Origin of the sequence: Streptomyces oceani (assembly GCF_001751245.1) — a bacterium.
GTDB lineage: Bacteria > Actinomycetota > Actinomycetes > Streptomycetales > Streptomycetaceae > Streptomyces > Streptomyces oceani.
Window position 1 is genome coordinate 1 of record NZ_LJGU01000116.1, and the last position, 57,073, is coordinate 57,073.

Consider the following 57,073-nt stretch of genomic DNA (forward strand, 5'->3'; position numbering starts at 1 on the left):
GGGCCGGCCGCATTCGGCCCCGGGCCGCTCGCCGGTGGGAGCGGGCGCCGCCCGGGCTCCGGAAGTGCCCGGGGCGCCAGCCGAGTCCGCGCCGTCAACGGAGCGCGACGCGCTTCAGCCGCCGCGCCCGGCGGGCCACCCGGCGTACCGCGCGGTTCCGCGGCAGGAACGCCAACTGCCGTGGCAGTGCACCGGGCAGCGCCAGCGCCGTGAGTCGGCGGCGCTTGAAGTACGCCCACGTGCGCTCGTCGAGCCGGGTGTTGAGATAGCGCTCCGCGTCCGCCCGGAGTCCCGGGTGGAGCCGCGCCTGCATACAGAAGCCCACCGCTCGTACGAGCCCCGTCAGCGTCTCCCGCACCCACGCCTCGTCGGGCGGCTGCCAGGCTGCCACGGCTGCCGGGTCCTCGACGTCCGGGAGGACCGCGTCGACCAGGGTGACCGGCACGCGGTTGCTGTTCTGGTAGGGCGTGAGCCGCTCCAGCAGGATGTCCGTGCCCGTACGAGCCACCGGCAGCCGGTAGTACGTCGCCGCGGTGACCAGCGCCGTGGAGAAGCAGCCGACGACCAGGGCCGGGCGCAGTCGCTCGTACAGCGTCTCGGCGAGCACGGGCGTCTCCAGCACGGTCAGTCGCACGCCCAGCTGCTCGGCCGCGCTCTCCAACGCCCGCGAGTGGCCCGCCGGCGCGACCGGGTGCGGTTTGAACACCAGGTTCCGGTGGCCGAGCGCGACGGCGCCGCGCAGCATCCGTACGTGCAGCCGCTCCTCCTCGTCCGCGGAGAGGATGCCCAGTGCCGAGAGGTACTGCCCGAGCAGCAGCGCGGGAGCCGGCCGGTCCCGCTGCCGGGTGACCGCGGGGGGACAGTCCGTGGCGAGTTCCGCAAGCACGTCGGTGAACGCCTTGGTCGGCACCACCTCGGCCGGCACCCCGAACTCGGTGAGCAGCAGCGGTTCCAGACCGGGCAGCAGGTCGAGGTGCAGCAGCCGGGCCACCCTGGTGCCGATCAGCGGGTCCAGCTTGTCGCGGGTGGGCCCGTAGCTCATCAGCCCGTCCGCGTACACGTCGATGGGAGCCTCGGGGAACAGCTGGGCGAGTGTCTGTGCCGGCTTGGCCTGGAGGGACTCGAGCACGAGCCGCACGGAGTCCTGGTGCGGCGTGCCGAGGCCCCACAGCAGCCGCAGGTAGCGTTCCCACAACGGCACGTCGTCCGGGCGCGGACCCCAACTGCCGGGGTGGAAGGGGCGGATGACGTCGTTCCAGGAGAGCACCCGGTCGAAGCGGTCGCGCAGCCGCTCGAAGCCCGCCATCCGGTCCAGCGCGGGCACCGTCTCCGGGGGGCTCGCGTTGTTGCTGACCAGCAGCAGCCGACGGTCCGCCGGCTCGAAGCAGCCGGCGTCCAGGGCGGCGGCCAGCGTGGCGGCGCCGTACAGCGAGGAGGCGACGAAGACCTGCGCGTGCATCAGGCGGCCTCCTGATCGACGGTCAGCGGCCGTCGTCGCAACCGGCGCAGCCTGGTGGCGCGTTCGCTGTCCATCGAGTCCAGCGCCTCCCGCAGCATGCCTTCCGGCATCCGCTTCAGCGCCGCGGCGCTCAACTGCCGGAGCCGGCGCTCCACATGCGGCTCGAACCGGCCACTCGCCAGGTGGTGCGCGATGATGGCGCAGTAGGTGCGTACGGCCTTCGGCAGCAGCCGGTCCGCCTGGCGGTCCTGGCCGGTCTCGGCGAGGACCCGGTCGAAGGCGTGCAGGAAGTCCAGTTGACGTACGTCGCCGATCTGGGTGAGGGACGAGGCCACGCCACGGCGGTAGAAGACGCCCAGCAGGCCGACCACCCCGAAGGAGTCCGCCTCCCGGTGCAGCCGCCAGATCCACGGCCGGTCCTCGGCGGTGCGCAGCCCGTCCGGGAAGTGCAGCAGTCCCCGGTCCAGCAACCGACGGTGGTAGACGCCCGCCCAGGCGTAGGCGTAGTCCACGGAGGTGGTGCGCTCCGCTGGCAGGATCGCCTCCCTCGGGTCCAGCACGACGCCGCGACGCCCGTCCGGCACACGGGCCAGGGTGCGCGCGCGGGCCGTGCACTGGACGTGGTCCGTACGCACGAAGTCGCAGCCCAGGCCCTCGATGGCGGCGAGCAGTTCGGGGTAGTAGCCGGGCGCCAGCCAGTCGTCACCGTCCAGGAAGGTGACGTACTCGCCGCTGGCGGCGTCCAGTCCGGTGTTACGGGCGGTGGCGAGGCCGCCGTTGTTCTCGTGCCGTATCAGGACGGCACCGGGGATTTCGCGCGCGGCGCGTTCCAGGATTTCCGGGGTGCCGTCCGTCGAGCAGTCGTCGACCAGAATGAACTCGAAATCCGCGCGGGTGTTCCTGCGCAGGCTTCTCAGCGTGTCCGGGGCGTACGACTGCACGTTGAAGAACGGCACGATGACGGAGAGCTTGACCACTCGCCAGAGCTTAGGCGCCGTCCCGGGCGCCCGTGGGACCAAAGGAGTTCCGGCGGGTGAACGCCGATTGGCGAAAAGGTTAACCAGCGCCTTTCCGGATTCGGTTGGCCGTACGGCGGCTGGCTGTTCACCGGTTGTTGTCATCGCGTACGCCCGGGAATCCCCCTGGCTTCCTAGCGTCTTGGACGTGCCTTCCCGAATTCCCGATCGCGTTCCCCATCGCGGTCCCGACCGAGTAGCCGTGCTGGCGGATTCCGACACCCGGTGGAAATGGGGCGTCCTCACCGCCCGACGGCTCGCGCCGGACGCCCGTATCGACGGCCTGTTGCTGCGCGGCCGGGCCACGCCGACGCCCCGGCAACTCGCCGAGGTGGGCGTCCGGGTGGATTCCGTACGGGAGGTGACGGGCGCCGAGTTCGTGCGTACGGCGGACCGCGCGGCGTACGACGTGGTGGTGCTCGCCTGTGTGGGCGGCGCGGTGCAGGCCATGCTGCACGGGCTGGCCGCGCGGATCGCCCCGCCGCCGGAGCGGCGGCCGAACCCGCTGCCGGAGAAGGGGGAGCGGGAGCCGGGCCGCGAGGGCCTGGACCGGGACGCGGACCGGCGCCCGGGCCACCGACCCGTGCTGGTGACCGGCTACGTGGGGATCGTCTACGAGAAGCTGACGGACGGTCTGCTGCTGCGGCACGGCGCCGACGTGGTGCTGGCCAACTCCCGGTATGACGCCGAACGTTTTCGCGCGGTTTACGCCGGTGCGGGCGCGGACAGCAGTGCCGTTGTCGAGTGTGCGCTGCCCTTCCTGGACGGGGCGGGGCGAGCGGAGACGCCCGATCCGGTGGAGCCGGAGCGGGTGCCGCGTCCGTTCGGGGGGCCGGACGCGGCGGCGGGGGCCGGTTCGGACACCGCGCCGGAAGGATCGGCGGCGCCGCTCCGTATGGCGGTGCGGAACCGTACGGCGGTGCGGAACGGACCGGCCACCACGCCGCCGGCGTCTGGGCCGGGCGCCTTCACAGTGGTCTTCGCGGTCCAGCCCTCGGTGCCGAACAACCGCAGGGACCGCGCGTACCTACTGCGCCGCGCCGTCGAGCACGCCCGCGCGCGCCCCGAGCGCGAGGTGCTGATCAAGCTTCGCAGCAAGCCCGGCGAGCACACCACGCACATCGAGGAAGCGCCCTACCAGAAGCTCGCGGCCGCGGTCCCGGGCGGGCTACCGGCCAACTGCCGACTGGTCTACGGGCACATGGGCGAGGTCCTGGACCGTACGGACCTGCTGGTCACGGTCAGTTCCACGGCCGCCCTGGAGTCCCTGCACCGTGCCGTGCCGACCGCGGTGCTCACCGACCTCGGCATCCGTGAGGTGCTCGGCAACCACCACTTCCTCGGTTCCGGATGCCTCGCTTCCTGGGATCAATTGGACGCCGGCCTGCTGCCCGAATCCGACCCGGAGTGGGCCGCCGCCCAGGGCGTCTGCCCGCCGGACGGCGAGTCGTCGGGCTGTGGACCAGCGGCGTACGCCCACGCGTTCGACGGCGCGCGGGACCGGGTCGCTGAGCTGACCGGACGGGCCGCGCGGGGCGAACTGCCCGCGCCCGCGCCGTACTACACGCCCGCCACCGCCCGCGGATACCTGCCGGGCGTCCTGGCCCGGTACGGCTTCCGGCCGGACGGCACCCCGGAGGGAGGCGGCGCCGCCGGGCGGGAGCCCGACGGGCTGCGCGGCGCAGCGCGGAGCGCGCTGCGGGACGCGCTGCGGGACACGGCGCGGGGCGCCTACCGGCACGGCGTGCAGCGGGTGGCGCCGGTGATCCGACGGATGGGGGAGCTGTGAACGCCGTACGCCCCGCGCACGCCGCCGAGTCGCGTCGGTGTCCGAACGGGCGGGCCGCGCCGGCCGCACGCCGGGTGCTCGCCGTCATCCCGGCCCGGGGCGGGTCCAAGGGGGTGCCGGCGAAGAACCTCGCGGAGGTCGCCGGGGTGCCCCTGGTGAGCCGCGCCGTACACGCCTGCCGCGTGGCGGCCCTGGTCACCGATGTCGCCGTCTCCACGGACGACCCCGATATCGCGGCGGCGGCACGTACGGCCGGTGCCGAGGTCGTGGAGCGGCCGGCCGATCTCGCGGGCGACCTGGCCTCCAGCGAGGCGGCCGTACTGCACGCCATGGACGCCCACGAGGCACGGCACGGACACCCGGTGGACACGGTGTTGCTGGTGCAGTGCACCAGTCCGTTCCTCACCGCCGAGGACGTCGACGGCGTGACCCGCGCGGTGGTCGAGGACGGCGCGGACAGCGCTCTGACGGTGGCGGCGTTCCACGGCTTCGTATGGCGTGCGGACGGCGACCCGGCGGGCGGCACCGACCCGGCGGGTGGCACGGACGGCGGCGCGGAGGGCGCGTACGGCGTCAACCACGACCGGTACCACCGGCCGCGTCGCCAGGACCGCCCCCAGGACCTGCTGGAGACCGGCGCCGCGTACGCCATGGCCGCCCCAGGGTTCCGGAAGGCCGGACACCGCTTCTTCGGCCGTACCGAGCCGGTGCGTACGGACCCCGCGCGGGTGTTGGAGGTCGACGATCCGCACGACCTCGCCCGCGCCCGTGCGCTGGCGCCGCTGCTCGATCCGGAAGGGACGAGGCCGCCGGACCGGACGAGCCAGCCCCGCCAGAGCGACCAGACCGAACAGCCCCATCAGAGCAACCAGCCCCACCAGCACGACTAGCGGAAGGAACCGCCTCATGACCTCGAACAACCGCCTGCGCGCCCTGGGTGACAGGACCGTCGGTCCCGGCCGCCCCGTGTACGTCACCGGCGAGATCGGCATCAACCACAACGGCGAGCTGGAGAACGCCTTCGCGCTCATCGACGCCGCCGCCGAAGCCGGCTGTGACGCGGTGAAGTTCCAGAAGCGCACCCCGGAGATCTGCACCCCGCGAGACCAGTGGGACCTTGAACGGGACACCCCCTGGGGCCGGATGACGTACATCGACTACCGGCACCGGGTGGAGTTCGACGAGGACGGTTACCGGGCGATCGACGAGCACTGCCGGCGGCTCGGCATCCACTGGTTCGCCTCCCCCTGGGACACCGAGGCCGTCGCCTTCCTGGAGAAGTTCGACGTGCCCGCGCACAAGGTGGCCTCCGCCTCGCTCACCGACGACGAGCTGCTGCGCGCCCTGCGCGCCACCGGCCGTACGGTCATCCTCTCCACCGGGATGTCCACCCCGAAGCAGATCCGGCACGCGGTGGAGGTGCTGGGCAGCGAGAACATCGTGCTGTGCCACGCCACCTCGACGTATCCGGCCAAGGCCGAGGAACTCAACCTGCGGATGATCCACACGCTGCAGGGCGAGTTCCCGAACGTCCCGATCGGCTACAGCGGACACGAGACCGGCCTGCAGACCAGCCTCGCGGCGGTGGCCCTGGGCGCCAACTTCGTGGAGCGGCACATCACCCTGGACCGCGCGATGTGGGGCTCCGACCAGGCCGCCTCCGTCGAGCCGGGCGGCCTCCAGCGGCTGGTGCGGGACATCCGCACGATCGAGGAGTCGCTCGGGGACGGCGTCAAGCGGGTCTACGACAGCGAGCTGGCCCCGATGCGGAAGCTGCGCCGGGTCAAGGGCGTCGTGGCCGAGGCCGGCGAGCAGGACGCCATGCCCGAGCCGGCCGGCGTCTGACCGGGACGTGTCCGTGCGGCCCGCCGATCACGCCCCCGAGCCGGACCCGCCGGCCGCGTCCCACGACGCGCGTCCGCACCCGGGCCGCCCCGCGGACCCGGGTGTCGGCCCGGAGGGCGTGGGCGGCCGCGCGGGCGGTCGTACGGACCGCGGTGGTCGTACGGGCTGCGGTGGCACCCTCGCGTTCGTCGAGAGCCCGGTGCAACTGCTGAACGTCCTGGAATGGGCGTACACCAGCGCCCTCGCCGCCACCCCTGCCGCCCCGGCCGACGCAGCCCCCGCCCCCGCCGACGCCCGCGCCGGGGCGCCGGCGGCCGAACCGAGACCCGAACCGAGACCCGAGCCCGTACAACTCGTCGTCCTGCCGCCGCACGATCCGATGACCCGGGGCCAGCTGCGACGGATGGCCGAACTGGCCCGGGACGAGGGCCACTCCGTGCGCTGGGCGGAGGCCCGTGGGGGTGCCGCGCCGGTGCGGACCATCGGCTCACTCGCCGGGCCGCTGCGCCGCGCCTCCCGGGTGGTGCTCGGTGACCCCTTCTCCCGCTATGTGCAACTGCTCCTCACCCTGACCTCGGCCGGTCATGTGGTGGTGGTCGACGACGGCACCGCCACCATGGAGTTCGTCGCCCAGCTCGCCCGAGGCGAACGCCTCACCCGCTGGCACCAGCGCGGCTCCGGCGGCCCCGCCGCGGCCCTGTTCGGCCCGGTCGCGCGACGCGCGCGACAGCGGCTGGTCCCCTCGGGGCGGCGTGAGGTGGAGGTGTTCAGTTGCCTGCCGGTGGACCCGGAGATCAGCCGGCTCGGAGTCACCGTCACGGCGCACACCTTCGCCTGGACCCGCTCCCGTTTCGGCCCGCCCCGACTGACCCACGGCTCGGACCTGGTCGGCACGTCGCTGGTGGAGACCGGGGTGGTGGACGTCGAGCGCTACCTCACGGCGGTGACCGAGCTGGCCCGGCGCAACGGCGCCACCCGCTACTTCGCCCACCGCCGGGAGAGCGCCGAGAAGCTGCACCGGATCAGCACGGAGGCGGGGCTGGAGGTCGTACGCCCCGACCTGCCGCTGGAGTTGGTGGCGCGGCGCGGCCCGGTCAGCCGTACGGTGCTCAGCTTCCCCTCTACGGTCGTGCACACCCTCCCGCTCGCGCTGCGGGGGACGGCGGTGCGGGTGGCCGTCTGCGACGTGGACCCGGCCTGGCTCACCGAGCAGGCGTCGCCCCGGGCCCAGGGCTTCCTGGCCCGCGTCACCGGCACCGCCGAGGCCGCCCACCGTCTGCCGCCCTCCTCCCCGGCCACGCCCTGAGCCGCTCGTGCTTCGCCGCTCGCGGTCGACGTACGCGGCTGGACGTAAGGTCAGCACGACGACCACTCGAAGTGGTGTCCCACACCACCCATTGCTAGGCTTCTGTCATGCCACAGGTGAGCGTGAAGATCGACGAAGCTGTCCGGGATCGCCTCGCGGCTGTCGCCGCGGAGCGGAAGACCAGCATCGCCGCGCTGGTCGAGCAGCTCAGCGCGGACACCCTGCCGCACGCCGAACGGGTCGCACGGATGGAGCGCACCCGCGCCCATCTGCGCGAGACGACCGGAGTGGTCATCACGGATGATGACGTGGTGAAGGGCAGCCGGTTGCTCCGGGATATCGCCGAGGGTCGGGGCGTGGAAGTCCGTTGAACCACCTGCTCTTCGACGACACCGCGATTCTGGCGCTGGGCGCGGGTCATCACCTCGCTTCCAGCTTGCTGGTCGCCTCGCGCCTCGTGAGCGCGCCGAACGTCTATCTGCCGGCGCTGGGTGTGGCCGCGGCCGAAATGGCGCGCGAAGGTGCCGGAGCGCACGCGGTGGCCCTGGAGGAGTTCGACATCTTGCCGGCCGACGGCCTTGCCGCCCTGCGGTTGGCGACGCTTGTCACGGACGGCGTCGCCTGGCCCACCGCGCAGGTGATCGTGGCGGCCCGCCCCAGCCTGGAGTTTCCTTCCGGGCTCACCGTCGTCAGCACCGGAGCGGAGCGTTACGACGGGGCCGGCGTGCGCGTGTACGCGTTGGGTGACGGGGACTCGCGCGCGGACTGACATACACCGGCGCGGCAACAGGGTAAATGACTAGTCATACCCAACCCTCAGTAGACGCAACCGCCGCACAGCGTATTTTTTGGTCCCCTGTGGGGCTGAACTTTTCCTGATCGCCTGTCAGTTGTCGCGTCATTCGCTCTAGGCTCCCCGCATGAACCAACTCCTGTCCCCGGAGCCGCAAGCCGCAGGGATCACGACGACCGCGTCAGCCGACGAGTCCGCACTGCCCGGCGCCCTGCCGGAAGCGCTCCGCACCGAACTGACCGCCTTCCGGCGGGACCTCCACATGCACCCCGAGTTGGGACACCAGGAGTTCCGTACGACGGCGGCGGTGAAGGCGCGGCTGGAGAGCGCTGGGCTCCAGCCGCGAGTGCTGGACACCGGGACCGGACTGGTGTGCGACATCGGTGGACCGGTGGGTGCCGGTGACGCCCTCGCGCTCCGCGCGGACATCGACGCGCTGCCGATCCCGGACACGAAGTCGGTGCCGTACCGTTCCACGGTCGCCGACCGCGCGCACGCCTGTGGACACGACGTGCACACCACCGTCGTGCTGGGTGCCGGGTTGCTGCTGGCCGAGTTGGCCGAGCAGGGGCTGCTGCCCCGGCCCGTCCGGTTGCTCTTCCAGCCCGCCGAGGAGGTGCTGCCCGGGGGCGCCACGGACGCGATCGACTGCGGGGTCCTGGACGGGGTCGGCCGGATCATCGCGGTGCACTGTGACCCCCGGGTGGACGCCGGCCGGATCGGCCTGCGGCAGGGTCCGATCACGGCGGCCTGCGACCGACTTGAGGTGGCACTCAGCGGCGCGGGCGGACACACCGCGCGCCCACACCTGACCACCGACATGGTGACCGCCGCCGCCCAACTCGCCGTGGACGTGCCGGCGCTGCTTTCCCGCCGTGTCGACCCCCGCTCCGGCCTCTCGCTGACCTGGGGGCGGATCTCCTCCGGGCACGCCTGCAACGTCATCCCGCAGCGGGCCGAACTGTCCGGCACCCTGCGGTGCCTTGACCTGCCGGGCTGGCGGGACGCGCCCGACCTGGTGCACGCGGCGGTCGACGAGGTCGCGACGCTGTACGGGGCGAAGCCGGAGGTCAACTACGTGCGCGGGGTGCCGCCGGTGGTCAACGAGCCCGGCCCGACCCAGCTGCTGCACGACGCGATGGTGGCGCGCCGCGGCCCGTACGCCGTGGAGAACACCGAGCAGAGCCTCGGCGGCGAGGACTTCTCGTGGTATTTGGAGCACGTGCCCGGTGCTATGGCCCGGCTCGGCGTGCGTACGCCCGGCGAACGTTCCCGACACGACCTGCACCAGGGGGACTTCGACGCGGACGAGAACGCGATCGCGGTGGGGGTCGAGCTGTTCACCGCAGCCGCGCTGCTGGACGCCGGGCGGTGGTAGGCCGGCCGTGACGCGCGGTGCTGGTGCCACGGGTGCCGCGCGCCGGCTCGGGAGCGCGTCGGCACGCGCGCGGTTCGGGTCCGTACGCGACGTACCCGGGCGTACGGGTACGCGCACGACCGCCAGAGGCTGTCCCGCAATCCCGGGGGCTCGCGTCGCTCAGTACGGCACCTCGCTGCCTTGCCGAATCGCCCACGTGCACCCGGTACGCGGACGACGCGCCGCCTTGCCCTCCGTCCCCTCGGCCTACCGCCCTGGGGAGCCCCGACACCGAACGCCGCTGGCCGATCCGCCGGGGATCACGGAACAGCCCTTAGACACCGATCCGATAACGGCGTTCGCCGACACCTTTACGTGATATCTACGCGCGTTAATCTGAGGCCGATACGAGCGCGCCGGAAGAGGCGTGACAGCAGCGCCGGCAGAGGCGCTTCCTAGAGTCGAAGGGGACGTCCTCTTGCGTCGGGTACCCAAGCTTGCCGCCGCGATCAGCGCCGCCGCGGCACTCGCACTGACAGCCACGGCCTGTGGCGAGAGTTCCACCGAGGCCAACAAGGACGAGGAGAAGGGCGTCGGGCTGGCCTTCGATGTCGGAGGCCGGGACGACCACTCCTTCAACGAGGCGGCGGCACGGGGTGCCGACAAGGCCAAGAAGAAGCTGGACGTCAACGTCGAGATGCTCACCGCGGGCAACAACGAGACCGAGGCGGACCGCGAGCAGCGGCTGACCTCGCTCGCCCAGGAGGGCTACAACCCCGTGATCGGGGTCGGCTTCAGCTACGGCAAGTCCATCGAGAAGGTGGCCAAGGAGTTCCCCGACACGACGTTCGGCCTGGTCGACGAGCGGGTGAAGGCCAAGAACGTGGACAGCATGATCTTCTCCGAGCACGAGGGTTCCTACCTCGCCGGTGTCGCCGCGGCGAAGAAGACCAAGAGCGACAAGGTCGGCTTCATCGGCGGGGTGAACAACGCGCTCATCCAGAAGTTCGAGGCGGGCTTCGCGCAGGGTGTCAAGGACACCGACCCGAAGATCAAGCTGACCCGTCAGTACCTCTACCCGAACAACGACAAGGGCTTCAACGACCCCGCCGCCGCCAAGGAGAAGGCGAAGGGGATGCTGGACCGCGGTGTTGACGTGATCTACACGGCCGCGGGTCAGTCCGGTGCCGGCTCGATCGAGGCGATCAACGCGAAGAAGGGCGCCTGGGCGATCGGCGTCGACTCGGACCAGTACAAGCAGCCCGGGTTGAAGGAGTACAAGGAGTCGATCCTGACCTCCGTGGTCAAGAACGTCGACGTGGCGGTGTTCGAGCTGATCAAGAGCGTCGAGGACGGCGACCCGATCACCGGGATCAACGAGTACACGCTCAAGGAGGACGGTGTCCGCCTGACCACCTCCGGTGGCTTCATCGACGACATCATGCCGGACATCGAGAAGGCCAAGAAGAAGATCGCCAGCGGCGAGGTCAAGGTCAGCCCGACCCCGAAGAAGTAGCGTCCCGCGGTCGTCCGGGCGGGCCACGTGCCACCCGGGCGACCGTGCTGCTTCCGGTTCGTGGTTCGTGCGCCGGGCTGGTACGGGAGCCCGTCACCCGTATCGCGTTCGCCGGCTGGTGCCCCACACACCGGCCGTCAGCGTGCTCGCGCGCACCGTCCGTGAGCTACGCGCGTAGCGGCCAGGCGACGCGATAGCGTCACCGTGGCCAGTCCCAGGCCCACCCCGCTCCTTCATCCCGAGGAGAGTGCGTCATCAAATCCAGCAGCAGCCCGCCGGCGGACAGGGCGCCCGCGGTCGAACTACAAGGCATCACCAAGCGGTTCCCCGGTGTCGTGGCCAACCACGACATCGACATCACCGTCCAGGGCGGTACCGTGCACGCCCTCGTCGGTGAGAACGGCGCCGGCAAGTCCACCCTGATGAAGATCCTCTACGGCATGCAGCGGCCGGACGAGGGCACCATCACGATCGCCGGCGAGCAGGTCACCCTCGGCTCGCCAGGCGACGCCATCGAGCGCGGCATCGGCATGGTGCACCAGCACTTCATGCTCGCGGACAACCTCACCGTCCAGGAGAACGTCGTACTCGGCGCCGAGCGGCTGCACGGCATCGGCGCCGCCGCGAGCAGGAGGATCACCGAGATCTCCGAGACGTACGGCCTCGGCGCCCGTCCCGGCGCCCTCGTCGAGGACCTCGGTGTCGCCGACCGGCAGCGCGTGGAGATCCTCAAGGTCCTCTACCGCGGCGCCCGCACGCTCATCCTGGACGAACCGACGGCCGTCCTCGTCCCGCAGGAGGTCGACGCGCTCTTCGACAACCTCCGTGACCTGAAGGCCGAGGGCCTGACGGTGCTGTTCATCTCGCACAAGCTCGGCGAGGTGCTGTCGGTCGCCGACGACATCACCGTGATCCGCCGCGGTACGACCGTCGCCTCCGTACGTCCCGCCGATACCACCGCGAAGCAGTTGGCGGAGCTGATGGTGGGCAGCGAACTCCCGTCGCCCGAGACCCGCGAGTCCACGGTCACCGACATCCCGATGCTGGCCGTCGACGACCTGCACCTGTCCGCGGTCGACTCGAGCGGTGACGTACGCACCGTGCTGGACGGCGTGTCCTTCACCGTGCACAAGGGCGAAGTCCTCGGCGTGGCCGGTGTGGAGGGGAACGGCCAGGCCGAACTCGTCGAGTCCGTGATGGGGATGCGCACCACCGACGGTGGCAGCGTCACCCTGGACGGCGCGGACATCTCCGCCCGCTCCACCCGCAAGCGTCGGGAGGAGGGCATCGGTTACATCCCCGAGGACCGGCACCGACACGGCCTGCTGCTGGACGCGCCGTTGTGGGAGAACCGGATGCTCGGCCATGTCACCGAGCCGCCGAACAGCCGAGGCCAGATCCTCGATCCCAAGGCGGCACGGACGGACACCGAACGCATCGTCGCGGACTACGACGTACGCACCCCGGGCATCGAGGTCACCGCCGCCAGCCTGTCCGGCGGAAACCAGCAGAAGCTGATCGTCGGCCGGGAGATGAGCCACCAACCCAAGCTGCTCATCGCCGCTCACCCCACCCGCGGCGTGGACGTCGGCGCGCAGGCCCAGATCTGGGACCAGATCCGGGAGGCCCGCCGCGAGGGCCTCGCGGTGCTTCTGATCTCCGCCGACCTGGACGAGTTGATCGGCCTCTCGGACACCCTGCGGGTGATGTACCGCGGCCGGTTGGTCGCGGACGCGGACCCCGCCACCATCACCCCCGAGGAGTTGGGCTCCGCCATGACCGGCGCCGCTGGCGGCCACCTGGAACACGAGTCGGGCGACACGGGGGCCCTCGAGGACACCGACTCCACACCGGAGGACGGCGCCACGCCGGACACCGACTCCACACCCGAGGACGGAGGTGACCACCGATGAAGAAGCTCGACAAGAACAAGCTGGCCCTCGCCATCGCGGCACCGTTGCTCGCCGTGGTCGCCGCAGTCCTGATCACCTCGCTGATCATCCTGGCCACCGGCGACGATCCACTCCTCGCCTACCAGGTGATGCTGGAGTTCGGCTCGAAGAGCGACAGCCAGGTCTGGATCATCGACAAGTCCATCACGTACTACCTCTCCGCCCTCGCGGTCGCCATCGGCTTCCGGATGAACCTGTTCAACATCGGGGTCGACGGTCAGTACCGGATCGCCGCGTTCTTCGCCGCCGTCGTCGGCGGCGCGCTGACCCTGCCCGGGTTCCTGCAGATCCCGGTGATCATCCTGGTGGCGATGACCGTCGGCGCCCTCTGGGCCGGCATCGCGGGCCTGCTGAAGGTCACCCGCGGCGTCAGCGAGGTCATCACGACGATCATGCTGAACTTCACCGCCGGCTCGTTGATCGGCTACTTCCTCCAGGAAGGCCGGCTCGCGGAGAAGGACGGCAACATCTTCCACACTCCGAACATCCCGGAGTCCAGCCACTTCTTCACCTTCCCGACCACTCCGGACCCGGTCGACGGCTTCATCGTGATCGCCGTACTCGTCGGTGCCGTCTACTGGTTCGTGCTCAACCGCACCCGCTTCGGCTTCGACCTGCGGGCGGTCGGCAGCTCCCAGTCCGCGGCGGAGGCCAGCGGCGTCAGCGTGAAACGCATGGTGCTCACCTCGATGGTGCTCTCCGGTGCCGCCGCCGGCCTGGTGGGGATGCCGACACTGCTCGGCGACTCGTACAACTACGGCAACGACTTCCCGACCGGCATCGGCTTCACCGGCATCGCCCTCGCGTTGCTCGGCCGCAACCACGCCGTCGGGATGGCCTTCGCCGCGCTGCTCTGGGGCTTCCTGGACCGTACGGGCAGCCAGCTGGAGATCGAGGGATTCGCCCAGGAGATCGTCGAGGTGATGAAGGGCGTCATCGTGTTGAGCGTCGTCATCGCCTACGAACTCGTACGGCGCTACGGCCTCCGGAAGCAGCAGCGCGAGGTGGGCGCTGAACTCGCCGCCCAGAGCGCGGGGGACGGTACGAACGACAAGGCGGGGGTGTCCGCATGAGCACGAACATCTCGGCCAGGATTCAGGGCGCGCTCAGCAGCGCGAACAAGCCCGGCGGCACGAAAGGGGACGACCGGCGGAAGCTGTCGTACCCGATGGTGCTGCTGATCATCGCGGGCGCGCTGCTCTTCCTCTCCACGTTGCGCGTCATCACCGGCGTCGACAACCTCACCAGCTTCGGGCAGTACTCCGCCGCGCTCGGCTGGGCCGTCCCCATCGGACTCGCCGGCCTCGGCGGCCTGTGGGCGGAACGCGCCGGCGTCATCAACATCGGCCTCGAGGGCATGATGATGCTCGGCACCTTCGCCGCCGGCTGGATCGGCTGGCAGTACGGGCCGTGGGCCGCCGTCGGCGCGGGCATCATCGGCGGCGCGCTCGGCGGCCTGCTGCACGCGATCGCCACCGTCACCTTCGGCGTGGACCACATCGTCTCCGGTGTCGCCATCAACATCCTCGCCCTGGGCGTGGTGCAGTTCCTCGCCAAGATCTGGTTCGGCAGCCCCGGCAGTCCGGCCTCCGAGGCGGGCGGGAACGACAAGCAGTCACCACCCATCGACGATATGCCGACGTTCACGGTGCCCGTACTCGCCGACTGGCTGGCGGACATCCAGAAGCAGGAGTGGTTCCTGATCTCGGACACCGCCGGCATCCTGCGTGCCGGGGTCGACAACGTCTCCTGGGTGACGCTGCTCGCGGTGGTGCTCTTCGTCGGCACCTTCTTCATGCTGTGGCGCTCGCCCTTCGGGCTGCGGCTGCGCTCGTGCGGTGAGAACCCGCTCGCCGCCGAGTCGTTGGGCGTCAACGTCTACAAGTACAAGTACGCCGCGGTGGTCGTCTCCGGCGCGCTGGCCGGTCTCGGCGGCGCCTTCCTCGCGGTCTACGTCCACCACTACCAGGAGAACCAGACCGGCGGTCGGGGCTACATCGGCCTCGCCACGATGATCTTCGGTAACTGGCGGCCCGGTGGAGTCGGCGTCGGCGCCGGCCTGTTCGGCTTCATGGAAGCCTCCCAACTGCGCGGTGGCGGCCCCACCATCCACGCTCTGCTGCTCGTCGGCGCGGTGCTGCTGGCCGGGTACGCCGTCTGGAAGCTGCGCAGCGGCGCCCGGATGACCGCGACGGTGGCGCTCGCCGCCGCGCTGCTCATCGCGATCTGGTACGCGGCCTCGGACACCGTGCCGATGGAGCTCGTCGAGGCGAGCCCGTACGTCACCACCCTGCTCGTACTCTCCCTGGCGGCGCAGCGATTGCGCGCACCGAAGGCCATCGGCAAGGCGTATCGCAGAGGGCAGGGGACATGACAGACGGCACTGCGGACCGTCCCGGCCGGCCGGCCGGCGGCAGCGACAGCGCGGGCGGCACCGATGGCACGGGTGCGACCGCCGGGCGGTCGGCGACCGGCATCGACTGGACGGATCTGCGGACGCGGGCCCGGGACGCGATGTCCCGGGCCTACGCCCCGTACTCCGGATTTCCGGTGGGCGCCGCCGCGCTCGTCGACGACGGCCGGACGGTCTCCGGATGCAACGTGGAGAACGCAGCGTACGGCGTGGCCCTGTGCGCCGAGTGCGGCCTGGTGTCCACGCTGGCCGCGACCGGCGGTGGCCGCCTCGTCGCGTTCACCTGCTGCGACCGGAACGGGGAGTTGCTGATGCCCTGCGGTCGCTGCCGACAGCTGCTGTGGGAGCATGGCGGTCCCGGTCTGCTCGTCGATACGGCACGTGGTGTCCGCCCCCTGGCCGAACTTCTCCCGGACGCCTTCGGCCCCGCCGACCTGGGTCGCTGACCGGGCCGGCCCGGGTCGTCGACCGGCGTGCGTCCGACCGGCGCGCGCCCGACCGGCGTGCGCCCCGACCGGGCCCGACTCCCGGGCCCGCCCCTCACCTAGGAGCCGAGCCCCATGGACGCGATTTCCGTCATCCGCGCGAAGCGGGACGATCAGGCACTCACCGATGCCCAGATCGACTGGGTCATCGACGCCTACACGCGCGGCGAGGTCGCCGACGAACAGATGTCGGCCCTGGCCATGGCGATCCTGCTGAACGGCATGTCCCGGGCCGAGATCGCCCGTTGGACGGCGGCGATGATCGCCTCCGGGGAGCGGATGGACTTCTCTCCGCTCAGCCGACCCACCGCCGACAAGCACTCCACCGGCGGCGTGGGCGACAAGATCACCCTCCCACTGGCGCCGCTCGTCGCCGCCTGCGGAGCGGCCGTGCCCCAACTGTCCGGTCGCGGACTGGGCCACACCGGCGGCACCCTGGACAAGCTGGAGTCCATCCCCGGCTGGCGGGCCACCCTCAGCAACCCGCGGATGATGGAGATCCTCGCCGACAGCGGCGCCGTCATCTGCGCGGCCGGCGACGGGCTGGCACCGGCCGACAAGAAGCTCTACGCCCTGCGGGACGTCACCGGCACCGTCGAGTCGATCCCGCTGATCGCCTCGTCCATCATGAGCAAGAAGATCGCGGAGGGCACCGGTTCGCTGGTGCTGGACGTCAAGGTCGGCTCCGGCGCCTTCATGAAGAACCTGGACGACGCCCGCGAACTCGCCGCCACCATGGTCGCCCTGGGCACCGACCACGGCGTACGCACCACCGCGTTGCTGACCGACATGTCCACGCCGCTCGGCCTCACCGCCGGCAACGCCCTGGAGGTGCGCGAGTCGCTGCACGTCCTCGCCGGCGGCGGTCCCAAGGACGTCGTCGAGCTGACCCTCGCCCTGGCCCGCGAGATGCTGGACGCCGCCGGGCTGTCGGACGCCGACCCGGAGAAGGCACTGGCCGACGGTTCCGCCATGGACCAGTGGCGCCGCATGATCAGCGCCCAGGGCGGCGACCCGGACGCCCCGTTGCCGCTGGCCCGCGAGCAGCACATGGTGCCGGCGCCCACGGACGGCACCCTGACCCGACTCGACGCGTACGCCGTCGGACTGGCCGCCTGGCGGCTCGGCGCCGGCCGGGCCCGCAAGGAGGACCCGGTGCAGGCGGGCGCCGGTGTCGAACTGCACGCCAAGCCGGGCGAGGAGGTGGTGGAGGGCCAGCCGCTGCTGACCCTCCACACGGACACCCCGGAGCGGTTCGACACCGCCCTGGCCGCGCTGGAGGGCGCGTACGAGGTGGGTACGCCGACGGCGCGGCCGTCGTCCATCGTGCTGGACCGGGTCGACTGAAGGGGGAGGGCGAGGCGGCGTGCCGTGCCGGGCGCCCGTGCTGATCGGCGGGGCCGACCGACACGTCTGGCTGGTGGGGCGCGCGGCTCGGCAGCGCGCGCGGCGCTCGTACGGGTGAACGTCCGCGATAGACCTGTGCGGGCGCGAGTGGGCAGGATGGTGTCGGTGACGCACCTGTAGAGGAGACCGCCATGACCGCACTCACCGTCGACCATGTGCCGGACAACGGCCGCGGTTGGGACGACCTCGTCCGTATCTGGGAGGAGACGGACGCACCCGAGGGCTGCAAGGTGGAGATCATTGAGGGGATCGTCACCGTGGCACCACCGCCCGCCAACACGCACAATCTCGCTGCTGCCAGGTTGCAGCGACAGCTCTATGCCAAGCTCTCGGACGACTGGGAGATCGTCCAGACCCAGGGGATCACCGTTCCCGGCCGAAGCGGGCTCTATATCCCCGACCTGGCGGTCATCCCGGCAGCCGCTCTGGAAGCCCCCGGCCACCGGGTGGCAGCCGAGGAAGCACGGCTCGTCGTGGAGATCACCTCGCGGGACAACGCCAATCACGACCGGGTGGCCAAGGCGCACGGCTACGCCCAGGCCGAGGTCCCGCTGTATCTGCTCCTCGACCCCTGGCACTCGGGCAGACCCACGGCCACCCTGTTTGGCGAGCCGGAGGGCGGCACGTACCGGATGCTGGAGTCGGTCGAGTACGGCGCGACGCTGGCGCTGCCCGAACCGTTCGACCTGAAGATCGACACCGGGACGCTCCCGACGGGCTGACGGCGCACGGCGCCGGGCGCGGGAGCGTCCGGCGCGGACAGTTGAACCAGGGTCGGGCGCCGTTCCGCAGCGTCCCCAGGCGCGGTACCGTCAGCCGGTGGTGTTCGACTCGGACGATCCGGACTTCCTCGCCGACCCCTACCCGACGTTCGCCGCGGTGCGGGAGCGCGCTCCGGTGCACTGGCACGACGGCCTCGGGCTCCCGGTGGCGGTATCGCACGCGGCGGCTTCCGAGGTGCTGCGCGACCGCTCGGCCGGGCGCATCTGGACGGACAAGCAGCCCGCCTCCGCCTTCCCCGCCTTCAACCTGCTGCACCGCAACTCACTGCTGGAGACGGAGCCGCCCCGGCACACGCGGTTGCGCCGGCTGATCTCCACCGCGTTCGCCCGTGGGCATACCAACCGGCTGGAGCCGTGGGTCCGTGCGGTGGCGGGACAGCTGGTCGAGGGGATGGCGGCGGCCATCGAGACGGACGGCTCGGCGGACCTGCTGGAGCATCTGGCCGCGCCCTTGCCGGTCGAGGTGATCGCGGAACTGCTCGGCGTACCAGCGGCGGACCGGCCACGGCTGCAGCCCTGGTCCAACGCGATCGTGAAGATGTACGAGTACGGGCTGCCGCCCGAGGGGCAGGCGACCGCTGAACGAGCCGCCGCTGAGTTCGTCGACTACCTCCGGGCCTTGGCCGCGGCCCGTACCAGCGAGCCGGGCGACGACCTGATCAGCGACCTGGTGTCGGTGCGCGACGGTTCGGACCGGCTCACCGACGACGAACTGGTCGGCACTGCGGTGTTGTTGCTGATGGCCGGTCACGAGGCGACGGTGAACGTCATCGGCAACGGGTCGCTGGCCCTGCTGCGTCACCGCGACCAGTGGGAGCGGCTGGTGGCCTCGCCCTCGCTGTTGCCCACCGCGGTCGAGGAACTCATCCGGTTCGACGCCCCTCTCCAGCTCTTCGAACGCACCGCCACCGAGGCGACGTCGGTGGCCGGCTACGAACTCGCGGCGGGCGATCGCATCGCCGCGCTGCTCGGGGCGGCGGCCCGCGACCCGGCCGCGTTCGACGAGCCCGACCAGCTCGACATCGGGCGTTCGCCCAATCCGCACCTCGGCTTCGGAGGTGGCATCCACTACTGCGTCGGCGCCCCGCTGGCCCGGGTGGAGATCGCCGCGGCTCTCGAGGCGCTCGTCACCCGGCTGCCGGGGCTGCGGTTGGCCGGAGTGCCGGAGCGGAGGCAGGAGTTCGTGATCCGTGGGCTGCGCACGCTCCCGGTGACGGCGTAGCCGGGGCACGCCGTGCCGACCACCGTACGGCCGTTTCGTCCCGGCGACGCCGCGCGGGACGTCCGCGAGAGACCGAGTCCGGCCTCGACCACGTCCTACGCAAGCGCCTCCCTGCCCCCGCGTGACCTGACGGGACAGCCCGCGGCCAACCCCGGGGACTCCGGCCGCCCCGATCCCCTCAGCCGGTAGCCACCGGCGCCCGCCGCCGCTGCCGTACGGCACTGCGGGTTGCGTACAGCGTGACACCACCGGCCAGCACCAGCGCCGTCAGCGCCAGGCCGGCCGTGGCGCCCCAGCCCGCCGCGCGGTACGCCAGCGCGCCGACGGTGCCGCCGAGCGAACTGCCCAGGTAGTACGCCATCTGGTACAGCGCCGCCGCCTGTGCCCGACCCTCGGTGGCCGTGTGGCTCACCGCGCCGGACGCGACCACGTGCCCGGTGAAGAAGCCAGCGGTGATCAGGACGAGGCCCGCGATCACGGCCACCAGGCTGTTCATCAGCGACAGCAGCAGCCCGGTCGAGGCCGTACCGATCGCCAGGTACAACGCGCCCCGTCGGCCCAGCCGCGCGGTCAGTCGACCGGCGAGCGTGGAGGAGACCGTGCCGACCAGGTAGATCACGAAGATCGAACCGGCCAGCCCCTGCGACAACCCGAAGGCGTCCCCCACCAGCCGGTAGCCGATCACCGTGTAGACCGCGCCGAAGACGGTCATGAACAGCAGCCCGATCGCGTACAGCCGCAGCAGCAGCGCGTTGCCCAGGTGCCCGCGCACCGTACGGGCGAAGGCCCGTGGGCTCGCCGCCGCGGGGGTGAAGTGCCGGGGCCGGGGCGCCAGCAACCGGAAGGCGACCGCGCACAGCAGCGCCATTACGCCCACCGTGGCCAGCGCGGCGCGCCAGCCGAAGCCCTGGGTCACCCAGCCGGTGAGGATCCGGCCACTCATCCCGCCGATACTGTTGCCCGCGACGAACAGCCCGACCGCCGCCACGAGCGCCCGAGCCCGTACCTCCTCGGAGAGGTACGCCATCGCTGAAGCCGGGATTCCGGCGATCGCCGCGCCCTGCGCGACCCGTAGGGCGATCAGCCAGCCCAGCGAGGGGGCGAGCGGCAGCAGCAGCGCCAGGGCGACGGCCACGGTGAGGGAGACGGTCATCATGCGGCGCCGGCCGAAACGTTCGGACAGGGCGCTGAGTGGCAGTACGGCCAGGGCGAGCCCGATGGTCGCGCCGGAGACCGTCCAACTGGCCTGGTCCGGGGTGACGCCGAGGTCGGCGGAGATGGTGGGCAGCAGTGCCTGGGTCGCGTAGAGCAGGCCGAAGGCGGCCAGCCCCGCGGCGAACAGCGCGAGCGTCAGCCGGCGATAGCCGGGCTCGCCGGGGCGGAGCTTGGTGCCGTCGGATCCCCCGCCGAGGCTGCCGCGCGCGGGCTTCGCGGTGTGTGCGTCGTCCACGGCGCCCGCGCCGTCCGTGCCGCCCCGGGGCGCGGGGGTTTCGCGGCGTCGAGCGTCGGGGGAGTCGGGTACGGATTCGGATGCGGCGCCCACGGTGCCCGTGGACGCCTTGGTATCGGCAGGCATGCCCCTGACGGTACGGTGACCCCACTCATGCGTCCAATGCACGAAGCACTCGGGAATGATCCGTAATCGCATGAGTCCAGTTGAGGCGAGCGGGACTCATCCGACCGGAACCGAAAGTGAAGCGCGCGACACCTCGCCCAGCCCGACCGGAAGTACGTGATCCGCCATGAGCACCCAACCGAGCCCAGCATCGAGCGCCGAACCAAGCACCGCCGCCGACTGGGCCACCGCCCTCACCCCTCGCCTCGCGCACTTCGTCGCGGTCGCCCGCCACGAGCACGTCACCCGGGCCGCGTACGACCTGGGCGTGCCGCAGTCCACCCTGAGCCGCTCCCTGTCCCGACTCGAAGCGGACCTCGGCGTGGCACTGCTGGCCCGGCACGGGCGTACGGTCTCGCTGACGCCGGCCGGGCGCACCTTCCTCGCCTCCGCGGAGCGGGCCCTCGCGGCTGTCGAGCAGGCGGCCGAGTCCGTACGCTCCGACGCCGATCCGGCGACCGGCAAGGTCGCGTTCGGCTTTCTGCACACGCTCGGTTGGGAGACCGTGCCGAGCCTGATCCGCGCCTTCCGTGCCGAACACCCGCGGGTACGCTTCGCGTTGGTGCAGAACTACGGCGCGGCGATGCTGGAACGCCTGCGCGCGGGGGAATTGGACCTGTGCCTGACCTCGCCGGTGCCGGACGCCGCGGACCTGGTCGCCCGGCGACTGGACGAACAGCGGCTGAGCCTCGTCGTGCCGGACGACCATCCGCTCGCGGCTCGTAGGCGCGTCCGGTTGGCCGAGGTGGCGGGGGAGCCCTTCGTCACCCTGGAGCCGGGTTACGGCATGCGGCGCATCCTCGAGTCACTGTGCGCGGAGGCGGGGTTCCGGCCGCGGATCGCCTTCGAGGGCGAGGAGGCGGAGACGATCCGCGGCCTGGTCGCGGCGGGCCTCGGGGTGGCGCTGCTGCCACCGCCGGCCATCGCGCGTCCGGGGGTGCACGAACTGACCGTCACCGCCCCGCGCGCGGTGCGCGAGATCGGTCTGGCCTGGTCGGCCGGACGTCCGGACACGGCGCCGGTGGCGGCGTTCAAGGAGTTCCTGCTGAGTCGGCGGGGACGACTGCTGGGCTGAGGTTCGGATCGATGGTCATCGTGGTGGTGTCGTTTGGGCTGGGAAGGCTCACGGTGGACGGCTGAGGCGCCGGGTGTTGCGCAGGAGCAGTTCTGACCTGCACGTGGGCGGCGCGACCAGCGCGCACCGCCGGCCGTACGTAGCGGGCTCTCCGTACGGTCAGCGCCCCAGGGAACGCCCGAAGCCCGCGGCCAGCGGCATCCGCAGGCCCAGCGGCGGGGGTGCGGCCAGCGCGTCCGCGAGCGGGCGGGCGAAGTCCCGCTCGCACACCGCGCCGAAGGCGAAATCCTGGGCGAGGGCGGCTACTTCGCGGCGGTGCCCGTGCAATGCGTGCCCGTCCGAGTGCACCTCGAAGCGGCACACATCCGGGTTCACGGCTTTCGCCCGCTCGGCCAGCCGGTACGAGTGCTCCGGATCGCTGTGCGCGTCATCGGCCCCCTGGACGAACAGGACGTGTCGGCCGACGAGTTGCTCCACCGGTTCCCTGGCCCCGGTCAGCCAGGGAGCGATCGCCAGCACGGCCACGACGGCCTCGTGTCCGCCGGCGCGCAGCGCGGCGCGGGCGCCGAGGTCCGTACCGATCAGGCAGACCGGCACGTCGCCGTAGCGCCGCACCACCTCCTGTACGGCCCATTCGGCGTCCTCGGCGGGGTGCGCCGCCTCGTCGTTCCAGCCGCGGTAGCGGTAGCGCAGGACATGCGCCGTCAGCGACTCCTCCATGCCCGCTCTGGCGAGTCCGCGTGCCATCCGCAGTGCGGCCGCTGCCGCGATCGGCGAGGGGCGGCGGGCGCTGCGGGGTTCGCCCCCGGGAAGCAGCAGGAGAACGCCGTGCGAAGCCCGACGTTCGCCCAGCGGCCGTCCCAACTTGGCGTCCCGGGGCGGCAGTCGTTCGGACGAAGCGTGCTGGGCCATGTCGGAACGATCCCAGAGGCGTGAGGGCTGCGGACCGGTGTGGTTGATCACTTTCCGGTAAAGCCGGCCCGGAGCGGCGGGGAGCGTGTGATCCGGTGGCCCCGCGGTAGCCGGGCATCGCCTCCGCGGGCGATTCCCCGTGGATGTCTACGCGCGTAGGAGCTACAGTACGGCAATGACGAGCGAGACCCCGAACACCGTTCCCACTCCGGAGCAGATCCGCCGCGCTCCCAAGGCGCTGTTGCATGACCACCTCGACGGCGGTCTCCGTCCGGCCACGATCATCGAACTCGCCCGGGAAACCGGCTACTCGGGACTCCCCGAGTCCGACGACGCCGACCGGCTCAACGCCTGGTTCCGGGAGTCCGCCGACTCCGGTTCGCTGGAGCGCTACCTGGAGACCTTCGCGCACACCTGTGCCGTGATGCAGACTCGGGACGCCCTCGTACGGGTCGCTGCCGAGTGCGCGGAGGACCTGGCGGCGGACGGGGTGGTGTACGCGGAGGTGCGGTACGCCCCCGAACAACACCTCGAGCGCGGGCTCACGCTGGAGCAGGTCGTCGAAGCGGTGAACGAGGGCTTCCGCCTCGGCGAGCGGCGGGCGCGCGCGGCTGGCAACCGTATCCGGGTGGGCGCGCTGCTCACGGCGATGCGGCACGCCGCGCGGGCGCTCGAGATCGCCGAGCTGGCCAACGGCTATCGCGACCAGGGCGTCGTCGGCTTCGACATCGCGGGTGCGGAGGCGGGCTACCCTCCGACCCGGCACTTGGACGCGTTCGAGTTCCTGAAGCGGGAGAACAACCACTTCACCATCCACGCGGGTGAGGCGTTCGGCCTGCCCTCCATCTGGCAGGCGCTGCAGTGGTGCGGCGCGGACCGGTTGGGCCACGGCGTGCGGATCATCGACGACATCGACCCCGGCGGTGCCGCCGGTGCCGGGGCTGTGAGTGACGCCAAGTCGGGGGAGGTGCGCCTGGGGCGGCTGGCGGCGTACGTACGGGACAAGCGCGTTCCGCTGGAGCTGTGCCCCAGTTCCAACCTGCAGACCGGCGCGGCCGCCTCGTACGCCGAGCATCCGATCGGACTGCTGCGGAGGCTGAACTTCCGGGCGACGGTGAATACCGACAACCGTCTGATGAGCGGCACCAGCATGAGCGCCGAGTTCGGTCATCTGGTGCGGACTTTCGGTTACACCCTGGACGACATGCAGTGGTTCACCGTCAATGCGATGAAGTCCGCGTTCATCCCTTTCGATGAACGACTTGCGATGATCAACGAGGTGATCAAGCCCGGGTACGCCGAGCTGAAGGCGGAGTGGCTGTTCCATGCCGCGGCCCCGGACAACGGGCTGACCAGCGCTTCCGGCTAGCCACGACGCTCGGCGAGGAGATGCGGCACGGATCCCGGCTCGGGGTTCGGGCGTCATCCCCCGCGGTCGCGTCGTGCTTGTGACTCATGACGGATTGTGGCTACGTTCACGGGACTTGCCACCCCCGTCATAGAGGACGTAGTTAGTCATGAAGCACGGAACGATCAAGACCCTCGGCGTGACCGCGCTCGGAGCCGCGTTCGCCGTGTCCGGCGCTGGCGCCGCCTCAGCCGCCGACCTCACCGGTCCCGTCGAGGACGTCACCGGAGGCACGGTCTCCGCCTCGCCGCTCAAGCAGCTGACGCCGGGCTCGGAGGCACCGCGTACGCTCCCCGCCGAGGCGAACGGCGCGTCCGACGCGCGGAGCGGCCTGCCGGGGAACGTCTCCGCGGACGGTACCCAGCAGCTGCTGGGTGGCATTCCGCTGGCCGGTGGCCTGACCAACGGCGGTCTGACGAACGGCTGACGGCTCGTCGCGGTCGGCCCGCACCGGTCGCTCGGGGCCCCGTGGTGCTGAGGCACGGCGGGGCCCCGACACTGGTTTCGGTGCCGGCGCCGGGCACCGGCCTGCGCCTGTCACCGCCGGGTGCGCCGGTCGTCACCAGGCCGAGCGCTTGCCCTCCTCCGGCAGCAGAATCCACAGCGCGAGATAGAGCAGCACCTGTGGACCCGGAAGCAGGCAGGAGACCAGGAAGATCGCGCGCATCGTGGTCGGTTTGGTGCCGAAGCGGCGGGCGAGTCCCGCGCACACGCCACCAATCATCCGGTTGTCCTGTGGGCGGACCAGTGCGGTCATGATGTGCCTCCCGGCACGTTGTGGTGTGGCGGACACTTCCAACGTACGAGTGCCACGCAGGAGAGGCGTCAGACGAGCGAGCGATACCGACCCTGGAAGCTCTCGGGGGTGTGGACCGCGCCCTGCACGGCCCGCGTGCCGCCGCCTTGCTCCGCTGGCGGACGGCTCGCCGCCCCGGTACGTCGACTCGCCGCCCCGGTACCCCGATCCGCGGCCCCAGCCCCGGGGCCGACGGGCCCGGAGCGGGCCGCAGGGGTCGCCACGTGGCGCGACAGTCGCCCGCGGACGAACGGATAGACCAGCAGCTGGGCCAGCGCGATGCCGGTGAAGTGCAGGATCAGCGTGTCCACGTTGACCGTACGCCCGGGCACCCCCGCCTCAAGGACCCCGAAGGCGAGCGTGATCAGCAGGCCGGACAGGATCGTGTACGTCGCCGTCCCGAGCAGCGGTTTGGACAACCGGCCGAGCACGATCGGCAGCAGCACGCCCAGCGGGGAGAGCAGCAGTAGTCCGCCGCCGATGTTCTCCAGCGCGGCTGTCGGCCCGGCGGCGAGGTCGGCCCGGATGGTGGCGAACGGATGCAGGTTGCTGGGGCAGACCCAGGGCACCGCACGCGGACGCAGCAACATCCAACCGAGGGCCAGCGAATGCAGGACGAGCAGAGCGAAGCTCGCTGCGCGGATACGGGACACGGAAACGCCGCCGTGGTCATGACGCTGCACGGGGAAAAGGACGTCACTCGGCGGACTCCGGTTCCGAGTCGGAGTGTGAGCCGCTACACGAACGGTCACGCCGTGGTGCCGGCGCTCGCCGCGTCCTTCGGCTCGTTGCGCAGCTGTGTTCCACAGGTGTAGCGCCGCAGTTCGGCGTCCTCGTCCTCCCGCGGACCGCCCAGCAGCACCGTGTTGTCGTTGTCGGCGGCGCCGGACTCGGCGTAGGAGCACACGAGCTGCGCGAGGGCGTACGCCGGCAGCGTGTCCAGCGGCTCGCTCAGCCGGATCGTGCCGGTCGGGTCGTCCGCGGCAGGCTCCTCGACCAGTAGGTCGGAGGGCACCTTGCTCTCGAAACCGGCCGCCCGCTCCTGCTGGTCGGGCCGTTGCTGGAGTTGGTCGAGGAGCACCCGGGCGAAGTTGTGCCGGGTCTCCGGCAGCCGTACGAGCCGCTCGGCGGGCACGAGTCGGGAACCGCACAGCAGATAGATCCGTACGGGCGCGCGGCCCGGCCCCACCCCATTGCTCTCGTCCTCCGGGAGCACGCAGGCGGCCCGGGACGGCGCCGCTCCGGCGTCCACCGGGACGGAAGTGGACTGGATGCCGCACCCGCTCGCCGCCACCCCGAGGCCGGCGAGCACGGCCGCGAGAACTATGCCGGGACGGCGACGAGTGTGGCGATGGACGGGACGGGCGCCTCGGCGGTTCGTACGGCGATCGGCGCGACGTGGGAGGGAGATCACGGCTGGCCTCCGTCGGTGTCCGGGCGGTCGGTACCCGGCGGGTGGTCACGCTGGTCGCGCGGGTGGCTCGTACCGGCATCGTCCGCGTCGGTGCGGTCCGCGTCGGCACTGTCCGCCCGCGAGCCGCCCTCCGCAGGGCCGTCGCCGTCGGCCGCCCCGTCGTTGTCGGCCGGTTCGCTGCCGTCCCGGGGCAGTCGCAGTGTGAACACCGCGCCGCCCTCCGACCCCTGGGCGTTCCGGGCGGTGATCTCGCCACCGTGGACGTGGGCGTTCTCCATCGCGATGGACAGGCCCAGGCCGCTGCCCTCCGATCTGGGCCGGGAGGCGCTGGCCTTGTAGAAGCGGTCGAAGACGTGCGGCAGGACGTCCTCCGGGATGCCCGGCCCGCGGTCGGCCACCTCGACCAGCAGCTCGCCCCGGCCGTCGGGCGCCTCAGTGGTGCGTACGGACACCCGCACCGGCGAACCGCCGTGCTTGAGCGCGTTCCCGATGAGGTTCGCCAGGATGACGTCCAGGCGTCGGGGATCGAGCCGCGCCATGATGCCCCGGTCCGCGTCCAGGTCGACGGCGTCCAGCCAGGCCCGGGCGTCGATGCAGGCTGTCACCTGGTCGGCCACGTCGACCGAGTCCAGGACGAGCTTGGCCGTGCCGGCGTCGAACCGGGTGACCTCCATCAGGTTCTCCACCAGGTCGCCCAGCCGTCGCGTCTCGCTGATCACCAGCCCGACCGCCGGGGCGATCAGCGGGTCCAGGTTCTCCTGCTCCTCCTCCAGCACCTCCGTGACCGCCGAGATCGCGGTGAGCGGCGTACGCAGCTCGTGCGACATGTCGGCGACGAACCGCCGCGAGGACTCCTCCCGGCCGCTCAGCTCCGCGACGCGCTTCTCCAGGGACTCCGCGGTCTCGTTGAAGGTACGGGAAAGCTCGGCGAGTTCGTCCGTGCCGGTGACCTTCAGCCGGGTGTCCAGCTTGCCCTCGCCCAGTCGCCGGGCGGCGTCCGCGAGTCGTCGTACGGGGCGCAGCACCCCGGTGGCCGCGGCCTGCGCCAGCAGCATGGCGCCGAGGAGTGCCACGGTGGTGGCGATGCCCAGCGACCAGGCCAGCGAGTTGAGGTCGTCACGCTCCGGCGCGAGCGACTTGAGCAGGTAACCGGTGGGTGCGGGCTGTTGCCCGACCAGCTTCCCGCCGCCGACCAGGTACGGTTCCCCGCCGAGCGTGATCCGCTGCCAGTAGAGGTGGTACGGGTAGGCGTTGGTCTCGGTGACCGGACGCTTCTGGTTCACCGCCGTGCGCAGCTTCCGCGGCACGTCCTCGTAGGTGAAGTCCTTCGCGCTGGAGGACACGGTGCAGCGCCTGCCGTCCTTGTCCTCACCCAACAGCACCACGTCGTAGCTCTGCGTGGTACGCGCCATCCCCAGCGCGGCTTCGCGGAGTTGCTCGCAGTCGAACCGCCGTGGCAGCTTCCCGGCCCCGTCCTCCATGGTCTGGCGGAAGTCGTTCAGCGCGGCGTCCTGGGTACGGGTGAGGACGGCGTCCCGGTTCAGCCAGTACGCGATGCCGGAGGCGGACACCGCGGCGGTCAGCGCGACGAGCGCGAAGACGACGACGAGGCGCAGCCGAAGCGTCGGCAGGAGGCTCGCCACCCGGCCACGGAGACCGCCGGGTGGTTCGTCACTCACGAGGGGGTGTCCAGCCGGTATCCGACTCCGCGCACCGTACGGATCAGCGTCGGGGACGACGGCACGTCCTCGACCTTCGCGCGCAGACGCTGCACGCAGGCGTCCACGAGCCGTGAGTCACCGAGGTAGTCGTGTTCCCACACCAGGCGCAGCAACTGCTGCCGGGACAGCGCCTGGCCCGGCCGCCGGCTCAGCTCCAACAACAACCGCAACTCGGTGGGCGTGAGTTGCAGATCCTCACCGCTCTTGGTCACGGTCATGGCCGCACGGTCGATGACGAGCGAGCCGAAGGAGGCGGAGTCGCTCGCCTCCCGTTCACCGCGCCGCATGACCGCGCGGATACGGGCGTCCAGCACCCTGCCGTTGACCGGCTTGACGACGTAGTCGTCCGCTCCCGACTCCAGACCGACCACGACGTCGATGTCGTCGCTGCTGGCGGTCAGCAGGATGATCGGGAGTTGGTCGGTGCGGCGAATCCGGCGGCACACCTCGAAGCCGTTGATCCCGGGCAGCGCCAGATCGAGCACGATCAGGTCGGGCCGCTGCTCGCCGAGCAGCTTGAGACCGTCCTCGCCCGTCGCCGCGGTCACCACGCGGTGGCCCTGGCGGGACAGACCCATCTCCAGGGCGGTACGTACGGAGTTGTCATCCTCGATCAGCAACAGGAAAGCCACGCGCGCCATTCTGGCCTATCGCCCCCCGAGACTTCGACCGCGAGGGCGGGACAACCGCGCGTGACAACGGCCACTGATTCCGGATACGGCGCAACCGCGCTTGTGACAGCCCTGTGACAGTCGGGGGACCCCGTCATGAAACTGGGCCGCCAGGATATTTCTCAGCAAGCAGGCGAACGGCCGGGTCCCAGAGGAGGGCGCGAGATGAACACACTGCACAAGGCGACGAACAGCGCAGTCATTCACACGCGTCTGCACGTCTCGACGGTTCCCGCCACCCGGACCCGCGTATCAGGGGAGAGCGCGGGCCGGGTCGCCGAGAAGTCCGGTGTCACGGGCGGGCGGGGGTGCGCACGTGGCACCGGACGGCAACGTCCACCGCACATCAGCGCGGTGGAGAGCCCTGGGGGAGGGGCTCCGGGGGGAACACGGGGGAAGGGCGAGTACGGGGAGGCCGACGCCACGGGGGCGGCGCCGACGGACCGGTCGGAGGGGGCGGACGCCGAGACGGCGTTCACCGACTACGTCCGAGAGCGCCGGGCCTCCCTGTACGCCACCGCCTATCACCTCACGGGGGACCGGTACGAGGCGGAGGATCTGCTACAGAGCGCGCTGTTCTCCACTTACCGGGCGTGGGACAGGATTTCTGACAAGGCGGCCATCGGCGGCTATCTCCGCCGGACCATGACGAACCTGCACATCAGTGCCTGGCGGCGACGCAAGCTGAACGAGTATCCGACCGAGGAGCTTCCGGAGTCGCCGTCCGCCGACCACGACGCGATGCGCGGTACGGAACTGCGCACGGTGTTGTGGCAGGCGCTCGGTCGCCTTCCGGAGACCCAGCGGACGATGTTGGTGCTGCGCTACTACGAGGGCCGGACGGACCCGGAGATCGCCGAGATCATGAGCATCAGCATCGGCACGGTGAAGAGCAGCATCTGGCGCTCGCTGCGTCGGCTGCGGGACGACGAGGTGCTCAGCTTCGGCCGGGACCAGGAGGAGTCCTTCGGCGAACTGGTCGCCTGAGGCCGGAAGGCACTCAGGTACACGGGGGAAACAGCGGGGGATACGGGGGATACGGGGGACGCGGAGCGGGTTCGGCCGGCGGGGGGGCCGGCGGAACCCGCTCCGTCCGTCTGTCCGGCGCGACCCGGAGGTACCTACGCCCGGGGCGCGCCCGGTCGCGTCCCGCCGCTGTCGGCCCGGTCAAGCCTCCACGGAGTCGCGTGGCCGCAGTCCGGTTATTCGTGCCATCGCCTCGTCCCGCCCGCACGGATACGCCCCCAGGTTCCGGTGCCGCTCCACGATCGCGCCCTCCGCGCGCAACAGGGCCCAGCCGCGGCGGATCAGGAACGGCACCGACTTCCGCCCCTCCCGTACGTCGCGCAACAGCCGCCGCCGGAAGGTGGCCAGCCGCCCGCGCCGCAGGCAGATCGCGTCGGCCAGCAGGCCCAGTTCGCCGCAGGCTTCGGCGATGTCCGCGGCGAAGATGCCCTCCGCCACGAACAGTCGGGCCTCGCCCAGGTCCAGATCCGTCGAGCCGGTACGCGAGCTGCTGGCGATGTCGTAGACGGGGACGGTCGTACGCCCGTCGGCGCAGAGTGCGCGTACGGCCGTCACCGCGGCGTCGGCGTCCCAGGACCCGGGGGCGTCCCAGTCGGTGCCGCCGCCCGGCAGCCGCGGCAGGGTCGGGTCGCCGTCCTCCTTGTAGAAGTCGTCGAGTCGCAGCACCGGCAGGCCGGCGCGCGCGGCGAGTCGGGTCTTTCCGGAGCCGGAGGGTCCGGTCAGCAGGATGACGCGGGCCGGTCGGGGTGCACGGTCGGGGGAGGCGGCGCTGGAGGTCACGAGAGCCCATTGTCGGGCATGCCCACGCGCCTGGCACGGGGCCGTCCCCACCGGCTTCGGCGCGGGGTGTACGAGCCGCACGCGACGCGGTTCGTACGCGCCCGACCGCGGGCGCCGGCGGGGACGGTCGGTACGTCCCCGAGGCCGAGCGGGAGCCGCTACGCGGCCGTCGGGCCGCCCTCCAGCATGGTCTTCAACTCGGACAGGAACACCACCCAGCCGCCGCGCACGCCTTCCAGCATCTTGCTGTCCGGGCTGTCGAAACCGTCGTGCGTGATGGTCAGTTTGACGCCCAGCCTCGCCTCCTCGGCCGGCTCGATGTCGAAGCTGACCTTGGACCGCTCCTTGCGCGCCTCCTCGAACTCCTCGTCCGTGAAGCCGAACATCTCCTGGTGCATGGGCAGCAGCGAGTGCCAGGTGTACGACAGCCGCTTGCCCGGCTCGGCCTCCAGCACCCGCTGGCCCAACTCCTCGAACTCCCCCTCCGGGTGCCACTTCCAGCGCACCGGCGAACCGACCTCCCAGGTCGACTCGGGTCCGGTGCCGAGGAAGTAGACCTTGATGAACTCCGGGTCGGTCAGTGCCTCGTAGAGCTTCTCGGCGGTGGTGTGGATATAGATCGTGTAGACGAACTCGGGCTTGCTCACGGTGGCTTGTCCTTCCAGCGATTGTTTGAGTGTGGAGAGAGCGGCGAGGTGCCCGCGCTCGTATCGGCTGATCCAGCGGTCGGACAGCTCCTGGATGGGCACCGGGTTGAGGTAGTGCAGCTTCTCCCGCCCGTGCCGGACGACGGTCACCAGTTGGGCCGACTCCAGCACGGTCAGGTGTTTGCTCACCGCCTGCCGACTCATCTCCAGGCCCTGGCACAGCTCGCGAAGGCTCTGCCCGTTGCGCGCGCTCAGCCGGTCCAGCAGCCGTCGCCGACTCGCGTCACCGAGCGCCTTGAACACCGCGTCCACGTCGCACCCCACATCTCTCCCTACCCAGATTGGCAACCAAAAGGTTGCATGTCAAGAATGGCCTGCGTCGATCGCCACCGCTGTGGTCGTTCGTACGGTCCGCCCAGGGCTGCCGTACGCCGGTCCGGCGTGTGCGCGAGCGATCTCCCGCACCTGCGGACCGGACTGCCCGGGGGTTGGTACGGGCCGGGCACCGTCGGCCATACTGGCGCCGTGGAGCAACGTATTGACCAGAACATGCCGCCCGTGAACGTGGCCGCGAGCGACCCCGCGCGCATCCCAGGCCTGGTTCCGACGGAGCCGGAGGAGGCGAACGAACGAACAGAGTCCGAGGAGGCCGAGGGGTCCGCCGTGCGGACCCCTGACCCGGATGAAGCGGAGGCGGAAGCCCCGGCGGACACGGACGCGGACGAGGACGCGGACACGGACGAGGCGACCAGGGGCGAACCGGCCGCCGAGGACACGGACTCGGACGCCGTCACCTTCGAGGCCGCCGACCGCCGGGGCGGAGCCCAGGCCGGCCCCAGCGGCATCCACTTCACCCTCGACGACCAGGAGACCTCGTTCACCTGGGAGGAGGTCGGCTCCGTCGAGCACAAGGTCTCGCTGACCGGGCGCTGGTTCCACGTCGTCGTGAGCACCGTCGGTCATGGGCGCTACCAGGTCGACGTGTCCACCAACCGGAAGCGCGCCAAGGAGTGGCAGGGCGAGCTGGAGGCCGTCCTGGACGCCTACTTCGAGGCCTGATCCCGGTGGGTCGCTCTCCCGGCCCGCGCGGGGTCGCCGGACGGCTCGGTGCCACCGGAGCGCCCGGGTCAGCGGGCCCCCGGGGACGGGTTCGGCACGAAGCCGAAGTCCACCGGCTGTGGTACGGCCCCCGGCCGACGACCCGCCAGCAGCTCCGCGAGTCGTGGCGGCCACAACGGCTCGGCGGCCACGGCCAGTTCGTCCGGTGACCACCAGTGCCAGCGCAGCATGCCCTCCGCCGCCAGCACGTCTGCCACGCTCTGGCTCGGCTCCCTGGTCGGCCCGTGCGCCAGGAAGATGTGCTCGTGTTGGCGGACGGGCACGCCCTCCCGGGTGAAGTCGTGCTCCCAGGTGCACAGCAGCGGGCCCGGCCGTAGGTCCGTCCAGCCGGTCTCCTCCCGCAACTCGCGCTCCGCGCCCGCCCGCGGTGTCTCATCCGGCTCGAGGCCGCCGCCGGGCATCGCCCAGTGCACCCCGACCTCCTCGTCGTCGTAACGAAAGAGGAAGAGGGCGTCGCGCGGATCGAGCACGGCGATCCGGGCCGCCGGTCGAGGAGTTCGCATATCAGCAGCGTAGTCCGGATGGCGCGCCGGTCGGTATCCGGCCGGGATCGCGGGGCTACGACAGCCGGCCGGGACGCGGCGCTCGTACGGACCTTCCCACGGCGGTCTACACGTCACGGCGGTTCACACGTCAGGGTGCCGCGGCACCGCGGCGTCAGGCTTCCGCGTCCCAGCCGCGCAGGGCGAACGAGGGTCGCTGGCCGCGCAGGTGCTGCCGCAGCGCGCCACCCGTGGAGGGCACGAACTCGGGCGGCAGGGCGTCCGTCGGCATCCAGCGGGCCTGCGCGTGCTTCTCCGGCTCGCGGTTGGACAGCTCGCCGCTCCAGTCGTACGTCGCGAAGACCACCGTCAGATAGCTGGTCGGCGCGTCCACGCCCCGGGCGCCGTGGATCACATGTGCCAACTCCAGGTTCCCGGAGTCGACCAACAGGCCGGTCTCCTCCCGTAGTTCCCGTATGGCCGTGGCGGCGACCGACTCGTACGACTCCCGCTTGCCGCCCGGCAGGTCCCACAGACCGGGGGCGAAACGCGCGCCGTGCGCGCGTTGCACGAGGGCGACCCGCCGCCGTGCCGTGTCGTGCGCGATCACGGCAGCGACCAGCCCCGCGCGCGGGTCCGTCGGAGGCGCGGCCGGGGACGGTTCGGGCGCGTTCTGTCGGTCCAGCACGGCATGCTCTTCCTGGGCGAGTGGACGGTCCTCCGCCTCGAACTATCCCAGACGGTACTGACAGTGCCCGGTCACGCGCCCCGGGCGAGCAGCGCTGTCAACCGGCGTCGCAGCGCCCCGGCCCGGCCACCCGGGGCGCGGCCAGTTCACGACGTGGCAGCCGCAGCGCGGCACCCTCCCGGCCGCCGTCCAGCAGGGCGGCGCCGGCGCGCAGCCACTCCGGGTCCGGCTCGACGCCCAGGAATCCGGCGAGCCGCGTGAGTTCGCCGTACGGTTCGCGGACGAGGTCGGCGTAGCTCAGGGAGGTACGCAACGGCGCCGGTACCCGGGCCGGGGCCGCCGTGCCCAGGGCGGTCAGCTCTGACCAGATGGTGCTGAAGTCGCGTAGGGGCATCGGGCGGTCCCGCAGGGCGGTCAGGTCGAAGGCGTCGTCCTGGATACCGGCCAGCCCCGGATAGTGCCGCCGCAGGAACCCCGGTTCGAGCTTCTCGAACGAGTCCACTCGAGGTTGCAGCACGGCGGCGGCCCGGAAGCCCATGTGCCGGCTCCTTGACAGGGCACAGTACGGACCGTCCCGGAAGAGACGGACGAACCGGGCGTACGGGAAGTGCCGGTGTAGCCGACCCACCATGGGCAGCGAGTAGCCGGAACGTTCCACGACCGTGCGTCGCTCGTCGCCGGTGTGCGCGGCCAGCAGTTGGAACAGCCGCTCGTAGTGCTGGGCGACGGGGGCCGCCGGCTGTTTGCGGACGTACGGTGCCGCTGGCGGTCGCGCCGTCGCGGGAGTAGAGGAACTCCGGCAGCGGCAGCCCGTCCCGCACGAGGCGGTCGAAGTAGCGGTGTGGCTGGTTCAGCAACCGCCAGAAGTCCTCGCCGTCGAGGTCCCCTTCCGGAAGGCAGTCGTTGCCGAGCACCGAGAAGAACTCGTTCAGGCTGAGCGGCCGCGGATGCAGGTCGACGATCTGGGACAGCGCGGTGGGGCCGCTGCGCCCGGTGCCCACCACGAAGGTCAGCGGGAGAGGGGACATGAGACGGAACCCCCCGAGTCGTAGCGCTGCCCGGAGGCCGTGCCGCCATCCGCCGAACCGGAGGCGGCCCCCGCGTGTGCCCGGGCGATCGGTTCGACAGCGTACGGCACTTCGCCGCCGCCCGATCACCGCCCGGTCGCGGGTCAGTGGGCCTCCTCGGTCACGGCACGGTCGTAGCTGAGTCGTCCCCGCTCAGCTGCCGACCGGGTGCCAGACCGTCTTGGTCTCCAGGAACGGCAGCATCCGTGCGGTGCCCGGGTCGCCGCGCCAGTCCGGCTCCCGGTCCGGCGCGGGACGTACCACCCGCTTGAGGTTGTCCGCCGCGGCGATCTCCAGGTCGCGCGCCAACTCCGGGCCGGCGCCCGCCAGGTCGATGGCGTTCACGTCCTGGTGCGCCGCCAGCGGGGTGCCCAGCTCGCTCGCACGCCCGGACAGGACGTTGACCACGCCGCCCGGCAGGTCGGAGGTGGCCAGCACCTCGGACAGCGACAGGGCGGGGAGGGGGCGTTCCTCGGAGGGTACGAGCACCGCCGTGTTGCCGGTGACGATCACCGGAGCGAGCACCGACACCAGCCCCAGGAACGAGCACCGCCGAGGCGCCAGCACCGCCACCACGCCCGTCGGCTCCGGGGAGGAGAGGTTGAAGAACGGCCCGGCGACCGGGTTCGCGCCACCCGCCACCTGGGCGATCTTGTCGGCCCAACCCGCGTACCACACCCAGCGGTCCACGGCCGCGTCCACCCGGCCGGCGGCCTTCGCCCGGGACAGGCCCTCACCGGCGGCGACCTCGCCGATGAACTGCTCCCGCCGCCCCTCCAGCATCTCCGCGATGCGGTAGAGGATCTGGCCGCGGTTGTAGGCGGTGGCGCCCGACCAGCCGCCGACCGCCTTGCGGGCCGCGACCACCGCGTCCCGGGCGTCCTTACGAGACGCCAGCGGCGGGTTGGCCAGCCAGTTGCCCTTGGAGTCCGTCACCTCGTACACCCGTCCGCTCTCCGAGCGGGGAAACTTGCCGCCGACGAAGAGCTTGTAGGTCTTCAGCACGCCGATCCGCGCCGACGTGGCCGCGCCCTCGGTCCCGCCCGCGCGGGAACCGGCCGTGCCGCCCGACTTGGCCGACTTGGATTCAGACATCGAGGTACGCCTCCAGACCGTGCCGGCCGCCCTCGCGACCGTATCCCGACTCCTGGTAGCCGCCGAACGGCGAGGTCGGGTCGAACTTGTTGAACGTGTTGGACCAGACGACGCCGGCCCGCAGTTGCTGCGCCATCCTCAGGATGCGCGAGCCCTTCTCCGTCCAGACGCCGGCGGAGAGCCCGTACGGCGTGTTGTTGGCCTTCGCCACCGCCTCGTCCGGCGTACGGAAGGTCAGCACGGACAGCACCGGTCCGAAGATCTCCTCCCGCGCGATCCGGTGCGCCTGTGTGACGTGGGTGAACACGGTCGGCGCGAACCAGTAGCCGGAGCTGGGCAGTTCGCAGTGCGGGGACCAGCGCTCGGCGCCCTCCGCCTCGCCGGCGTCGGCCAACTCGGTGATCCGGGCCAGCTGCGCCGCGGAGTTGATCGCGCCGATGTCGGTGTTCTTGTCCAGCGGATCGCCGACGCGCAGCGTGCTGATCCGGCGCTTGAGCGCGTCCAGCACCTCCTCGGCAACGGACTCCTGTACGAGCAGCCGGGAGCCCGCACAGCAGACCTGCCCGCCGTTGAAGTAGATGCCGCTGACGATGCCCTCGACGGCCTGGTCGATCGGCGCGTCGTCGAAGACGATGTTCGCGCCCTTGCCGCCCAGCTCCAGGGTGAGCTTCTTGGCGGTGCCCGCGACCGTACGGGCGATGGACTTGCCCACGGCGGTGGAGCCGGTGAACGCCACCTTGTCGACGCCTTCGTGCGCGACCAGTTCGGCGCCCACCGGGCCGTCGCCGGTGACGATGTTGACGACCCCGGGCGGCAGTTCGGCCTGTCGGCAGATGTCGGCGAAGAACAACGCCGACAGCGGCGTGGTCTCCGCCGGCTTCAACACCACGGTGTTCCCGGTGGCCAGCGCGGGCGCGATCTTCCAGGCCAGCATCAAAAGCGGGAAGTTCCACGGGATGACCTGCCCGGCGACGCCGAGCGGGCGTGGATCGGGGCCGTATCCGGCGTGGGGCAGCTTGTCCGCCCAGCCGGCGAAGTAGAAGAAGTTCGCGGCGACCTGTGGCAGGTCGGCGTCCCGGGTCTCCCGGATCGGCTTGCCGTTGTCCAGTGACTCCAGTACGGCCAGTTCCCGGGAGCGCTCCTGCAGGACGCGGGCGATCCGGAAGAGGTACTTCGCGCGCTCGGCGCCCGGCAGCGCGGACCACTTCGGGAAGGCGGCGCGGGCGGCTCGTACGGCCGCGTCCACGTCCTTCGCGCTGCCCTGCGCGACCTCGGCGAGCACCTCCTCGGAGGCGGGGGCGACGGTCTTGAACACCTTGCCGTCGCTCGACTCGCGGAACTCGCCGTCGATGAACAGCCCGTAGCTCGGCGCGAGCTGGACGATCGCGCGGGACTCGGGCGCGGGAGCGTACTCGAATACGTCGAAGGCCATGGTCTTCAGTCCACCGTCACATAGTCGGGGCCGGAGTAGCGCCCGGTGCTCAGCTTGTGGCGCTGCATCAGCAGGTCGTTCAGGAGGCTGGACGCGCCGAAGCGGAACCAGTCCGGGGAAAGCCAGTCGGCGCCCGCGGTCTCGTTCACCAGCACCAGGTACTTGATCGCGTCCTTGGCGGTACGGATGCCCCCGGCCGGCTTCACGCCGATCTGGACGCCGGTGGCGGCACGGAAGTCGCGTACGGCCTCCAGCATCAGCAGCGTGTTGGCCGGGGTGGCGTTGACCGCGACCTTGCCGGTGGAGGTCTTGATGAAGTCGGCGCCGGCGAGCATCGCCAGCCAGGAGGCACGGCGGATGTTGTCGTACGTGCTCAACTCGCCGTTCTCGAAGATCACCTTGAGGTGGGCGAAGCTGCCGTCCGGGCGCTCGCACGCTTCCCGTACGGCGCGGATCTCCTCGAGGACCTCCAGGTAGCGGCCGGCGAGGAAGGCGCCGCGGTCGATCACCATGTCGATCTCGTCCGCCCCGGCGGCCACCGCGTCCCGGGTGTCGGCGAGCTTGACCGGACGTGCCGTGCGGCCGGCCGGGAAGGCCGTGGCCACCGAGGCCACGTGCACGCCGGAGCCGGCCAGCGCCTCCTTCGCGATCGCCGCCATGTCCGGATAGACGCAGATGGCGGCGACGCGTGGGGCGGTCCGGTCGCTCGGGTCCGGCGTGATCGCCTTGGCGCACAGCGAGCGGACCTTGCCCGGGGTGTCGGCCCCCTCCAGGGTGGTCAGGTCGATCATCGAGATGGCCAGGTCGATGGCGTACGCCTTGGCGGTGGTCTTGATCGAACGGGTGCCCAGGGTCGCGGCACGGGCTTCCAGGCCCACCGCGTCCACACCGGGCAGGCCGTGCAGATAGCGGCGCAGCGCGGCCTCGGACGCGGTGACGTCGGCGAAGGCGGCGTCGGCTGGAGCCGGGCTCTGCCCGGCGCGAGGGGCGGTCGGTGGAGTCGAGGCGGTGGCGGTTGGCTCGGGGGGCACCGTGGAGGCGGAGGACATGCTCACCAGACGAGCATATCTACGCGCATAGCGTCCGTCGATGCGCTGGCGCGGGGATCGATGCCGGACCGCAATCGTCGACGCCCGGGCGGTCCGGCACAATCGCCAGCATGACGAGGGAGCAACAGGGCGAGCACGGCGCGCGGAGTGTGCGGGGCGAACCGGACGAGTCGGACCAGCCGGGCGAGCGGGACCAGCCGGGCGAGCGGGATGGCGCGATCTCCGCGGAGGAGTCGGGAGAGGCGGCGACCGAGGCGCGGGCAAAGGCGGCGGAGGAGCCGGCGCAGGGCGCCGAGCCGGCGGACGAACCGGGACGGCCGGCCACGTCCGAGGAGGAGGACCAGCCTCGTACGAGCGGGCGACCGGCCGACGTGCCGAAGGTCGCCGACCGGTGCTACCGCTCGCCGTCCTCCGTCGTCGGCGGTGTGACGCTGCTCGTCGTCGGCGGCTGGCTGAGTTTCGACGCCGTGCTGAACGGCACCGGCCGTACCCCCGCGATCACCTTGGCCACGCTGCTGTGCGTCGTGCCGCTGGTGGTGGCGTACACCCTGCGTCCCGCGGTCTTCGCCGGCCGGGAGCGGCTGCGCGTACGGAATCCGTTGCGCACCATCTCCGTGCCGTGGCCGTCGGTGGAATCGCTGCAGGCGGCGTACACCAGCGAGGTGATCGCGGACGGCAGGAAGTACCAGCTCTGGGCGATCCCCGTCTCCCTGAAGGCGCGGAAGAGCGCCAACCGGCACAACGAGCGGGTGCAGTCCGGCCGGAGCCCGCGCGGCATCCTGGGCTTCGGTCGCCAGGCGGGTGGCACGGAGTCGGTCGAGAAGCGTGCGGCGACTGACGAGTCGATGGCCGAGCTCCGGGAGCTCGCGCTGCGGCACGGTACGGACGGCGTCGACGCGGTGACCCCCGGTGCGGTGACGGTGCGCTGGGCGTACGAGATCCTCGGCCCCGCCGTGCTGGGCGGGATCGCCCTGGCGGCCCTGCTCATGACCCGCTGACGGTGGGGGCTGGGCCGAACCGGGGCCAGCGGCGCCGGGGCGGCGTCGCGTGACCACGCCGCCCCTCCGCGTCAGACGCGCTCAGATCCCCGCGGCCTCGGCCAACTCCGCGGCCAGCCGCGCCAGGACCTCCCGGGCCTGCGTACGCGCGGCGGGCAGCGCGCTCGCGTCCGAGACCGGAACCACCACCTCCAGGTAGCACTTCAGCTTCGGCTCGGTGCCACTCGGCCGCACCACCACGCGAGCCGTCCCGTCGGCCAGGACGTACCGCAGGCCGTCCGTGGGCGGCAGCGGCGTGCCGCTGACCGCGCTCACCGCGGTGCCGGCGGTCAGGTCCTCGGTGGCGGTGACCGGTAGGTCGGCCAGTCGTCGGGGCGGCCGGTCCCGCAGCCGTGCCATGACCGTGCCGAGCGCGGACAGCTCCGTGACCCGCACTGACAGTTGGTCCGTCGCGTGCAACCCGTGCTCCACCGCCAGGTCGTCCAGCAGGTCGGTGAGCGTACGGCCGGACTCCCGCAGCTCGGCCGCGAGTTCCGCGACGAGCAGGGCCGCGGTGATGCCGTCCTTGTCGCGTACGCCCGCCGGGTCGACGCAGTAGCCGAGTGCCTCCTCGTAGGCGTAGCGCAGCCCGTCCACCCGGGCCAGCCACTTGAAGCCGGTCAGCGTCTCCTCGTACGGAAGCCCGGCCGCGACGGCGATCCGGGCGAGGAGCGCGGAGGACACGATGGTCGTGGCGAAGGTGCCACGGGCATGCCGGTGCACGAGGTGGGTCGCGAGAAGCGCGCCCACCTCGTCACCGCGCAGCATGCGCCAGCCGGCTCCGGGGTCCGGCCCGGGGTCGGGTCCGTCGGGTCCGTCGGGTCCGTTGGATAGGGGCACGGCGACGGCGCAGCGGTCGGCGTCCGGGTCGTTCGCGATCACCAGGTCGGGCGCCGGCTCCAGGGCGCGCGCGGTGGCGAAGGCGAGATCCATCGCGCCTGGTTCCTCTGGGTTGGGAAAGGCGACGGTGGGGAAGTCCGGGTCCGGCTCGGCCTGTTCGGTGACCGGCACGGGTGCCGGGAAGCCGGCGCGCACGAACGCCTCGCGCAGCGTACGGCCGCCCACCCCGTGCAGGGCCGTGTGCACCACCCGGATCCCGCGGGGCGAGCCCTCGGTCAACACGCCGCCGGCGCGGGCCAGGTAGGCGTCCACCACGTCCTCGTCCAGGGTGGTCCAGCCCTCCTCCGGTCGGGGTACCCCGGTGAGTGGGCCGACCGCGGCGATCTCGGCGGCGATCCGCGTGTCATGGGGCGGGACGAGCTGGGAGCCGTCGCCGAGGTAGACCTTGTAGCCGTTGTCCCCGGGTGGGTTGTGGCTGGCGGTGACCATGATCCCGGCGACCGCGTCCAGGTGACGTATGGCGAAGGCCAGCACCGGCGTGGGTAGCGGGCGCGGCAGCAGCGCCGCCCGTAGCCCGGCGCCGGTCAGCACGGCGGCGGTGTCGCGGGCGAACTCGGCGCTCTTGTACCGGGCGTCGTACCCGATCACGACGAGACCCGCTGGTGCTGCTGGTCCCGCTGGCTCGGCCGCCGCCGGCCCGCCGCCGGCGTACTCCTCCGTACGCAGGTACGCCGCCAGCCCGGCCGCCGCGCGGATGACGACGCTCCGGTTCATCCGCATCGGCCCCGCGCCCAGTTCGCCGCGCAGGCCCGCCGTGCCGAACTGGAGGGTGCCGGCGAAGCGGTCGGCCAGCGACTCGGGGGCGGTGTCGAGCAGTTGGCGCAGTTCCTCGCGGGTTTCCGGGTCGGGGTCCTCGGCCAACCAGGCGTGTGCCTGCTCGATGGGGTCGCGGTGCACGGGTTCCTGCCTCTCGGGCGCGCGGGCGTACGGGGTGCGGGCGGGACCGTGCCCCGTACGGGATGGGCGGACTACGGACGCGTGACCCGTACGGGAGGCGGGCCCTCGTACGGGAGGGTTCCTACGGGAGGCCAGGTACGGGACGCGGGTCCGTCGTGCGGGACGCTCGTGGGCGGGGTCCCGGGGCCTGGGCCTGCGTCTCGGTCCTAGGGGCCTGGTCTCGGTTCCGGGGGCCTGGCCCTGGGAGGTCTCCCCGCTCAGATCCGGTCGAGTACCCGTGCGAGCAGCGAACCCATCCGGCTGGCGGAGTCCCGACCGGCCTGTAGGACCTCCTCGTGGTTGAGGGGTTCGCCGGTCATGCCGGCCGCGAGGTTGGTGACCAGGGAGACCCCCAGCACCTCCGCGCCGGCCTCCCGCGCGGCGATGGCCTCCAGGACGGTGGACATGCCGACCAGGTCGGCGCCCATGGTCCGGAGCATCCCGATCTCCGCGGGTGTCTCGTAGTGCGGCCCGGTGACCTGTGCGTACACGCCCTCTTCCAGGGTGCTGTCGATCTCCTGGCAGAGCGCGCGCAGCCGGGGCGAGTACAGGTTGGTGAGGTCGACGAAGTGGGCGCCGACTATGGGGGAGGTGGCGGTGAGGTTGATGTGGTCCCGGATGAGTACCGGTTGGCCGGCCCGCATGCCGTCACGGAGGCCGCCGCAGCCGTTGGTGAGGATGACCGTCTTGCAGCCGGCGGCGACGGCCGTACGGACGCCGTGGGCGACCGGGCCGACACCGTGCCCCTCGTAGTAGTGGGTGCGGCCGAGGAAGACGAGCGCGTTCTTGTCACCGATCCGGCAGCTGCGGATCTTCCCGGAGTGTCCGGCCACGGCGGGCTGCGGGAAACCGGGCAGCTCGGTGACCTGGAGTTGGTGTTCGGGCTGGCCGAGCGCGTCCGCGGCCGGTACCCAGCCGGAGCCCATGACGAGCGCGACGTCGTGGCTGTCCACGCCGGTGAGTTCGCGCAGCCGGGCGGCGGCGTCCTCGGCGGTGGAGGCGGGGGCGGATGGGCCGTCGACGGTTTCCGGAGCGGAGGAAGCATTCACGCGCACGAGGGTAGCCCGTAATGGCCTACGCGCGTAGAAGGGGTTCGTAAAAGGAGCGCGAAAGCGGCGGATTCGTCTTCTCCGGCGCCCGGACGCACGCGGGCACCGCCGGACGCACGCGGGCGTGCGGGGGCGGCGAGCCGATGGCCATCAGAGCCGACGGCCATCAGCAGGGCCGCTTGCGCAGTTCCATCACGTAGTCGTGCGGTGCCCCCGCGGACTCGGCGGCCTCGGCGATCTCGCCGAGGTAGCGGGCCGAGGGCAGCCCGCCCTCGTAGCCGTTCAGGACGTAGCACCAGGCGGGCTCGTCACCGTCCAGGGTGTGCACACGCACCCGCATCCGGCGGTATATGTCCAGCCCGACGCCCTCCCAGCGGTCCATGGCGTCCTCGTCCATCGGCGCGATGTCGTAGAGCGCCACGAAGACCTGCGAGCGTGGCGCCTCCACCACCGTCGCCAGGGCGCCCTCCCAGCCCATGTGCTCGCCGCCGAAGGTCAGCCGCCAGCCGTCCAGCCAGCCGGTGCCGCGCAGCGGCGAGTGCGGAGCGCGGCGGGACATCAGCCGCGCGTCGAGGGTGCCGGCGTACGCGGCGAAGAGCGACATGAGGTTGAGGGTAACGGGAACGCCCCGGACGCTCTCAGCCCTACGGGCCCCGCCGCTCCGTCAGGAGCCCCGCCGGGGGTGGGCGCCGGGACACGGCGTCGGTACGAGACACTGGGAGCGTGAATCGGATCGTGATCATCGGTGGCGGGCCCGGCGGATACGAGGCGGCGCTGGTCGCCGCGCAGCTCGGGGCGGACGTGACGGTCGTGGACTGCGACGGGTTGGGCGGCGCGTCGGTGCTGACCGACTGCGTGCCCTCGAAGACGCTGATCGCGACGGCCGAGGTGATGACGAACTTCGACTCCTCACATGCCGAGTTGGGCATCCGTATCGAGGACGACACCCCGCCCATAGAGCAGGACGCCCGGGTGGTCGGGGTGGACGCGGGGAAGGTCAACCGCCGGGTCAAGCGGCTCGCCGCCGCCCAGTCGCACGACATCGCGGCGTCCGTCACCAGGGCGGGCGCGCGGGTGCTCGTGGGGCGTGCCCGGGTGGCGCCGGAACACGCGCCGGACGGCTCGCGCGAGGTGATCGTACGGTCCGGGGACGCCGGCGCCGACGAGCCGGAGGAGCGGCTGACCGCGGACGCCGTGCTGGTCGCCACGGGTGGTCACCCGCGGGAGATCCCGGACGCGCGGCCGGACGGCGAGCGCATCCTCAACTGGACCCAGCTCTACGACCTGGAGGAGTTGCCGGAGGACCTGATCGTGGTCGGGTCCGGCGTCACCGGCGCGGAGTTCGCCGGCGCGTACCAGGCGCTGGGCTCGCAGGTCACGTTGGTCTCCTCGCGGGACCGGGTGCTGCCGGGCGAGGACCCGGACGCCGCGGCGGTGCTGGAGGACGTCTTCCGGCGGCGCGGCATGAACGTCATGGCCCGCTCCCGCGCGGCCTCCGCCCGTCGGGTGGACGACCATGTCGAGGTGACGCTCAGCGACGGCCGCACGATCACCGGCAGCCACTGCCTGGTGGCGGTCGGCGCGGTGCCCAACACCCGGGACATGGGTCTGGAGGAGGCCGGGGTGCACCTGCTGGACTCAGGGCACATCCGGACCGACAAGGTCTCCCGTACGTCCGCCCCGGGGATCTACGCCGCCGGTGACTGCACGGGCGTGCTCGCGCTCGCCTCGGTGGCGGCGACGCAGGGGCGGATCGCGATGTACCACTTCCTGGGCGAGACGGTCGCGCCACTGAGTCTGAAGACGGTCTCGGCGAACATCTTCACCGACCCGGAGATCGCCACCGTCGGCTACTCCCAGGCCGACGTGGACGAGGGCCGGATAGACGCCCGGGTGGTGAAGCTGCCGCTGCTGCGCAACCCGCGCGCGAAGATGCAGGGCATCCGGGACGGCTTCGTGAAGCTGCTCTGCCGGCCCGGCACGGGCATCATCGTCGGTGGCGTGGTGGTCGCGCCACGGGCCAGCGAGTTGATCCACCCGTTCTCGATCGCGGTGGACAACAACCTCACGGTCGAGCAGATCGCGAAGGCGTTCACGGTCTATCCCTCGCTCACCGGCTCCATCGCCGAGGCGGCACGGCAGCTGCACACCCAGAAGGAAGCCGAGGAGCGGTGAACCCGTCCGCTGCTCCCCTGGCCTAACCGCGGGACGCCCTATACCACTTCGCGACCGATCACAGATGCAACTTCCGAAAATTGCCAGAAGGAGCTGAAATCGGTCCTCCTCGGCATTACGGTCAGTCTCGTGTTCGCTGCAGAACGTCGCCAATCGATCCTGGAAATGGTCCGGGCGAACGGAGCCGTGTCGCTCCGTGAGCTGGCCCGAGTCGTGCAGACCTCCGAGGTGACCGTACGCCGTGACGTACGCGCCCTGGAGGCCGAGGGTCTGCTGGACCGTCGGCACGGAGGGGCGGTGCTCCCGGGAGGTTTCGCCAGAGAGTCGGGCTTTCCACAGAAGGCCCTGTCCGCGCCCGCCGAGAAGACGGCCATCGCTGACCTCGCCGCCGGTCTGGTGGGGGAGGGAGAGGCGGTGGTGGTCGGCGCGGGTACGACCACCCAGGAGCTGGCCCGGCGGCTGGCGCGGGTCGCCGGGCTGACCGTCGTCACCAACTCGCTGCTGGTCGCGCAGGCGCTCGCGCACGCCAACCGGGTGGAGGTCGTGATGACCGGCGGCACCCTGCGCGGCTCCAACTACGCCCTGGTGGGGAGCGGCGCGGAGCAGTCCCTGCAGGGACTGCGGGTCTCCCGCGCCTTCCTGTCCGGCACGGGCCTCACCGCGGAGCGTGGCCTGTCCACCTCCAACATGCTCTCCGCCAGCATCGACCGGGCGCTCGTACAGGCGGCCTCGGAGGTCGTCGTCCTCGCGGACCACACGAAGCTCGGCACGGACACCATGTTCCAGACCGTGCCCACGGACACGATGGCGCGGCTGGTGACGGACGAACCGCCGATGGGCGACGGTCGGGCGGCGCGTGAGTTGCAGGCGCTGGCCGATCAGGGCGTGCAGATAGCGGTCGCCGGCGCTGAGCCGGGCGCGGGCGGTTCCCTGGCGGAGTACGGCACCTCCGGGCGTACGCCGGGGCACGGCGGTGCGGCGTCCGGGCACGGCACCGGCGGCTCGGTCGCCGCCTCCGGTCCGGTTACCGGGACGGCTCCCGGCCCGGCCGGGGCGCGCCGGGAGCCGTTGCCCGGCCAGCGGCGTGCCAGGCCGCCGTCGCGCGGGCAGGCCGGGCCGGGAGTCCCGCCCGGGCCCGGGACGCGGGGCGGGCAGCAGTCCTCGGCGTTGCCGGAGGCGTACCGCTGACGTGCGGTTGGCATGCTGGTGAGGTGCGGGCTGGCGTGTGGACCCGCCGGACACGGGGACACGTACGCGCCGGGTCGGGTGACTCGCTCATAAATCGGTTGCCTCGTAGGGCACTCGAGCTCCTACGGTCGTGGGCGTGCGCGGTATCCGGCCGCGTGCGTACCTGCCCGGAGGAGCACGATGACCACTCCCGCCACTCGCCAGCTCGGCGAACTGGCCGTCTCGGCACAGGGCCTGGGCTGCATGGGGATGTCCCACGCCTACGGCGCCTCGGACGACCGGCAGTCGATCGAGACCATCAACCATGCGCTGGACAGGGGCGTGACCCTGCTGGACAGCTCGGACTTCTACGGCGCCGGGCACAACGAGGAACTGATCGGACGCGCCGTCGCCGTGCGCCGTGCCGACGCGGTGCTGGCGACGAAGTTCGGTTTCGCGAACCAACTCGGCGAGCCCACCGAGATCCGCGGCGACCCCGAGTACGTACGGCAGGCGTGCGAGGCGTCGTTGCGCCGGCTCGGGGTGGACCACATCGATCTGTACTACCAGCACCGGGTGGATCGACGGGTACCGATCGAGGAGACGGTCGGTGCGATGGCGGAGCTGGTGACGGCCGGCAAGGTACGTCACCTGGGGTTGTCCGAGGCGAGCGCGGAGACGGTGCGGCGCGCGCACGCCGTACACCCGATCGCGGCACTACAGAGCGAGTGGTCGCTGTGGACCCGGGACCTGGAGGACGGGATCGCGGCGGCCTGCCGCGAACTGGGCGTGGGCCTGGTGCCGTTCTCACCGCTCGGCCGTGGCTTCCTGACGGGGCGGTACACCTCGATGGCCGACCTGTCGGAGGACGACGCGCGCCGGGCGAACCCGCGGTTCGCCGAGGGGAACCTGGACCGGAACCTCGCCATCGCGCGGAGGTTGACCGAGCTGGCCACCGAACGCGGCGTCACCGCAGGACAGTTGGCGCTGGCCTGGGTACAGCACCAGGGTGCGGACGTGGTGCCGATCCCGGGCACCCGCCGGCTCGCGTACCTGGAGGAGAACCTGGCGGCGCTGGACATCGAACTCTCCGCGGAGGAGCTGGCGGAGCTGGCCGAGCTGGCGGCACCGGGAAAGGTCGCCGGCGAGCGGTACGACGCGGCCGCCTTGGCGTTCGTCAACGGCTGACGGCTGACGGCTGACGGCTGGCCACGCCCACGCCCGCCCCCGCGCACGCGTCGGCCCGGAGCGCGAGTGGTGACGCCACCTCGCGCGCCGGGCCGTGCGTACGGTCGTCCGCCGCGGATCAGTCCTTGATCTCGCAGATCACCGAGCCTGCCGAGAGCGAGGCCCCGACCTCGGCGGTGAGCCCCTTGACGGTGCCGGCGCGATGGGCGTTGATCGGCTGCTCCATCTTCATCGCCTCCAGCACGACGACGAGTTCGCCCTCCTCGACCTGCTGCCCCTCCGCCGCCGCGATCTTCACGATGGTGCCCTGCATCGGCGAGGCCAGGGCGTCCCCGGAGACCGCGGAACCGCCCTTCCGGTTGCTCTTCCGCTTGGGCTTCTTGCTACCGGAGTTCGCCGCCGGCGCGCTGGCGACGCCCAGCGTGGAGGGCAGCGACACCTCGAGTCGCTTGCCGCCCACCTCGACGACCACCACCTCACGCGCGCCGTCCTCGCCCGCCTCCTCCTCGGCGCCGGGGGCGGCGAACGGCGGGATCGAGTTGACGAACTCGGTCTCGATCCAGCGGGTGTGCACGGTGAACGGGTCGGCGATGAACGCCGGGTCGGTCACCACGGTGCGGTGGAACGGGATCGCCGTCGCCATCCCCTCCACGCGGAACTCCGCGAGCGCGCGGCTCGCCCGCTGCAGCGCCTGTTCCCGGGAGGCACCGGTGACGATCAGCTTGGCCAGCAGCGAGTCCCAGGCCGGCCCGATGACGCTGCCGCTCTCCACCCCCGCGTCAAGCCGTACTCCGGGGCCGGCGGGCGGGTCGAAGACGGTGACCGTGCCGGGCGCGGGCAGGAAGTTGCGGCCCGGGTCCTCGCCGTTGATCCGGAACTCGAAGGAGTGGCCACGCACCGCCGGGTCCGGGTAGTCGAGCGTGCCACCGGAGGCGATCCGGAACATCTCGCGGACCAGGTCGATGCCGGTGACCTCCTCCGTGACCGGATGCTCCACCTGGAGCCGGGTGTTGACCTCGAGGAACGAGATCGTGCCGTCCTGGCCGACCAGGAACTCACAGGTGCCCGCGCCGACGTAGCCGGCCTCGCGCAGGATCGCCTTGGACGCGCGGTACAGCTCGGCATTCTGCTCGTCCGTCAGGAACGGCGCGGGCGCCTCCTCGACGAGCTTCTGGTGGCGACGCTGTAGCGAACAGTCCCGGGTGGAGACGACCACCACGTTGCCGTGCTGGTCGGCCAGGCACTGTGTCTCCACGTGTCGCGGCCGGTCCAGGTAGCGCTCCACGAAGCACTCGCCACGCCCGAACGCGGCCACCGCCTCGCGTACCGCCGACTCGTACAGCTCCGGCACCTCGTCCAGGTCGCGGGCGACCTTCAGGCCACGACCGCCGCCGCCGAACGCCGCCTTCACGGCGATCGGCAGCCCGTGCTCGCGGGCGAACTCCACCACCTCGTCCGCACCACTCACCGGGTCCTTCGTGCCCGCGACGAGCGGCGCCCCGGCCCGTTCGGCGATGTGCCGGGCGGCGACCTTGTCGCCCAGGTCGCGAATGGCCTGCGGCGGCGGGCCGATCCAGGTGATGCCGGCGTCCAGTACGGCCTGGGCGAACTCGGCGTTCTCGGACAGGAAGCCGTATCCGGGGTGGACGGCGTCCGCGCCGGACTCGGCGGCGGCGTTCAGCACCTTGCCGACGTCCAGGTAGCTGGCGGCCGGGGTGTCACCGCCCAGGGCGTACGCCTCGTCGGCCGTCCGGACGTGCAGCGCGTCCCGGTCCGGTTCCGCGTATACGGCGACGCTCGCGAGACCGGCGTCCCGGCAGGCACGGGCTACCCGGACAGCGATCTCGCCACGGTTGGCGATGAGCACCTTGCGCACGATGACTCCCTCCTCGAAACAAGGTGAGTTTAGGTAGTGGTGACACCTCACGCCGAGGTATACACCGGGGTGAGCTTGCCCACAGGAGCAAGCCGAAAGGGCCCGTGGAGCCCCCGTTGTCCCTTGTCTCTCCACGGTACGCCGGGTTTTGCGGACTACTGGCGTGGTGCGTCACGGTTTAGGGACACGATTGGAACAGGCTGCGCCGATGAGACATTCGGTTGTGGGATTCCCACGAACGCGCTTCACATTCTTTAGTCGGCCCTCCTGACCCGGAGCCGCCGTTCCGAGACGAGGCGCGGAGATTTGTCACCGGACTCTTGTCGCCTTCCTTACCCGTGAGTAGCGTTCGCCGTGCTGTGTGTACGTACTCGGTCAGGACGACAGAAGAAGGTGGGGCGGGGTGGCGCGCAGACCCGTAGCCGTGGTTGGTGCACTGGTGCTGCTGGTGGAAGCCGTCGGGATGGTGCTCATCCACCTCTTCCTCAGCATGGTCGTGGACGATCAGCAGATGTCCCTGGCCGGCCTGGAACCGCGTTCCATGACGGTGGGCACCGTCGTCGGCGGCGCCGTGTTCGGCGGCTATCTGCTGTTGTGCGCCGGGGTGTTGCTGCACATGGCCATTCGCGATCGGCCGCCCCGGCACTTTCTGCGCATCGTGCTGATCAGCGCCGCGGTCGTGCACGGGCTCCTCGGGGCGTTCTCCGTCGGCCTGGTGGGCTGGACCGCGTTCCTCTTCATGATGCTGGTGCTCGCGCTGCTGGTGTGGTCCCTGGTGGCGTACGGCGAACGGGGCGGCACGGAGGGGCGGAGCGCTCCCGGGCACGGCCCTGGTGGGCAGGGCCCCGCTGGGCACGACCCCGCCGGGCAGGGTGGTTCCGGTTCCGGCGGAGACGCGGCCGGCCGCCCCGTCTCCGTCACGCCGAAGCCCACAGGTCCGTGATCCGCACGCCCAACTCGCCCAACAGTCGGCGTAGCAGCGGCAGGGACAGCCCCAGCACGTTGCCGTGATCACCCTCGATGCCGTCCACGAACGGCCCGGACAGGCCGTCGAGGGTGAACGCCCCCGCGACGTGCAGCGGTTCGCCGGCCGCGACGTAGGCGGCGATCTCCGTGTCCGTCGGCTCACCGAAGTGCACGACGGTGCCCGCGCTGGCGGACGTACGGCTGCCGGTGGCCGTGTCGATCACGCAGTGGCCGGTGCGGAGCACCCCGGAACGCCCCCGCATGGCCTTCCAGCGCGCCGTGGCGTCCTCCGCGTCCGCGGGCTTTCCGAGCGCCTCGCCGTCCAGGTCCAGCACCGAGTCGCAGCCGACGACCAGCGCCCCGGAGGCCTCCGGCAGCCCGGCCACCGCGGCTGCCTTGGCCCGCGCCAGCACCAGCGCCAGGCCCTCGGGGTCCGGTGCGGTCAGCGCGTCCTCGTCGACGCCGCTGACGATCACGTCCGGCGCCAGCCCGGCCTGTCGCAACAACCCGAGGCGGGCGGGGGACTTGGAGGCCAGCACCAGGCGGCGCGCGGGTTGACCGGGACGCCCGGCCGTGGCGTGTGATTCGGAGTGCATGCCGTCATCGTAATGAGCGCGCGTCCCGTGCGGTCGCGCGCCGGCGCCCGTACGTCGCCAGTCAGCGCCGCCAGCCAGCGCGGGCCGTCAGCGCAGGCCGGACAGCAGCAGTGCCGCCACGAACGCGACGGCGAGCAGCCAGCCGAGTCGACGGAGCATCGCCTGGGCGGACCGCAGCTCCTCCGTCGGCTCGTCACGGGGATCGGACCAGAGCATGCGTCCGATGGTGCCGCCTCACCGACGTGGTCGCCTGAGTACGGATACTCAGGCGACCACCGAAATCCGTACGGCGGGCGCACCGTCCCACGGGCCGGGCCCGGCCCGCCGCGGTTCGGTTCGCCGCTCAGCCGGGCCAGTAGGCCGTGCGCCAGGCGCGCGGGCCGGGCCGGGGCAGTCGTGCGCGGTGTGGGACGGAGCGCGCGGGGTCGGACCACTCCGTGGGCGGCTGACCCCCGGACCCCTCGAGCGGCGAGACCGCGCGGGCCCGTACGACCGCGAGGGCGGCGGCGAGTTCCTCGGGGGTGGGATTGCCGCGTACGACCTTGATCATGGTGACGTCCTTTCTGCGGGGACGACTGGCGGCCCGCTACAGCGGGATGTTGCCGTGCTTCTTCGGGGGCAGCTGTGCCCGCTTGGTGCGGAGCGTGCGCAGCCCACGGGTGATGTGGCGCCGGGTCTCGGACGGCATGATCACGGCGTCCACATACCCACGTTCAGCCGCGACATACGGATTCAGCAGGGTGTCCTCGTACTCCTGGGTCAGCTCCGCCCGCAGCTCCTCCGTACGCTCCGGGGAACCGGCGTCGGCCAGCCGCTTGCGGTGCAGGATGTTCACCGCGCCCTGTGCGCCCATCACGGCGATCTGGGCGGTCGGCCAGGCGAAGTTCAGGTCCGCGCCGAGGTGCTTGGACCCCATGACGTCGTACGCGCCGCCGAACGCCTTGCGAGTGATCACGGTGATCAGCGGGACGGTGGCCTCCGCGTACGCGAAGATCAGCTTGGCGCCCCGCCGGATGATCCCGTCGTACTCCTGGTCCGTGCCGGGCAGGAAGCCGGGCACGTCCACGAAGGTCAGCACCGGGATGTTGTACGCGTCGCAGGTGCGGACGAAGCGCGCCGCCTTCTCGCTCGCGTCGATGTCCAGGCAACCGGCCAGCTGCATCGGCTGGTTGGCCACCACACCGACCGACTGGCCCTCGACCCGGCCGAAACCGGTGATGATGTTGGGGGCGAACAGCGGCTGGTTCTCCAGGAACTCGGAGTCGTCCAGCACGTGTTCGATCGCGCTGTGCATGTCGTACGGCTGGTTCGCCGAGTCCGGGATCAGGGTGTCCAACTCCCGGTCCTCGTCCGAGGTCTCCAGGTCCGCCTCCTCGGGGAAGACGGGCGGCTCGGAGAGGTTGTTGCTGGGCAGGTAGGACAGCAGCGCCTTGACATGGTCGATGGCGTCCTTCTCGTCGCCCGCGAGGTGATGTGCCACGCCGGAGGTGGTGTTGTGCGTACGGGCGCCGCCCAGCTCCTCGAAACCGACGTCCTCGCCGGTCACGGTCTTGATCACGTCCGGTCCGGTGATGAACATGTGTGAGCTCTGGTCCACCATCACCGTGAAGTCGGTGATCGCCGGGGAGTAGACCGCGCCGCCTGCGCACGGCCCCATGATGAGGCTGATCTGCGGGATCACTCCGGAAGCGTGCACGTTCCGCCGGAAGATCTCCGCGAACAGGCCCAGCGCGGTGACCCCTTCCTGGATACGGGCCCCGCCACCGTCGTTGATGCCGATCACCGGACAGCCGGTACGCATCGCGAAGTCCATCACCTTGACGATCTTCTCGCCGTAGACCTCGCCCAGTGAGCCGCCGAAGATCGTGAAGTCCTGGGAGTACACGCAGACCGGACGGCCGTCCACCGTGCCGTAGCCGGTCACCACACCGTCGCCGTACGGCCGGTTGCGCTCGATGCCGAACGCGGTCGACCGGTGCCGGGCGAACTCGTCGAGTTCGGTGAACGAGCCCTCGTCCAGGAGCAGCTCGACCCGCTCGCGGGCGGTGAGCTTGCCCTTGGCGTGCTGCTTCTCCACGGCGCGCTCGGAGCCGGCGTGCACGGCCTCGGCCGTACGCCGCTGGAAATCCGCGATCTTGCCCGCGGTCGTATGGATGTCGGGGCTGCTCTCCTGCTCGGACACGGCCGGCGGCTCCTACTCGTTTCGGGGGCGGCTTCGGGACTGCTGGTCCTCATCGGGGGCTACTGGTTCGTAGGGTATCCGCGCGAGCGGGCCTCGAAGCTGCGGCGTTGGCCACACTCCCGCCCGTCCGCGACGGGTGCCCGTGCGCACTTACGCTTTCAGCATGGTTCCGAATCCGCCCGCCGAGAGCCCCGGCAACCGCTGGTCCGACCTCGACCGTCCGCCGCTCAACGCCATGTCGCTGCGCCGTGCCCTGGTGCGGCGGGGCGCCGCACCCGCCGCACCCGCCGCACCCGCCGAGTCCGCCGCGACGCTGTGGACCTCGCTGGAGGTGGTGCAGAGCGTCGGCTCCACCAACACCGAACTGGTGTCCCGTGCCCGCGCCGGCGACGCTCAGCCGGGCACGGTGCTCCTCGCGGAGGAACAGCGCAGCGGCCGGGGCCGGTTGGACCGGGGATGGTCGGCGCCGGCCCGCTCCGGGATCTTCTGTTCCGTACTCCTCGCTCCCGCCGCCCCCGTCGAGCGCTGGGGCTGGCTCCCGCTGCTCGCCGGTGTGGCGGTGGCCACCGCGCTGGCCCGGGCCGCGGGCGTGGACACCGCGCTCAAGTGGCCCAACGACGTGTTGGTCGAGATCGACGGCGAGGAACGCAAGATCGGCGGCATCCTCGCGGAGAGCGTGGACACCGAGCGGGTGGTTCTCGGCTTCGGGTTGAACGTCTCGTTGCGCGCCGAGGAGCTGCCGGTCGACCGCGCCGGTTCACTAGCGCTCGCGGGGGCGCGCGGCACCGACCGTGATCCGTTGGTGCGCGCGGTGTTGCGAGCGCTGGCGGACTGGTACGCCCGGTGGGACCACGCGCACGGCGATCCCGCGGCCAGCGGGATGCAAGAGGCGTACGCGGCCGGATGCGCCACGCTGGGCCGGCGCGTACGGGCGGAGCTGCCCGGCGACGAGTCGCTGACCGGTGAGGCGGTCGCCCTAGACGGCGACGGGCGGCTGGTGCTGGCCTCGGGCGACGGCGTGCAGCGTCCGATCGGGGCAGGCGACATCGTGCACCTGAGAGCGGCGGACTGACGTACGGGGCGGGGAGCCCCCTGGGCCCCGAGGGCTCGGGACCTCGGGACCTCGGGACCTCGGGAATCCAAGACCTCAAGAACCCGGGACCTCGGGCCGTCATGGCCCCCGGGCGGGAATCGGGTGCGACCCGTTCCGCCGAGGCGACGGTGAGCAGCCGCACGCCTGCCGTAGGGTGGGCGACGGCAGTCAGGGAAGAGAACGGAAGGGCAGTGCACAGGGGCGACCGAACCTGGCAAGGGGCGGGCAATGACCGTGGATGAGCCGGACACCCCCGGTGGACCAGCGGCTCCCGAACCCTTCGAGGCCCATGAGGACGCGCCGGAGGACGATCCCAGCACCCTCCGGATCGAGGAGCTGATCCTCGGCTCTCCCCGGCAGTACACCCCCTTCCAGGCGGCGCGGGCGGCCGATGTGCCGATGGAGCTGGCTTCCCGGTTCTGGCGCGCCATGGGGTTCGCCGACGTCGGGCAGGCACGCGCGCTGACCGAGGGTGACGTACTGGCGCTACGCCGGCTGGCGGGTCTGGTGGAGGCCGGGCTGTTGAGCGAGCCGATGGCGGTGCAGGTGGCGCGTTCCACCGGGCAGACCACGGCCCGGCTCGCGGACTGGCAGATCGACTCCTTCCTGGAGGGGCTCACCGACCCTCCGGAACCGGGCATGACGCGGAACGAGGTCACGTACCCACTGGTCCAACTGCTGCTTCCGGAACTGGAGGAGTTCCTGGTCTACGTCTGGCGGCGACAGCTGGCGGCGGCCGCCGGTCGGGTCATGCAGACGGACGAGGAGGAGATGGTCAACCGGCGGCAGGCGATCGGCTTCGCCGACCTGGTCGGGTTCACTCGGCTCAGCCGCCGGCTGGAGGACGACGCGCTGGGAGAACTCGTCGAGGAGTTCGAGACGACGGCCGCGGACGTCGTCGCCGGGCGCGGCGGCCGGTTGATCAAGGCGCTGGGCGACGAGGTGCTGTACGTCGCCGAGGACGCGGCCACCGCCGCGGAGATCGGCCTGCGGCTGATCGAGACCATGGCCGAGGAGCAGCGGATGCCGGAGCTGCGGGTCGGCATCGCGTTCGGCACGATGACCTCCCGGATGGGCGACGTGTTCGGCAGCACCGTGAACCTGGCGAGCCGGTTGACCTCGATAGCCCCCAAGGACACGGTGCTGGTCGACGGTGCCTTCCGCGCGGAGCTCACGGCCGCCGGCGCCGCCCCCGAGTCCGAGAAGGACAGCGTGGACTCGGCCGACTACCGGTTCGCGTTGCAGCCGCTGTACCAGCGCCCGGTGCGTGGGCTCGGCGTCGTCGAGCCGTGGCTGCTGAGCCGTCGCGACTGACCCGGTCACCGGCCGGGCCCGCGTACGGCCGGCGAACGTTTGGCTCCCGGCGACCCACGCGTGGGCGTGGGGTGCGATGATGCCGGGGCCCGGGTGAGCGAGCGTTAACAGGAGCGTGCGTGCGATGAGCCGGTACGGCGAGTGGATCGAGGTCCGCTTCGATGAGTCGACACATGTCGCGGAGCTGGTGCTGGATCGCCCCAGCGCGATGAACGCGATCTCCACCGAGATGGCCCGCTGCCTCGGCGAGGCGTGCGCGGACCTGGCGGAGGACCGTGCCGTACGGGCGGTGGTGCTGACGTCGACGCACGAGCGGGCGTTCTGCGTGGGCGCCGACCTCAAGGAGCGCAACTCGCTCACCGACGCCGAGTTGGGCCGGCAGCGCCCGTACACCCGAGCCGCGTACGCGGGGGTGCTCGAACTGCCCATGCCCACCATCGCCGCGCTGCACGGCTTCGCCCTGGGCGGCGGCTTCGAGATCGCGCTGTCCTGCGACGTCATCGTCGCGGACGCCAGCGCGGTGGTCGGACTCCCCGAGGTCTCGGTCGGCGTGCTGCCGGGCGGCGGCGGTACGCAGCTGTTGCCGCGTCGGGTGGGAGCCGCGCGGGCGGCCGAGCTGATCTTCACCGCGCGTCGGGTGGAGGCGGCGGAGGCACACGCCCTGGGGCTGGTGGACCAGATCGCGGACGCCGGTGACGACCGCGTCGACGCGCTCGCCCTCGGCGCCCGGATCGCCGCGAACTCGCCGGTCGGACTGCGGGCGGCTAAGCGGGCGCTGCGTACCGGCTGGGGCACCGACCTGCGGGCCGGACTGGAGATCGAGGACGCCGCCTGGCGCAGCGTCGCCTTCTCCGGCGACCGGACCGAGGGCGTGGCGGCGTTCAACGAGAAGCGGAAGCCGGAGTGGCCCGGAGCCTGAGCGGGCTGTGACGCCGTGCTCCCGGGGCGGACGTGCGGCGTGGAGACGCCGTGCTCCCGGAGCGGACACCGGCGAACCCTTCTACGCTGAGCGCTATGGACGAGGACGCCCGGCTGCGCGCGGTGGTCAGCCTGGCGCAGGCCATGGCCATCGCGCACACGCCGTTGGAGGCCGCGCACGCGGCCGCGGCCGGGGCGCTGGCCGCCATGGACGGTTCGTTCGCGGCCGTGTCGGTGTGGGAGCGGTCGCGTGGCCGACTGCGGGTGCTGGTCAACGTCGGGAAGCTGGCCGAGGGCGAGGCGGAGTATCCGGCGGACGAGTCGTATCCCGTACACGACTTCCCGGAGATCACCGAGTTCCTGCACGAGCGCTGGGCGGGCGGCGACGGCGGGCCGCGGGCGTGGCTTGAGACCGCCGACGGCGCCCACCCCGGGCGGGTCGCCGCGCTGCGGCGCCGGGGGCGGGGGAGCTGCGTCGTCGCGCCGATCATGCTGCGGGGTCGCGCCTGGGGCGAGTTGTACGTCGCGCGGGCGGCGGACGCGCCACCCCTGCGGCGTACGGACGCGGACTTCGCCTCCGTGCTAGCCGCGATCAGCGCGTCGGGCATCGCGCAGAACGAGCGGCTGGAGGAGGTGCGCCGGCTGGCCTTCACCGATCCGCTCACCGGCCTCGCCAACCGCCGGGCGGTGGACGCCCGCCTGGACGAGGCACTGGAGCGGCACCGGGCCACGTCCGAGGTGATCAGCCTGGCGGTTTGCGACATCAACGGGCTGAAAAGGGTCAACGACCTGCACGGGCACGAGGCGGGTGACCGGCTGCTGGAACGCTTCGGCGCGGTGCTGTCGCGGTGTGCCGCGATGCTGCCGGGCGCGCTCGCGGCCCGGCTGGGCGGCGACGAGTTCTGCCTGCTCGCGGTGGGGCCGTCCGCCGACGCGGTGGTACGCGGCGTGACCCGGTTGTGCGAGCGGGCGGCCGAACTCGATCTGGGGGAGGGGGTGGCCTGCGGGGTCGCCTCGACGGGCGACCCCATCGGGCCGGTACGGTCCGCCCGCCGGCTGTTCCGGCTCGCGGACGCGGCGCAGTACCGCGCGAAGGCGGCGCGGGCGGACGTGCCCGTGGTCGCGGGCCGGGACGGGGGCGAGGCCGATCCGGTGGTACGGCTGGCCGACGCCCCGGCCCGGCCGGGTGGTGACCGGCGGCGGTTCCGGGGGAGTGAGCGCTGAGGAAGCGTTCCGCCGGTTCCGGTCCGGCCCGTACGGCCGTCAGTCCCGGTCGACCAGCTCGTACTCGACGGCGTATGGGACGGACCGCTCGCCCTTTTGGGCCGTGAAGCTCC

54 protein-coding genes and 1 pseudogene (1 of these 55 cut by a window edge) are annotated in these 57,073 nt (G+C 71.8%); 29 read left to right on the forward strand and 26 right to left on the reverse strand.

Going from position 1 to position 57,073, the window contains the following annotated elements; genetic code table 11:
• Positions 1-94: 94 nt before the first annotated feature.
• Both AN216_RS10135 and AN216_RS10140 read right to left on the reverse strand, forming a co-directional pair.
• Positions 95-1,459 (reverse strand): polysialyltransferase family glycosyltransferase, encoded by a 1,365-nt coding sequence (locus AN216_RS10135; protein WP_070196323.1) that lies wholly within the window; start codon positions 1,457-1,459, stop codon positions 95-97.
• The gene (locus tag AN216_RS10140) at positions 1,459-2,436 is read right to left on the reverse strand and encodes a glycosyltransferase family 2 protein (protein ID WP_070196324.1); all 978 of its coding nucleotides are present in this window, start codon (positions 2,434-2,436) and stop codon (positions 1,459-1,461) included. Before AN216_RS10140 ends, AN216_RS10135 begins: the two co-directional genes overlap by 1 nt.
• Before the next feature lie 241 nt (positions 2,437-2,677).
• On the opposite strand from AN216_RS10140, the gene AN216_RS26775 reads away from it, so the two are divergent.
• The 15 genes and pseudogenes from AN216_RS26775 to AN216_RS10215 all read left to right on the forward strand — a co-directional run bounded on the left by AN216_RS26775 (position 2,678) and on the right by AN216_RS10215 (position 19,342).
• The gene (locus AN216_RS26775) at positions 2,678-4,264 is read left to right on the forward strand and encodes a DUF6716 putative glycosyltransferase (RefSeq protein WP_170843081.1); all 1,587 of its coding nucleotides are present in this window, start codon (positions 2,678-2,680) and stop codon (positions 4,262-4,264) included.
• A gap of 74 nt (positions 4,265-4,338) precedes the next feature.
• Positions 4,339-5,055: pseudogene (locus AN216_RS10150) on the forward strand (acylneuraminate cytidylyltransferase family protein); the annotation flags it as partial.
• Between the two features lie 115 nt (positions 5,056-5,170).
• Complete coding sequence (locus AN216_RS10155; RefSeq protein WP_070196325.1) at positions 5,171-6,109, forward strand: N-acetylneuraminate synthase family protein; 939 nt, start codon at positions 5,171-5,173, stop codon at positions 6,107-6,109.
• Positions 6,110-6,227: 118 nt separating this feature from the next.
• Positions 6,228-7,415: a hypothetical protein gene (locus AN216_RS10160; RefSeq protein WP_070196404.1), complete on the forward strand. Its 1,188-nt coding sequence runs from the start codon at positions 6,228-6,230 to the stop codon at positions 7,413-7,415.
• 107 nt (positions 7,416-7,522) lie between these two features.
• The gene (locus AN216_RS10165; protein ID WP_070196326.1) at positions 7,523-7,786 is read left to right on the forward strand and encodes a hypothetical protein; all 264 of its coding nucleotides are present in this window, start codon (positions 7,523-7,525) and stop codon (positions 7,784-7,786) included.
• Positions 7,783-8,184: a PIN domain-containing protein gene (locus AN216_RS10170; protein ID WP_070196327.1), complete on the forward strand. Its 402-nt coding sequence runs from the start codon at positions 7,783-7,785 to the stop codon at positions 8,182-8,184. Before AN216_RS10165 ends, AN216_RS10170 begins: the two co-directional genes overlap by 4 nt.
• A 151-nt stretch (positions 8,185-8,335) precedes the next feature.
• The gene (locus AN216_RS10175) at positions 8,336-9,586 is read left to right on the forward strand and encodes an amidohydrolase (protein ID WP_079166447.1); all 1,251 of its coding nucleotides are present in this window, start codon (positions 8,336-8,338) and stop codon (positions 9,584-9,586) included.
• Positions 9,587-10,043: 457 nt separating this feature from the next.
• Positions 10,044-11,081, forward strand: a complete 1,038-nt coding sequence (locus tag AN216_RS10180; RefSeq protein WP_070196328.1) for a BMP family lipoprotein — start codon at positions 10,044-10,046, stop codon at positions 11,079-11,081.
• A 254-nt stretch (positions 11,082-11,335) separates the two neighbouring features.
• A complete protein-coding gene (locus AN216_RS10185; protein ID WP_070196329.1) occupies positions 11,336-12,994 on the forward strand; it encodes an ABC transporter ATP-binding protein in 1,659 nt (552 codons plus the stop codon).
• A complete protein-coding gene (locus AN216_RS10190; RefSeq protein WP_070196330.1) occupies positions 12,991-14,106 on the forward strand; it encodes an ABC transporter permease in 1,116 nt (371 codons plus the stop codon). Before AN216_RS10185 ends, AN216_RS10190 begins: the two co-directional genes overlap by 4 nt.
• Positions 14,103-15,407: an ABC transporter permease gene (locus tag AN216_RS10195; protein ID WP_079166448.1), complete on the forward strand. Its 1,305-nt coding sequence runs from the start codon at positions 14,103-14,105 to the stop codon at positions 15,405-15,407. The genes AN216_RS10190 and AN216_RS10195 overlap by 4 nt, the downstream gene beginning before the upstream one ends.
• A complete protein-coding gene (locus AN216_RS10200) occupies positions 15,404-15,892 on the forward strand; it encodes a cytidine deaminase (protein WP_079166449.1) in 489 nt (162 codons plus the stop codon). Before AN216_RS10195 ends, AN216_RS10200 begins: the two co-directional genes overlap by 4 nt.
• A gap of 114 nt (positions 15,893-16,006) precedes the next feature.
• The gene (locus AN216_RS10205) at positions 16,007-17,278 is read left to right on the forward strand and encodes a thymidine phosphorylase (RefSeq protein ID WP_070196331.1); all 1,272 of its coding nucleotides are present in this window, start codon (positions 16,007-16,009) and stop codon (positions 17,276-17,278) included.
• A gap of 191 nt (positions 17,279-17,469) precedes the next feature.
• The gene (locus AN216_RS10210) at positions 17,470-18,060 is read left to right on the forward strand and encodes a Uma2 family endonuclease (RefSeq protein ID WP_070196332.1); all 591 of its coding nucleotides are present in this window, start codon (positions 17,470-17,472) and stop codon (positions 18,058-18,060) included.
• A 97-nt stretch (positions 18,061-18,157) separates the two neighbouring features.
• Positions 18,158-19,342 carry a cytochrome P450 gene (locus AN216_RS10215; protein ID WP_212732693.1) on the forward strand — a complete coding sequence of 395 codons (1,185 nt, stop codon included), beginning with the start codon at positions 18,158-18,160 and terminating at the stop codon, positions 19,340-19,342.
• Positions 19,343-19,520: 178 nt separating this feature from the next.
• Here the strand turns inward: AN216_RS10215 and AN216_RS10220 are convergent, their stop codons facing one another.
• Positions 19,521-20,918 (reverse strand): MFS transporter, encoded by a 1,398-nt coding sequence (locus AN216_RS10220; RefSeq protein WP_070196333.1) that lies wholly within the window; start codon positions 20,916-20,918, stop codon positions 19,521-19,523.
• A 166-nt stretch (positions 20,919-21,084) separates the two neighbouring features.
• Between AN216_RS10220 and AN216_RS10225 the strand changes: the two genes are divergently transcribed.
• Positions 21,085-22,032: a LysR family transcriptional regulator gene (locus AN216_RS10225; protein WP_070196334.1), complete on the forward strand. Its 948-nt coding sequence runs from the start codon at positions 21,085-21,087 to the stop codon at positions 22,030-22,032.
• A gap of 159 nt (positions 22,033-22,191) precedes the next feature.
• Here the strand turns inward: AN216_RS10225 and AN216_RS10230 are convergent, their stop codons facing one another.
• A complete protein-coding gene (locus AN216_RS10230) occupies positions 22,192-22,944 on the reverse strand; it encodes an alpha/beta hydrolase family protein (RefSeq protein ID WP_070196409.1) in 753 nt (250 codons plus the stop codon).
• Positions 22,945-23,119: 175 nt separating this feature from the next.
• Here AN216_RS10230 and AN216_RS10235 point away from each other — a divergent pair, with 175 nt between their 5' ends.
• Together AN216_RS10235 and AN216_RS10240 are read left to right on the forward strand one after the other, a co-directional pair.
• A complete protein-coding gene (locus AN216_RS10235) occupies positions 23,120-24,313 on the forward strand; it encodes an adenosine deaminase (protein WP_070196335.1) in 1,194 nt (397 codons plus the stop codon).
• 148 nt (positions 24,314-24,461) lie between these two features.
• Entirely contained in the window at positions 24,462-24,779 is a 318-nt protein-coding gene (locus AN216_RS10240; protein ID WP_070196336.1) for a hypothetical protein, read from the forward strand.
• A 132-nt stretch (positions 24,780-24,911) separates the two neighbouring features.
• Here the strand turns inward: AN216_RS10240 and AN216_RS10245 are convergent, their stop codons facing one another.
• The 5 genes from AN216_RS10245 to AN216_RS10265 all read right to left on the reverse strand — a co-directional run bounded on the left by AN216_RS10245 (position 24,912) and on the right by AN216_RS10265 (position 28,915).
• A complete protein-coding gene (locus AN216_RS10245) occupies positions 24,912-25,109 on the reverse strand; it encodes a PspC domain-containing protein (RefSeq protein ID WP_070196337.1) in 198 nt (65 codons plus the stop codon).
• A gap of 68 nt (positions 25,110-25,177) precedes the next feature.
• On the reverse strand, positions 25,178-25,801 hold the full coding sequence (locus AN216_RS10250) for a VanZ family protein (protein WP_244502399.1): 624 nt from the start codon (positions 25,799-25,801) through the stop codon (positions 25,178-25,180).
• A gap of 95 nt (positions 25,802-25,896) precedes the next feature.
• On the reverse strand, positions 25,897-26,562 hold the full coding sequence (locus tag AN216_RS10255) for a hypothetical protein (RefSeq protein WP_244502400.1): 666 nt from the start codon (positions 26,560-26,562) through the stop codon (positions 25,897-25,899).
• Positions 26,559-28,241 (reverse strand): sensor histidine kinase, encoded by a 1,683-nt coding sequence (locus tag AN216_RS10260; RefSeq protein ID WP_170843082.1) that lies wholly within the window; start codon positions 28,239-28,241, stop codon positions 26,559-26,561. Before AN216_RS10260 ends, AN216_RS10255 begins: the two co-directional genes overlap by 4 nt.
• Positions 28,238-28,915, reverse strand: coding sequence for a response regulator transcription factor (locus AN216_RS10265; RefSeq protein ID WP_170843083.1), 678 nt, complete (start codon positions 28,913-28,915; stop codon positions 28,238-28,240). The genes AN216_RS10260 and AN216_RS10265 overlap by 4 nt, the downstream gene beginning before the upstream one ends.
• A gap of 204 nt (positions 28,916-29,119) precedes the next feature.
• On the opposite strand from AN216_RS10265, the gene AN216_RS10270 reads away from it, so the two are divergent.
• The gene (locus AN216_RS10270; protein ID WP_070196340.1) at positions 29,120-29,941 is read left to right on the forward strand and encodes a SigE family RNA polymerase sigma factor; all 822 of its coding nucleotides are present in this window, start codon (positions 29,120-29,122) and stop codon (positions 29,939-29,941) included.
• 180 nt (positions 29,942-30,121) lie between these two features.
• On the opposite strand, the gene AN216_RS10275 is transcribed toward AN216_RS10270, so the two are convergent.
• Positions 30,122-30,760 carry a uridine kinase family protein gene (locus tag AN216_RS10275; RefSeq protein WP_070196341.1) on the reverse strand — a complete coding sequence of 213 codons (639 nt, stop codon included), beginning with the start codon at positions 30,758-30,760 and terminating at the stop codon, positions 30,122-30,124.
• A 158-nt stretch (positions 30,761-30,918) separates the two neighbouring features.
• On the reverse strand, positions 30,919-31,719 hold the full coding sequence (locus AN216_RS10280) for an ArsR/SmtB family transcription factor (RefSeq protein WP_070196412.1): 801 nt from the start codon (positions 31,717-31,719) through the stop codon (positions 30,919-30,921).
• A 213-nt stretch (positions 31,720-31,932) separates the two neighbouring features.
• Between AN216_RS10280 and AN216_RS10285 the strand changes: the two genes are divergently transcribed.
• The gene (locus AN216_RS10285) at positions 31,933-32,466 is read left to right on the forward strand and encodes a hypothetical protein (RefSeq protein WP_070196413.1); all 534 of its coding nucleotides are present in this window, start codon (positions 31,933-31,935) and stop codon (positions 32,464-32,466) included.
• 68 nt (positions 32,467-32,534) lie between these two features.
• On the opposite strand, the gene AN216_RS10290 is transcribed toward AN216_RS10285, so the two are convergent.
• The 6 genes from AN216_RS10290 to deoC form a co-directional block, all read right to left on the reverse strand.
• A complete protein-coding gene (locus tag AN216_RS10290) occupies positions 32,535-33,029 on the reverse strand; it encodes an NUDIX hydrolase (RefSeq protein ID WP_070196342.1) in 495 nt (164 codons plus the stop codon).
• 154 nt (positions 33,030-33,183) lie between these two features.
• A complete protein-coding gene (locus tag AN216_RS10295) occupies positions 33,184-33,696 on the reverse strand; it encodes an NUDIX domain-containing protein (RefSeq protein WP_244502401.1) in 513 nt (170 codons plus the stop codon).
• Between the two features lie 97 nt (positions 33,697-33,793).
• Positions 33,794-34,402 carry a hypothetical protein gene (locus AN216_RS30115; protein ID WP_476755929.1) on the reverse strand — a complete coding sequence of 203 codons (609 nt, stop codon included), beginning with the start codon at positions 34,400-34,402 and terminating at the stop codon, positions 33,794-33,796.
• 514 nt (positions 34,403-34,916) lie between these two features.
• Positions 34,917-35,768, reverse strand: coding sequence for an aldehyde dehydrogenase family protein (locus AN216_RS10305; protein ID WP_070196415.1), 852 nt, complete (start codon positions 35,766-35,768; stop codon positions 34,917-34,919).
• 82 nt (positions 35,769-35,850) lie between these two features.
• Positions 35,851-37,290 (reverse strand): aldehyde dehydrogenase family protein, encoded by a 1,440-nt coding sequence (locus AN216_RS10310; protein WP_070196343.1) that lies wholly within the window; start codon positions 37,288-37,290, stop codon positions 35,851-35,853.
• A 5-nt stretch (positions 37,291-37,295) separates the two neighbouring features.
• Positions 37,296-38,339 (reverse strand): deoxyribose-phosphate aldolase, encoded by a 1,044-nt coding sequence (gene deoC / locus AN216_RS10315; protein WP_070196344.1) that lies wholly within the window; start codon positions 38,337-38,339, stop codon positions 37,296-37,298.
• Positions 38,340-38,449: 110 nt separating this feature from the next.
• Here deoC and AN216_RS10320 point away from each other — a divergent pair, with 110 nt between their 5' ends.
• Positions 38,450-39,337 (forward strand): PH domain-containing protein, encoded by an 888-nt coding sequence (locus tag AN216_RS10320; protein ID WP_079166452.1) that lies wholly within the window; start codon positions 38,450-38,452, stop codon positions 39,335-39,337.
• A gap of 81 nt (positions 39,338-39,418) precedes the next feature.
• On the opposite strand, the gene AN216_RS10325 is transcribed toward AN216_RS10320, so the two are convergent.
• The 3 genes from AN216_RS10325 to AN216_RS10335 form a co-directional block, all read right to left on the reverse strand.
• Positions 39,419-41,173: a phospho-sugar mutase gene (locus tag AN216_RS10325; protein WP_070196345.1), complete on the reverse strand. Its 1,755-nt coding sequence runs from the start codon at positions 41,171-41,173 to the stop codon at positions 39,419-39,421.
• 257 nt (positions 41,174-41,430) lie between these two features.
• Positions 41,431-42,261, reverse strand: a complete 831-nt coding sequence (locus AN216_RS10330) for a purine-nucleoside phosphorylase (RefSeq protein ID WP_070196346.1) — start codon at positions 42,259-42,261, stop codon at positions 41,431-41,433.
• Between the two features lie 166 nt (positions 42,262-42,427).
• The gene (locus AN216_RS10335) at positions 42,428-42,865 is read right to left on the reverse strand and encodes a gamma-glutamylcyclotransferase family protein (protein WP_070196347.1); all 438 of its coding nucleotides are present in this window, start codon (positions 42,863-42,865) and stop codon (positions 42,428-42,430) included.
• Between the two features lie 119 nt (positions 42,866-42,984).
• Here AN216_RS10335 and AN216_RS10340 point away from each other — a divergent pair, with 119 nt between their 5' ends.
• From AN216_RS10340 to AN216_RS10350, 3 genes are all read left to right on the forward strand, one after another.
• Positions 42,985-44,436, forward strand: coding sequence for an NAD(P)H-quinone dehydrogenase (locus AN216_RS10340; RefSeq protein WP_070196348.1), 1,452 nt, complete (start codon positions 42,985-42,987; stop codon positions 44,434-44,436).
• Between the two features lie 165 nt (positions 44,437-44,601).
• Entirely contained in the window at positions 44,602-45,624 is a 1,023-nt protein-coding gene (locus AN216_RS10345; RefSeq protein ID WP_070196349.1) for a DeoR/GlpR family DNA-binding transcription regulator, read from the forward strand.
• A gap of 180 nt (positions 45,625-45,804) precedes the next feature.
• The gene (locus tag AN216_RS10350; RefSeq protein ID WP_070196350.1) at positions 45,805-46,791 is read left to right on the forward strand and encodes an aldo/keto reductase; all 987 of its coding nucleotides are present in this window, start codon (positions 45,805-45,807) and stop codon (positions 46,789-46,791) included.
• Positions 46,792-46,909: 118 nt separating this feature from the next.
• Here the strand turns inward: AN216_RS10350 and AN216_RS10355 are convergent, their stop codons facing one another.
• Entirely contained in the window at positions 46,910-48,667 is a 1,758-nt protein-coding gene (locus AN216_RS10355; protein ID WP_070196351.1) for an acetyl/propionyl/methylcrotonyl-CoA carboxylase subunit alpha, read from the reverse strand.
• A gap of 403 nt (positions 48,668-49,070) precedes the next feature.
• Between AN216_RS10355 and AN216_RS10360 the strand changes: the two genes are divergently transcribed.
• Positions 49,071-49,610, forward strand: a complete 540-nt coding sequence (locus tag AN216_RS10360) for a hypothetical protein (protein WP_070196352.1) — start codon at positions 49,071-49,073, stop codon at positions 49,608-49,610.
• Here AN216_RS10360 and AN216_RS10365 read toward each other — a convergent pair.
• From AN216_RS10365 to AN216_RS10375, 4 genes are all read right to left on the reverse strand, one after another.
• Positions 49,585-50,229, reverse strand: coding sequence for a Maf family protein (locus AN216_RS10365; RefSeq protein WP_070196353.1), 645 nt, complete (start codon positions 50,227-50,229; stop codon positions 49,585-49,587). The two genes, AN216_RS10360 and AN216_RS10365, sit on opposite strands and share 26 nt — an antisense overlap.
• 87 nt (positions 50,230-50,316) lie before the next feature.
• Positions 50,317-50,445 carry a morphogenic membrane protein MmpB gene (gene mmpB, locus AN216_RS30660; protein ID WP_275522220.1) on the reverse strand — a complete coding sequence of 43 codons (129 nt, stop codon included), beginning with the start codon at positions 50,443-50,445 and terminating at the stop codon, positions 50,317-50,319.
• Positions 50,446-50,572: 127 nt separating this feature from the next.
• Positions 50,573-50,779, reverse strand: a complete 207-nt coding sequence (locus AN216_RS10370) for an acyl-CoA carboxylase epsilon subunit (protein WP_070196354.1) — start codon at positions 50,777-50,779, stop codon at positions 50,573-50,575.
• A 36-nt stretch (positions 50,780-50,815) separates the two neighbouring features.
• A complete protein-coding gene (locus tag AN216_RS10375; RefSeq protein ID WP_070196355.1) occupies positions 50,816-52,411 on the reverse strand; it encodes an acyl-CoA carboxylase subunit beta in 1,596 nt (531 codons plus the stop codon).
• A gap of 163 nt (positions 52,412-52,574) precedes the next feature.
• Here AN216_RS10375 and AN216_RS10380 point away from each other — a divergent pair, with 163 nt between their 5' ends.
• From AN216_RS10380 to AN216_RS10395, 4 genes are all read left to right on the forward strand, one after another.
• On the forward strand, positions 52,575-53,483 hold the full coding sequence (locus AN216_RS10380; RefSeq protein WP_070196356.1) for a biotin--[acetyl-CoA-carboxylase] ligase: 909 nt from the start codon (positions 52,575-52,577) through the stop codon (positions 53,481-53,483).
• Positions 53,484-53,732: 249 nt separating this feature from the next.
• Positions 53,733-54,818, forward strand: a complete 1,086-nt coding sequence (locus tag AN216_RS10385; RefSeq protein WP_070196357.1) for an adenylate/guanylate cyclase domain-containing protein — start codon at positions 53,733-53,735, stop codon at positions 54,816-54,818.
• 124 nt (positions 54,819-54,942) lie between these two features.
• Complete coding sequence (locus AN216_RS10390) at positions 54,943-55,737, forward strand: enoyl-CoA hydratase/isomerase family protein (protein WP_070196358.1); 795 nt, start codon at positions 54,943-54,945, stop codon at positions 55,735-55,737.
• A 95-nt stretch (positions 55,738-55,832) separates the two neighbouring features.
• Positions 55,833-56,960 carry a GGDEF domain-containing protein gene (locus AN216_RS10395; protein WP_070196359.1) on the forward strand — a complete coding sequence of 376 codons (1,128 nt, stop codon included), beginning with the start codon at positions 55,833-55,835 and terminating at the stop codon, positions 56,958-56,960.
• A gap of 39 nt (positions 56,961-56,999) precedes the next feature.
• On the opposite strand, the gene AN216_RS10400 is transcribed toward AN216_RS10395, so the two are convergent.
• Positions 57,000-57,073, reverse strand: the end of a protein-coding gene (locus tag AN216_RS10400) for a DUF3224 domain-containing protein (RefSeq protein WP_070196360.1). Its footprint extends 352 nt past the window's final position; only the last 74 of its 426 coding nucleotides appear in the window; its start codon lies off the right edge, out of view — the gene reads right to left on this strand; the stop codon is at positions 57,000-57,002.

Bases quoted from the DNA above. Each gene is read 5' to 3' on its own strand.
- AN216_RS10135 (WP_070196323.1), bottom strand. From the start codon at position 1,459: ATGCACGCGCAGGTCTTCGTCGCCTCCTCGCTGTACGGCGCCGCCACG.
- AN216_RS10155 (WP_070196325.1), top strand. From the start codon at position 5,171: ATGACCTCGAACAACCGCCTGCGCGCCCTGGGTGACAGGACCGTCGGT.
- AN216_RS10165 (WP_070196326.1), top strand. From the start codon at position 7,523: ATGCCACAGGTGAGCGTGAAGATCGACGAAGCTGTCCGGGATCGCCTC.
- AN216_RS10175 (WP_079166447.1), top strand. From the start codon at position 8,336: ATGAACCAACTCCTGTCCCCGGAGCCGCAAGCCGCAGGGATCACGACG.
- AN216_RS10190 (WP_070196330.1), top strand. From the start codon at position 12,991: ATGAAGAAGCTCGACAAGAACAAGCTGGCCCTCGCCATCGCGGCACCG.
- AN216_RS10195 (WP_079166448.1), top strand. From the start codon at position 14,103: ATGAGCACGAACATCTCGGCCAGGATTCAGGGCGCGCTCAGCAGCGCG.
- AN216_RS10200 (WP_079166449.1), top strand. From the start codon at position 15,404: ATGACAGACGGCACTGCGGACCGTCCCGGCCGGCCGGCCGGCGGCAGC.
- AN216_RS10205 (WP_070196331.1), top strand. From the start codon at position 16,007: ATGGACGCGATTTCCGTCATCCGCGCGAAGCGGGACGATCAGGCACTC.
- AN216_RS10210 (WP_070196332.1), top strand. From the start codon at position 17,470: ATGACCGCACTCACCGTCGACCATGTGCCGGACAACGGCCGCGGTTGG.
- AN216_RS10220 (WP_070196333.1), bottom strand. From the start codon at position 20,918: ATGCCTGCCGATACCAAGGCGTCCACGGGCACCGTGGGCGCCGCATCC.
- AN216_RS10225 (WP_070196334.1), top strand. From the start codon at position 21,085: ATGAGCACCCAACCGAGCCCAGCATCGAGCGCCGAACCAAGCACCGCC.
- AN216_RS10230 (WP_070196409.1), bottom strand. From the start codon at position 22,944: ATGGCCCAGCACGCTTCGTCCGAACGACTGCCGCCCCGGGACGCCAAG.
- AN216_RS10235 (WP_070196335.1), top strand. From the start codon at position 23,120: ATGACGAGCGAGACCCCGAACACCGTTCCCACTCCGGAGCAGATCCGC.
- AN216_RS10240 (WP_070196336.1), top strand. From the start codon at position 24,462: ATGAAGCACGGAACGATCAAGACCCTCGGCGTGACCGCGCTCGGAGCC.
- AN216_RS10245 (WP_070196337.1), bottom strand. From the start codon at position 25,109: ATGACCGCACTGGTCCGCCCACAGGACAACCGGATGATTGGTGGCGTG.
- AN216_RS10270 (WP_070196340.1), top strand. From the start codon at position 29,120: ATGAACACACTGCACAAGGCGACGAACAGCGCAGTCATTCACACGCGT.
- AN216_RS10290 (WP_070196342.1), bottom strand. From the start codon at position 33,029: ATGCGAACTCCTCGACCGGCGGCCCGGATCGCCGTGCTCGATCCGCGC.
- AN216_RS10310 (WP_070196343.1), bottom strand. From the start codon at position 37,290: ATGGCCTTCGACGTATTCGAGTACGCTCCCGCGCCCGAGTCCCGCGCG.
- deoC (WP_070196344.1), bottom strand. From the start codon at position 38,339: ATGTCCTCCGCCTCCACGGTGCCCCCCGAGCCAACCGCCACCGCCTCG.
- AN216_RS10320 (WP_079166452.1), top strand. From the start codon at position 38,450: ATGACGAGGGAGCAACAGGGCGAGCACGGCGCGCGGAGTGTGCGGGGC.
- AN216_RS10335 (WP_070196347.1), bottom strand. From the start codon at position 42,865: ATGTCGCTCTTCGCCGCGTACGCCGGCACCCTCGACGCGCGGCTGATG.
- AN216_RS10345 (WP_070196349.1), top strand. From the start codon at position 44,602: ATGGTCCGGGCGAACGGAGCCGTGTCGCTCCGTGAGCTGGCCCGAGTC.
- AN216_RS10350 (WP_070196350.1), top strand. From the start codon at position 45,805: ATGACCACTCCCGCCACTCGCCAGCTCGGCGAACTGGCCGTCTCGGCA.
- AN216_RS10365 (WP_070196353.1), bottom strand. From the start codon at position 50,229: ATGCACTCCGAATCACACGCCACGGCCGGGCGTCCCGGTCAACCCGCG.
- mmpB (WP_275522220.1), bottom strand. From the start codon at position 50,445: ATGCTCTGGTCCGATCCCCGTGACGAGCCGACGGAGGAGCTGCGGTCC.
- AN216_RS10370 (WP_070196354.1), bottom strand. From the start codon at position 50,779: ATGATCAAGGTCGTACGCGGCAATCCCACCCCCGAGGAACTCGCCGCC.
- AN216_RS10380 (WP_070196356.1), top strand. From the start codon at position 52,575: ATGGTTCCGAATCCGCCCGCCGAGAGCCCCGGCAACCGCTGGTCCGAC.
- AN216_RS10385 (WP_070196357.1), top strand. From the start codon at position 53,733: ATGACCGTGGATGAGCCGGACACCCCCGGTGGACCAGCGGCTCCCGAA.
- AN216_RS10390 (WP_070196358.1), top strand. From the start codon at position 54,943: ATGAGCCGGTACGGCGAGTGGATCGAGGTCCGCTTCGATGAGTCGACA.
- AN216_RS10395 (WP_070196359.1), top strand. From the start codon at position 55,833: ATGGACGAGGACGCCCGGCTGCGCGCGGTGGTCAGCCTGGCGCAGGCC.